Origin of the sequence: Aeromonas sp. R5-4, from assembly GCF_040908215.1 — a bacterium.
Classification (GTDB): Bacteria; Pseudomonadota; Gammaproteobacteria; order Enterobacterales; family Aeromonadaceae; genus Aeromonas; species Aeromonas veronii.
Map to the genome: position 1 here is coordinate 206891 of NZ_JBFODG010000026.1, position 43901 is coordinate 250791.

Sequence of the window (43901 nt, forward strand, 5' to 3'; positions counted from 1 at the left end):
GGTTGGCCAGCAACTGCTGCGCTGGCTCAGCCCCTTGCAGTTATAGCGAACTGGCTATTAAAGCAACAGAATACTGGTTCACAAAGGAGCCCTGTGGCACTCTGGGACGTCAAAGGGAAGACCCACACTGACACCTGATGTGTCCCCACTGCAAAGGAGCGCCACCGATGGCCAAAGCAAGCAAGAAAGAGATCAAGAAGAAGATCGCCGCTCGTCTTGAGAAAATTGCCAAGCATGAAGGCAAGATCAAGAAGCTGAAGAAGGCCCTGAAGTAGGGCCCATCGCATAAGAAAAACCGCCAATAGGCGGTTTTTTCATCCCCCTTTCGCCCCTTTACCATCGTTTTGATACCAACGGCCTTGATGTAAACGCCTCAAGCGCACCTCGGCAGAACAACCCGACTGAAGCCACGCACGTTCTCATCGCTGATATTTGGTCTAACAGCGCCAATCGGGCGCCGCGCGCGCCCATGACAGCAACTACCTTCAACGGAGTGTTTGATATGAGCCAGCAGTGGAGCGCCATATGTACTCTTACACCCTCACCTTCAAGGAAGATGTCGATCGCCTGACCGCCCCCGAGCAGGAGATCACCTTGCAGAGCCCCGCTCAGGCGGGGGATTTTATTATCCTCTCCGACGGCAGCCGCCATCAGGTGATGTTTGTCACCCACAGGGCCAACTACAGCAGCCTCTATCTCGACAAAGGGGTCAGGGTGCCGCAGAGTTAGTGGCTATCGCCTTCAATTGATGGGGCTGAGTGAAATATTCACGCCAGAGACATAATGATCATCGCATCATGTCAATGTTCCTTTATCTCTATCACGATATATCTGAGGAAGCGCGATGAAAAAATACAACATTGTCTTATATCAAATTCAATTTATTTAGCCACGAAAAAGCAAATCATACCTCACAAAAACGAACCACCATCACTCAATATCATTGACCACATCCTTGGTCCGTTATAAAAATTACTTTGCTGAACATATTTATTCGCAAGTCATTATTAGTGATGGAGTTATCACAATGAATAAAGTTATCTTACCCATAGCATTAATTACCTGTGCCACGCTCGCTCACGCAGAGTCCAGCACTATTATCAACGGTCTGGATTTTGGTCCATTAGCTCAGTTGGCTGGCACATGGAAAAGCACCGATGCTGGTGGTGTAGATGTAGCACCCGGCCAGGAGGGTAGCAAAGTTGGCAAAGGGGGGCCAGCAGTGGAACCCTTTTACGAAGTCATTACTTTTGAACCGGCTGCCGATGCTAAAAATGCCAGCGAACAATATCTGGTAGCCATGTATTACAAGCAGGAAGTATTCAGAAAAAGTGATAATGGGAAATTTCATGACCAACGCGGTTATCTGATTTATGACAAGACCAATCAGCTTGTTTACAACTCATACTGTATACCCCGTGCAGTCTGTGTGGTCACTGAAGGCAAAGCGGGTAACAAAATCGAGTTCAAGACGGGCAAGCGCGGTATTGCGGAAAGCAATTATATGACCATTAATGATTCCACCGCGGATTTCTCGATGACACTGGACTTCTCAGAGAAAGATCTCCTCAAATACAGTCAAACCACCAACCTGATGGTGTATGGCAAGCCATTCGCACACTCCGATAGTGCATCCCTGACCAGAACCAATTGATGTTTCATGGCCAAGGTATTCATTACCTTGGCTTTTTTATATTCGTCGATAATCTATCCTGATGGCATCCCTATCCCACTCGGGATTGAGCACACCGGCATACCAGAGTGTCAGAATGACATCCATCTGATTGTTATGCTTCACAACCTTGCCGCTCTTACAGGCCGAGATCACCTCCAGCCATAACTGCTCGGGATTGATCGGCTTGGTAATATCCTTGTGTGACAATAAATCAATGGCAGCCAACACATATGCTCTGGTTTTGGTCGCAGCTATATAATGAACTGGCATGATGCAACTGATACAACCAAGACTGCAAAGAGTCAAAAAAGTTACCTTTGGATTATTCTTGAATTTCCCTGTACTAATATCATCACCAAATGCTTCAGCAATAGCCATATCCCAGGCGGTGACATGCCCATAATTATTCTGCACCATCAGATGAACAGCTCTCAGCGCTGCACCACCATATTTACCATAGATAATCATCACTAACCCCTCCGTTTGCCACATAGTAAGGCCGAACAGGCGAGATAGGCTAAAATAAATATCAATCACGACCATCGATTTTTTCCATTGATAACAAATCCATTATTAGCTGAATTAAATATTGATCCATATCAATGTTATATCTTTATCTATCGAAAGGTTGACTGGTCGATGTCAGCCTTCCAATATCATTCATCAACATCCATTTTCGTGTATAAACAGGTTCACCCAGCCTAGAGCACCTCTATTTTTACTTTGATAATCCCGTCGCGAATATTACCGATGGTGCTAAAAGCCGATTTGGAGAGATCGATAATACGCCCCCTTTTAAAGGCGCCGCGATCATTGACCTTGACCACTACGCTCTTGCCATTGGCGAGGTTGGTGACCCGCACCATGGAGCCAAAGGGCAATTCCATATGGGCGGCGCTATTGAGGTTGTTGCGATAGAGCTCGCCGCTGGCGGTCTTTTTACCGTGATAGCGGTCGGCATAATAGCTGGCATAACCGGTCTCGCTGTAGCCGCGCCAGCTGCCGCCGTGACGCTCGTCATAACGGCTGCTACAGGCGGCCAGCAGCAGACAAAGAGATAACAACAGCCCTTTCTGGATATGTTGCACCTTTCACTTCTCCTCTCTTCTTCTTTTCGCTATGCGCAATTTTGCTTCTTCGATACGGCAGGTGACGCTGGCGACACGTTTGCAGACGGGAGCTCTCACCTTGCCATAGCTCCAAGGCACTCACCATGTTACTCGCCTTGTTGTCAGGCAGCAGCGACGGTACGGCTACTGTGCCATATCTTCCATGTAAAAAGGGAGGCAAATGCCTCCCTTTCAACTAGTTACCGGTCATCCCGTATCGGGATGGGCCAGAAACTTCTCAGGCAATCAGCTTGTCGTCGGCAAAGCCGAAGCCGCGCAGACCCACCACATGCACGTGCTCGTGCTTGCCCTGCACCTTGCGGATGAGCTTGTAGGTGGTGCCCTTTTCGGGACTGATGTTCTCGGGCGCCGCGATAAGCAGCTGCATATCCTGCCGCTCGCACAGCTCGAACAGGGTGGCGATGGATTTGCCATCCAGACGGGCCGCTTCGTCGAGGAACAACAGACGGCAGGGGGCGATATCCTTGCCGCGCAGACGGCGGGACTCCTCCTCCCAGCTGATCAGCACCATCAGCAGAATGGCCTGACCGGTACCGATCGCCTCACCGGTGGAGAGCGCGCCGCTCTCGGCACGCAGCCAGCCATCGGCCCCGCGCTGCACCTCGATCTCCAGCTCCAGATAGTTGCGATAGTCGAGCAGCACGTCGCCCATCACCTGATAGCTGCGATCCCCCTGCTCGATCTGCGGATTGAGGCGCTGGAACAGCTTGGCCATCGCCTCGGAGAAGCTGAGCTCCTTGTCGGCGAACAGATCGTTGTGCATGGCGGTTTGATCGGCCAGCGCCGTCAGCAGACGGGTGTGGGCCTCGCGGATATTGACGTTGAGGCGCACCCCGCGCACCAGACCGAAGGCGATGTTCTGCAAGCCCTGGTTGAGTACCCGGATGCGGTTCTGCTCGCGGCGGATGATATTGGTGATCTTGGCCGCCACCTCGTGGGAGGAGAGCGACAGATGGGTTTCCCGCTGCTTGAGCTCGTCAGCGAGACGGGCCAGCTCGATCTCCATCTCCTCGATCGCCTCGACCGGGTCATCGGAGCGGATGATGTCGTTGCGGATGCGATCTTTGAGGTAACGATAGACCTGCACGTAGAAGGCGACCTTCTGCTCGGTGCTGCGGTTGCCCTCCGACAGTCGCAGCGCATCGCGCAGAGCCTCGTCGTGGGCCACCGCCACCCGCAGGGCGCCGAGGGCCTTGTCCGACATGGAGCGCAGCTCGTCGCTGTCAAGGTACGCCAGCTCGCGCTTATTTAAACGCTTCTCGACGTCGGTCTCCCGCGCCAGCCGCACCACCCGCGACCAGCTCGCCTTGTGACCCACCAGGGATTTACGGGCGCTGTAGTAATCCTTGCCTTCGAGCTTGAGACGACCGCCAAGGGATTCGATCTCCCGCTTGGTGACCTGCAACTGGGCCTCGGCGCTGGTGCGACGGGAACGGGTACGGATCAGCAGCTCTTCAATCTCTTTCTTGTGGGCGCGCGCCTTCTCTTCCATATCGTCAGAGAGGGTCAGGCCCATAGCTGCCAGCTCCTGCTCGAACTCGGTCAGGGTCTGGCGCTTGGCCTCGACGCTGGAGTTGAGCGCGGTACGCAGTTGCAACGCCTCGGTGTGGCGCTGGGCAATCTGCTTGTGCTGCTCGCCAGCGGTGCGGGCCGCCAGCTCAGCCGCTTTCAGCTTCTCTTTGAGTCGCTCGCTCATCTCGGAGGCCTTGCCCAGCAGGTCTTGCGCATCCTGATAGGCAAAGTGCGGCAGGCGGGCCACCAGCTGATCGAGGGCGTAGCACCGGCGTTTCTGCTCGGCCAGCAGGTCGCTCACCTCATCATAGGCGGCCTGCAGCGCGGCAAGATCCTGCGGATCCTGACGCAGCACCTGCACCATGGTTTCCAGCTTCTCCAGCGACTTGCCGTGTTTGGCGATAAAGGCTTCGGCCTGTTTCAGCGCTTCCACATCGGCGTGTGCCTCCTCGAGGCGAGCCGCCAGATCAGTCTCGGCAAACAGGTGGGCAAAGGGCAGCATCCCCTGCACCAGCTGGATATGGCGAGTCAGCTGGGCGGCGGCCGCTTTGGCATCACTCAGCTGCTTGTCGCACTCGCCGATGGCCCCTTGTAGGGTGCGCAGTTCGGCCTGTTTGGCCTGCACTTCGGCTTCGGGGTCGGGGCGGAAGGCGATATCCAGATGCTGACCGATAAAGTCGCGGAAGTGACCGTAGAGACGGTGGTACTTCTGCTGCTCGAAAGCGGCCTTGGCGTAACCCTCGATCAGCCCTTCGCGTTCAAGGTCGAGCTGCTCGATCCGTTTTTCCCGCGCCGCGCGACCAAACAGCGGCAGCTCGGGATAGCGGGAGAAGCGCACCTGACGCTTGCTGGTGCGCACCAGCACGGCGTCCCCCAGCTCGTCCGCTTCCACCAGATCCTCGTCAAAGGAGTCGGGGTTGCCCTGAATCAGGTAGATATCTTCCGGGCAATCTTCCAGCTTTTTCAGCCGCTCGATGGCACCTTCAAGGTCAAGCACCACCAAAGCGCTGCGAGCCGGGCCGTAGAGCGCGGAGTAGTAAGGGGCATCGTCGATGGAGATGTCGTCGTAGACATCGGAGAGGAGCACGCCCCCCACCTGCTCGGCGATGCGTGCAAGACGGGGATCCGCCTCGCCAGCCCCCAGCTGCAGGTTGCGAATTTGCAGCTCCAGCGCCTGTTTCTGCGCCGCGATGCGGTTGCTCTCCTGCTCGAACTCGCGCTCCTTGTCGAGCACCGTCTGCATACCGGCCGAAAGCTCTTCGGCGGTGGCGAGCGGCAAACCGCTCTGCTCGCGCAGCTGCTCGAGTTTTTCAAAGGATTTCAGCCAGCGCGGCGCAAGCTTGGTGAGCTCCGCAATATCGCGGCCCAGCTGGTTACCCTGATGCTCGAGGCTGGCGCGGCGCTGGTTCACCTCCGCCTGCTGCTCGGAGAGCTCCTCCTGACGGGTGCGCTGGGCTTCGAGGAAGATTTCCAGCTCATCGCTGCTGGTTATAAGCTGGCCAGAGGCCTGCTGCAGCTCATCGCGCAGCTTGAAGAGACTCTTCTGGCTTTCGCTCTCTTTCTCGAGGCGAGCCAGCGCGGCGCGAAGACCCTGCCCTTGGGCAATGCGGGCCTTGTCTTCGATGTGACGCTTGAGCAGCGCCTGCGCGGAAGGCCAGGCGGCCTCGCGCACTGTTTCCGGAGCGATGCTGAGCAGCAGCGCCAGCGCCGCTTCGTGCTCGGCCACTGCCGCCTTGGCCAGTGCCAGCTGTTGCTCGGCCCCCAGCACCCGGCTGGTGAGGCTCTGCTCGGCTGCGCGGAACTGGTGCAGGGTGTCGCTCGCCTGCTCAGCGGTCAGCCCCGGCAGCTCGCACTGCTCGCGGGCAGCCTCCAGCGCCTGCACCGCCTGACGGTACTGGATGGCGCGGGTCTGCTGGATATCGAGCGCCTGCTGGTAGTCGGCCAGCTGGGTCTTGAGGCTGTCTACTTCTGCCTGCGCCAGCTCCTTGCGCTCTTCCACTTCCAGCAGCTGGCCGTGGATCTCCTCCACCACCGCCTGCTGCTGTTCGAGTTTGTCAGAGAGATCCGCCAGATCGGCGCGGTACATCTCGATCTTCTTCTGCAAGCTGACAGCCGCCATCACCTTGGCCAGATGCTCGGAGGCAGACTCCAGCTCGTCGGTCAGCAATTTTTCGCGGTTGGTGAGCTGCTCCACCTCGTCGGCCAGATAGATGGCGCGCTGTTTCTCTTCGGCCAGAATGCGGCGCTTGTCGGCCAGCTCCTGTCGCGCCTTGAGGGCCAGCTCGGAGAGACGGCTCTTCTCGGCAGCGTTGCGCACATAGTCAGCGGCCACATAGTGGGTGGTCTCGGTGATCAGGTTCTTGAACAGATCCCGCTGACCCTGGGTCTCCTTGATCGCTTCCAGCGTGCGGCGGTTTTCATAGATGGCAGCCTCCATATCTGCAAACGCCTTGCGCACCCCGGAGTTCTCCGGCAGCAGGTATTCGCGCAGGGAACGGCTGATGGACGAGGAGATGCCGCCGTAGAGGGAGGCTTCGATCAGGCGATAAAACTTGCCGCGATCTTTTTGGTCACGCAGCTTCTTCGGGGTGATGCCGAACTCGAACATGAAGTTGTGATAGTCGGTCACCGTATTGAACTTGGCGACTTTCAGCGCCCCCAGCTCGGCGGCCGCCCCTTTCAGATCGGTAAAGGCGCGTACCCGCCCCTTGCCGCCATCAAGCTTCTCCAGCAGCAGATCGGTCGGTGCCAGATTCTCCGGCACATCCACCAGCGCGAACGGGGTGATGTTGACCTTGTTGTCACGGTTGGCCACCTGCTCGAGGTGCACGCCGACCCAGATCCGCTGTTCGCGGCTGTTCATCACTTCCAGCAGGGAATAGCAGTGACCTCGCTGCAGCTTGCCGTAGAGCCCTTTGTCACGGGAGGCACTGCTCGATCCCGCTTCCGTGGTATTGCGGAAGTGAAGCAGTGACTGGTCGGGGATGAGCGCCGCGATAAAGGCCGCCATGGTGGTGGACTTGCCCGCGCCGTTACCGCCAGAAAGGGTGGTGACCAGCTGGTCGAGATCGAAGGTCCGGGCAAAGAAGCCGTTCCAGTTGACCATGGTCAGGGATTTGAACTTGCCTCGCACCGGTTATACCTCCAGATCCAGTTGTTCTTCATCGAGATCCGCCTCGATGTCATCAAAGAGCGAGTCGCTGCTCGGCATTTCGTCGTCGTGGAAGATGGCTTCACCCTCTTGGATCATCCGCAGCTGAACGGCGCGCGGATCTTCATCGGAGCGCACGTCAGCGGCGAAACGGAACACCGATTCGTTGACCCGGAATTTATCCCCGTTGCCAAGGGCGGTGATCATGCCAAGGCGACGCAGACGGCGCATGGAGGTACGGATCTTTTCGAGCAGCTTCTTCTTGTCGAGATCGGTACCGCCGGAGCGGCTGTTGACCATCCGCAACAGCTGCTTCTCGTCGGCGAGGCTCAGCACCTCTTCCTGCAACTCGGCCATGGCGAATACCCCTTCCGAAGCCAGACGATCCGGGCTCAGGTAGAGGTAGCAGAGCACCTTGCCCACCAGCATATCGAGCTCGGAGAGCACAGTGGTGCCGATGTCGGAGCTCGGGCGCGGACGCAGGTAGAAGAAGCCTTCCGGCGCCTTGATCAGCTCCACCTGATAGCGGCCGTAGAAGATCTCCAGCTCGCTGTGATATTCGACCAGCGCCGAGTGCTGCTCGAACTCGTCGGCACTGATGTGGCGACCGGAGCGCAAGGCGGTGTCGATGCGCGGAAACAAGGGGTTGGCAATCGCCTCTGCAAGCCGCAGCGGCAAGGGAAACTCAGTATTGATCAATGACATAGGCCTGAACCTTGGATCCAGCTTGGTTAATGGGTTTCCATGCGGGTTGGCGATGCAGTTCGCGCTCGCCGCTGGCATGGCCCAGGCGCACGGCCTGGTCGATCAGAAGACGCGCCACATCGAAGTGGGCATGAGCCGGGTAGTCCAGCAGGTATTCCCGCAGCACATCGGCCAAGTCCAGCTGTTGCCCCTGCTCGGGGTAGCGGGCCAGATAGCGCTCGATACGCTCGGCCAGCTCCTGGTTGATGTCCACCATCTCGACATACTCCATCTCGAGGGGCACCTCACCGGTCACCTCCTCGTCGTGGATGGCGATGGTCTCGTCGCGCAGCTCCAGCAGACGGGGCTCTTCGGCCACCCGCAGCTGCCAGTTGTGCTGCTCGAAATTGCGGATGGACTCGCGCAGCCGCTGGCTGAAGGCACGGTTCTTGTCCATGTCGATGGCGTTGCGGATAAATTTGTGGACGTGCCTGTCGTAGCGGGACCAGAGCTCGATGCACTGCTGACCCCAGCTGGTGATGACGTCAAGACGACCTTGCAAGGCGTGAGTCAGCTCCTCGACGTGGAACAGATCGTCGCGCCCCTGCGCCGCTTCCTGAATGTTGAGCAGCCCCGCCTGCAGGCGGTGGCCGGCAGCGTCCAGGGTATCCTGCAGCTCGCGCAGGGTCTGGCCGGTCTCGTGCAGCAGCTTTTCGCAGCTGTGAATGGCATCGACCCAGTTCTGGGTCAGCAGGGCCGCGATTTCGCTTTTGACCTGATTCTGCTGCTCATCCATGGCGCGCTGGGTGAGATCGATGCGCCCCAAGGTTTCTTCCAGCGAGAAGGTGAGGCGCGGCAGCACCTCGGCATCCCACTGCTCGCGGGTGTTGGTCTCGAGCGCCGCCTTGCGGGCGGTGTCGAGCTCGGCAGCCAGGTGTTCGAGCAGAATGGAGAGCTTGATGGAGTCAACCTGACGCTGATCCATAAAGAAGTCGACGATGCTCACACCCAGGCGCGACAGGCGGTAGAGGCTCTCCCCCGCCACCATGTCGGTGTTGAAACGTGACAGCAGCTGCTGGCGAATGAGATCGTTGATGGCGTTGTTGGCGCGACCGGTGAGGGTCTCGTCCATCTGGCCGAAAGCGCTGCTGACATAGCCAAAGGCGTCGTGCAGTGCTGCTTCCGACAGGTCCGACTCATCTTCGGATAGCGTCTTGATTGCAATCAGAAAGGCCAGCCGGTCGGTCGGCAGGCTCAACGCCAACCCCTCCTGCCTGACCCACCCTACTAGCTCCGGCAAAGAACGCTCTGGCAGGGTACGGGATGTACTCATCATGATGTTGTCATCTCGTTGTTGTATTGGGCGCAAAATCGTGCGCGCGGCTACATCCGGTAGCATCGAAAACATGGTTCACATCGAAGTGAACCGCGAGCAATCAGCTGGCCGGCTTCTGGGCCATCACATGGATATAGCGACCGAGGGAGACAAAAGGCTCCTGACGGCAATATTGCTGCTCCATGGCCAGCAGATCGTCGAACTTCTCCACCTGATCCTGCTTGTGACGCATATAGTCGTGGATGACCCGCACCCCCGTCTTGCCGATGATGCGCAGCCCCCCGCGACCAATCCAGTCATAGACCTGCTCCGGCAGCTGGGGATTGGTGGGCGTAAGCGCTGTCTGGCGCTTCTTGCGAAGGCCAAGGCGCACATAGTCAAAATTGCCCACCACCAGGCTCTGGAACAGCAAACCATGACGGTTGTAGAAAAGCAGCGACAGTATGCCCCCGGCATTGACGAAAGGGAACAGACCCAGCAAGGTCTGGCGCGGCTCGGCGAGCCACTCCAGCACCGCATGGCAGAGCACCAGGTCAAAGGTCCCGGTCACGTGTTGCTTCAGATCCTGAATGGGGCAATGGATGAGACGGATTTTGTCTTCCAGCCCCTTCTCGGCGATCTGGCTGCGGGCCAGTTCCAGCATTTCTGCTGATAGATCGCACAGCTCCACCAGATGGCCCATGGCCGCCAGCTTCTGGGCAAAATAGCCGAAACCGCCCCCCGCATCGAGGATGCGCAGCGGTCGATTGCCAAGGCGGGCCAGGCAGGCTTCGATGTCGCTCCAGACAATGGTGGTGCGGATGCGCCCCTTGGTGGAGTCGTAAATGTTGCGGGCGAACTTGTCGGCGCGCCCGTCAAAACTCTGATCGTGCTTCAAGGAGAAACTCAACATTAGCGCCACAGGGTTGTGGCCATCCCAAAAAAGAGAGGTATTCTGTCACATCCCGAATTTGCTGAAAACTCAAGGAAGTGTCTGTCGTGTTTGTGATTAAAAAGTGGCTGGGTCAGCTGTTGATGCCGCTCCCCTTCTCCCTCTCCCTGCTACTGGTCGCCCTGCTGCTGCTCTGGTTCACCCGTTTTCAGAAAACCGGCAAGCTGCTGGCCACCCTCTCGCTGCTCATTGTGGCCCTGATGGGGATGCGGCCGGTGAGCTATGAACTGGCCCGCGGGCTGGAGCAAACCTTCCCGCCGTTCGAGGTGAGCCAGCATCCCAACATCGAGGCCATAGTGGTGCTCGGCAATGGTCATGTCAGCGACCCGGCGGTGCCCGAGCGCTCCTGGCAAAACAATATTGCCCTGGCCCGCACTCTCGAAGGGGTTCGCCTCGCCCAGGCCTATCCGGACGCCGAGCTGGTTTTCTCCGGCTATGTATCGGGGGATACCCTCTCCAATGCCGAGGTCAATGCCCGGATGGCCGAGAGCCTCGGCATTCCCCGTTCGCGGATGACGTTGTTTGAAAACAACAAAGACACTCATGATGAGGCGGTCAGTATCAGTCGTCACCTCAAGGGAAAAGAGGTCGCGCTGGTCAGTTCTGCCACCCACCTGCCACGCGCCATGGCCCTCTATCAGGGTCAGGGACTCAATGCCGTGCCAGCCCCCACCGATTACACCGCCAAGCAGAGCCAGGTACCCCAGCCCCTCTACAGTTATTTACCCAAAGGGCGTTATCTGATGTATTCCGAAGCTGCCATCCACGAATGGATTGGGGTATGGTGGGCTCGCTTGCGGGGGCAGGTTAACGAATGAGCGATCAAGCGTTTCATTCCTGATTTGGATCAGGAAAGCGAAAAAAAATTACGTCATTTGCCGCCGGGTCAGCTATCTTGGGCTCGGTTCAATTCATATAATGTCGCGCAATCAAATGCCTAGGAGATATACAAGATGAGACAGCACCTGGTAATGGGTAACTGGAAACTGAACGGCACCAAGGCTTCTGTAGAAGCTCTGATCAAAGGACTGACCCCGGCTGCTGCCGCTCATCCTTCTGTGCAAGTCGCCGTCTGCCCGCCGGTTATCTTTTTGGGTCTGGTTGAGCAACTGACCGCTGGCAGCAAGATTGCCTACGGTGCCCAGAACGCTGACGTTCACGAGTCTGGTGCCTTCACCGGCGAAAACGCCCCCTCCATGCTGAAAGCCTTTGGTTGCACCTACTCTCTGGTCGGCCACAGCGAGCGTCGTACCCTGCACGCAGAGACTGACGACGTGGTTGCTGCCAAGTACGAAGCGATCCAGAAAGGCGGCCTGGTGCCGGTTCTGTGCATCGGTGAAACTCTGGAGCAGTTCGAAGCCGGCGTGACCAAGAACGTGGTTGAGACCCAGCTGAAAGCCGTTATCGACCGTTGCGGCATCGCTTCCTTCAACAACGCCGTTATCGCTTACGAGCCGGTATGGGCCATCGGTACTGGCAAGACTGCCACTCCGGAGATCGCTCAGTCCGTTCACGCTCACATCCGTCAGTACCTGGCCGGTTTTGATGCCGCCGTTGCTGCCAAAGTACAGATCCTGTACGGCGGTTCCGTCACTGGCGCCACTGCAGCCGACCTGTTCGGTCAGCCGGACATCGACGGTGGCCTGGTCGGTGGTGCGTCCCTGAAAGTGGACGACTTCTCCCAGATCATCGCTGGCGCTGCCAAGTAATCGCTGATTACGGCAAAGAGAGGGGCTCGTCCCCTCTCTTGTATCGCTTTTCCTATGGTGGCCCCCGCATCCCATATGAAAGCCGATATAGTAAAAGTGGCTTGTCTATTTAAACATTCGTATTTGACAACTCAGATCCAGAGGCACTCATGACCAAACAAATCAAACGTATTGGTGTTTTGACCAGTGGTGGCGACGCACCGGGTATGAACGCAGCCATTCGCGCCGTGGTTCGCGCCGGTTTGCATCATGGCCTGGAAGTTTACGGTATTTATGATGGCTACCTCGGTCTGCACCAGGATCGCATCGTCAAGCTGGAGCGTCACAGCGTCTCCGACGTGGTGAACCGTGGTGGTACTTTCCTCGGCTCCGCCCGTTTCCCTGCTTTCAAAGACCCCGCTGTGCGCGCCGAAGCGATCGAAAACCTGAAAAAACACGGTATCGATGCGCTGGTCGTCATCGGTGGTGACGGCTCCTACATGGGGGCCAAGAAGCTGACTGAAGAGGGTTTCCCCTGCATCGGCCTGCCGGGCACCATCGACAACGATATCGCCGGTACCGACTTCACCATCGGCTTTGATACTGCCCTGAACGTGGTAGTTGACGCCATCGACCGTCTGCGCGACACCTGCAGCTCCCACCACCGTATCTCCGTGGTCGAGATCATGGGTCGCCACTGTGGCGATCTGGCCATGTCTGCTGCCGTTGCCGGTGGTGCCGAGTATGTGATCGTGCCGGAAGTAGCCTTCGACAAAGAGAAGCTGCTCAAGCAGATCAAGGAAGGCGAAGCCAAGGGCAAGAAGCACGCCATCATCACCATCTGCGAGCACGTTACCGACGTGAACGCGCTGGCCAAGGACATCGAAGCCCTGACCGGTCGTGAAACCCGCGCCACCATCCTGGGCCATATCCAGCGTGGCGGTGCCCCGACTGCCCGTGACCGCATCATGTCCAGCCGTATGGGTGCTTACGCCGTTGAGCAGCTGCTGGCTGGTCACGGTGGTCGCTGCGTCGGTATCCAGCGCAACGAGCTGGTACACCACGACATCATCGACTGCATCGAGAACATGAAGCGTCCGTTCGATCAGGAGCTTTACAACCTCTCCACCACCCTGTTCTAAGCCTCGCGGCTTTTTACCGGCTGTTGATGACAAAAACCCTCCATCGGAGGGTTTTTTAATATCTTACAAAAACGGGGGCATCCGCACGCTTTGTGGCCCTCACCATAAGGGTTGCCTGATTCCCTACCCTTGCGCCATCTGACAGATCACCAGCCTTCCCCTCCTCACACCAACCCGCATCAGCTTACGAACAGAGTTCCGGTATTGTCGTGGATGTTTTATCACTGCGAACCAGATTACGTTGACCTGTGCTCTGTCGACCCTGAAACGGGCTTGTTCGGCCTCCTCGTCATACGCCGCTTTTTATATCTCAATCTTGTAGAAGGGACGCAGATATCTTACCCAACCATGCTCCGGCGCAGCTCTCGTATTGCAATCACATGACTCACGCAGGTGCATCGCCCACGCAAATCGCTGCTCGCGCTCAGCCCAGCCCAGCCCAGCCCAGCCCAGCCCAGCCCAGCCAGAGAGTATGCCTCTGCCCTATTGCGCACCTCACTCTTGCTGCGGCCATGTCTATTCCGAGGCCGACGGGAAAATTGGCGGTGATAAAACAGCCAGCTGCTACTCTGTCCCCCCCCGATGCACGGCTCTCCTCCCTATGAATCCAGTGTATTGCTGTAAAAATGCGGAGACTCTGGACTGATAAAGTGATGGTGTGACAAGGGTTGGCAACCAGACTCTCTCCATAGACTTCTTTTGGATGGGCTATCTATGTCAGGAATCGTCAAATCATTGCCTTGCGCACTTTTTATGGCCTCAATGACACTATTACGAGGGTGAAAACTTATAAAACGCCACTTGAGCTCCATACAAAACCCTTCACAAAACCAGCCAACAGCTCACCAACTAATTGAATTTAAATGAAATAACCATAAAAACAGAATCTTGAATGCCTAACATGCCATAGCAGGTGATAAAATCAGCTCAATATGACAAAAATAGCCATCTCAACCAGCCACGCACATAAAGCAGCTATTTTATCAACTTACACCTTGTTTTACCCCCTTGTTATGGTATCTTGACTACATCAACCAACAACTTAGGGAGAGAAAAATGAAAGAGTTTGTCGTTACTGCCGTTTTCACGGTGTTTTTCACCCTGGTTGCTGTCTCTCTGCCCTCACTGTCACAGTTCTGAGCCGGATAGAGAGGCATCAATCCGGACCGACCCTCTTTGCCATGTCTGTTTAATCGCCACCAACTGGCGCTTTTCAGCAATAATGCCGAGATGGTCAACATAGATATGATTTCATCACGTTGACGCTGTTTCTTTCGCCACAAGGGTGTAACCAGGATGGTTTAACCATATGGCCTGATGGAGTAGAACCAGCAGCAGATCATATCCGAGGGGAGCAAGGCTCCCCTTTTTGTTACCCGCCGTTTGACAATCCCCTACCCCGGCATCTACAACAGGCCGGTTGACGCCACACGGCCCATGCCCACAACTGATGTTTTCCCCTCCTGTACTCTCCATTCAACACAGCGACATCCGTCAGCAATCTCTTGTGCACACCTTTGCTCTGATACTTGTCCGGCAGATATAAAAAAGCCCCCGCCATCATGGCAGGGGCTCGCGTTACGCAGTGTCAGCTTAAGGCTGTTATATCTCAGCCCAGCTCAAAGCAGTTATGCCTTGTTCCAGCGCTCTGGGTCATATTCCGGGCTGAAGCGGTCAACAATGACAGCACAGGCCGCATCGCCGGTGATATTGAGGGAGGTGCGGATCATGTCGAACAGACGGTCCAGCGCGAACAGCAGCGGCAACCCTTCGATGGGGATCCCGGCCGCCAGCAGCACGGCAACCACCAGGAAGCTTGGGCCAGGCACACCGGCCTGACCGATCGCGCCCAGAGTGGAGGTCACAATGATGGCGGCCCAGGCACCGACGCTCAGATCGATGTTGTAAACCTGAGCAAAGAAGATGGCGACCAGACCGTAATAGATGGCGTTGCCGCTCATATTGATAGTGGCACCCAGCGGCAACACGAAGGAGGCGGTCGCGTTGGTCACTTTCAGATCATGCTCGCAGGTCTCCATATTGACCGGCAGGGTCGCCATGGAAGAGGCGGTGGAGAAGGCCACGATCTGTGGCTTCTTCATGGCAGAGAGGTACTTCATTACCGGCGTGTTGGAGAACATCATCACCAGCAGCGGGTAGACCACAAAGCCGAAGATGAGGATGGCAGCCACATAAACCACGAACAGCTTGAGCACCAGGGTCAGCACATCGAAGCCATAGGTACCGATGGCTTCCGCCATCAGACCGAACACCCCGAGCGGCGCGATGATCATCACCTTGTTGATCATCCAGACGAACGCATCCACCAGAGTATTGAGCCCATCGACCAGCGGTTTGGCCCGCTCGCGCGGCTGTTTGGCCAGCGCAATGCCGAGGAACATGCAGAACACCAGGATCTGCAGGATGTTCGCTTCGTTGAGGGAGTTGAAGACGTTGGTGGGGATCATGCCAAGCAAGGTGGCGACTGCATCCGGCAACGCCCCTTTATCGGCGTAGTCACCACCAAACATAGAGGCAACGGAAGCGAAATCGACCCCGACACCCGGTTTGAAGATCTGCCCCATTACCAGTGCCAGCAACACGGCCAACGCGGAGGTCACAAGGAAGAAAGCCAGCGTAGCCGCACCGATCTTGCCCGCCGCCGGGCTGGCGCCCAGATTGGCGGCGCCGGAGAGGATGGCTACTGCCACCAGCGGGATCACCAGCATCTTGATCAGCTGGATAAACAGGGTACCGAGCGGTGCAAACACGGTGGCTTGTTCACCCATGAACGCGCCGACCACTGCGCCCAGTACCATGGCGACCACAACCTGGAAGCCGATGTTTTTAATGAGTCCTTTAGTTAACACAATATGTTCCTTTATGTAGCAAAATTCACACTTTTCCCAGTGCAATTAACCAAACAGGGGAATGAGCGGCTGCCCATTCCCCTGTTTGCGCGTGTTATCTCACATTTAATTGCTGTTTTAAATCAGCAAATCATTAACCTTGGCTATTAATAAGTTTGCGAAAAAGTAAAGATTCAAAGCGGTCTCGGCGATTTTTACCTCATCCCCCATGACAACTGGCAAAAGATTGTGCTAGTTTGGCTGCACAAACGTACACACAGGGATGTAAAGATGCTGAAAGTTAACGAGTATTTCGACGGAAATGTAAAATCTATCGGTTTCGAACAAAAAGGCGAGAAATCAACCGTCGGGGTGATGAACGCCGGTGACTACCTGTTCAACACCGCCGCCCCCGAACGGATGACAGTGATCAAGGGCGCCCTCACCATCCAGCTGGCTGATGAAGATGAGTGGCACACCTACAGCCAGGGTGAATCCTTCCTGGTGGCCGGTCACTCCTCCTTCAAACTGGAAGTGAAAACCCCCACCGCCTACTTGTGCGAATTTCTCGACTGATCAGGCCGGTTGAAGGGGATCAGCCCCTTCAACTTTCTTGGTCCCCCCAGCCCCATTATCTGTGTCCATGTCACAGCACCGCACATCCCCGCTTCCTATCCATGGCAAAAATCCTAGAATAAACAGACATAAACCATCACCGGATTGATGTCATGATCAGCGTGTTTGACCTGTTTTCCATCGGAATTGGCCCCTCCTCTTCCCATACCGTCGGCCCCATGCGTGCCTCCTATGCCTTCGTCCAGCAGCTCAAGTTGCAAGGGCATCTGCCACAGGTCACGCGGGTCGAAGTGGAGTGTTACGGCTCGCTGGGCCAGACCGGCAAAGGGCACGGTACCGGCAAGGCAATCATTCTGGGGTTATCGGGTTTTGAACCGGAATCGGTCGATATCGATGCGATTCCTGCCATTCTGGCTCGAGTGGAAAAGGAGCAGAACCTGCCGCTGGCAGGCGAGCAACCAAGCCATTTTCCGCGCACCGGTGCCATCATCTTCAACCGCCGCAAGACCCTGCCGGCCCACACCAACGGCATGACTCTGCGCGCCTTTGATAAAGAGGAAAACCTGTGCTTCAGCCAGACCTACTACTCCATCGGGGGCGGCTTCATCATTGAAGAGAGCCACTTTGCCACCGCCAAGGAGGAGGCCGCCAAGTCCGATGCCGAACACCCAGTCCCCTACCCGTTTGACAGCGGGGCCCAACTGCTGGCCCACTGTCAGGAGAGCGGCCTCTCCATCTCGGGGCTGATCCTGGCCAATGAGCGGGTATTTCGCAGCGATGAGCAGATAAAAGCGGGGCTGCGCAAGATCTGGCAGGCGATGCAGGGCTGCGTCGAGCGAGGTTGCAAGAGCGAAGGGGTGCTGCCGGGCGGCCTCAAGGTTCGGCGCCGCGCCCCTGGGCTGTTCCGCCAGCTAAGCTGCGAGACCAACTTCAACAAGGATCCGCTGATGGTGATGGAGTGGGTCGATCTCTTTGCGCTGGCGGTCAACGAGGAGAACGCCGCCGGTGGCCGGGTGGTGACCGCCCCCACCAATGGCGCCGCGGGCATCATTCCCGCCGTGCTGCACTACTACGATCGCTTCGTTCACAAGGTGGATGACGAGACGCTGATCCGCTACTTCCTCACCGCGGCTGCCATCGGCATCTTATATAAGAAGAACGCCTCCCTCTCCGGGGCCGAAGTGGGCTGTCAGGGTGAAGTTGGGGTTGCCTGCTCCATGGCGGCTGGCGCGCTGACCGAACTGCTGGGGGGTAGTCCGGCCATGGTGGAGAACGCCGCCGAAATAGGCATGGAGCACAATCTCGGCCTCACCTGCGATCCCATCGGCGGACTGGTGCAGGTGCCCTGCATCGAGCGCAACGCCATGGGGGCGGTCAAGGCGATCAATGCCGCCCGCCTCGCCCTGCGCGGCACCGGTGAGCACAAGGTGTCGCTCGACAAGGTGATCAAGACCATGTGGGAGACTGGCAACGACATGAAGACCAAATACAAGGAGACGGCCCGTGGTGGCCTCGCCGTTAACATTACCGAATGTTAAAAAACGGCAAATGAATCCATTTGGTTCCGAAATGCCCGGCATCGCCGGGTATTTTTATGGGCAAACGCTTAACAAAATGGATAAGCACAAAAATAAATTTTATACTCGCGCCTCAGATTCAACAAAAATAGATCTATTTCAACTTTTTTTAGGTCTGGAGCCGTTACACTACGGTTATCTGGTTCTGTGACCTGCGCTGACAAGCGCGTTCCATGGATCTCCCAAATTTCTGTGAGTGGGCATGCCGCCCCCTTCTACCCTGAGGTAATAGTGACATGATCAGCGTTTTTGATATCTTCAAAATCGGTGTAGGCCCCTCTTCTTCCCACACTGTTGGCCCGATGAAAGCGGCCAAACAGTTTGTTGACGAGCTGCGCGCGGGCGGCAAGATCCGCGATGTAACCCGGATCAATGTCGATGTCTACGGCTCCCTCTCCTGGACTGGCAAAGGCCACCATACCGACACTGCCATCATCATGGGCCTGGCTGGCAACCTGCCGGAAAATGTCGATATCGATGCCATCCCCGAGTTTATCTCCCGTGTTGAGCAGACCGAGCGCCTGCCGATCGGCCTGCACTGCCACACCGTCAGCTTCCCGCGTGACGCCATGGTATTCCACGACGAAGCCCTGCCGCTGCACGAAAACGGCATGAAGCTGACTGCCCTGATCGAAGATGAAGTGGTTTACAGCAAGACCTACTACTCCATCGGTGGTGGCTTCATCGTTGACGAAGAGAACTTCGGCAAGGCTGACAGCGGCGACATGTCCGTACGCTATCCGTTCAAGAGCGCCGCCGAGCTGGTTGCCCATTGCAGCCAGACCGGTCTCTCCATCTCTGCCCTGATGATGGAAAACGAGAAGTGCTTCAACACTCCGGAAGAGATCTACAAGAAGTTCGGCAAGATCTGGAACACCATGCGTGAAGGTATCGAGCGCGGCTGCCGTACCGAAGGTGTTCTCTCCGGCCCGCTGCGCGTACCCCGTCGTGCCGCGCCGCTCTACCGTCAGCTCAACACCAACGAGAACCTCTCGAGCGATCCGATGAACATCGTTGACTGGGTCAACATGTTCGCTCTGGCCGTGAGTGAAGAGAACGCTGCCGGTGGCCGCGTGGTCACTGCACCGACCAACGGCGCTGCCGGTATCATCCCAGCCGTACTGGCTTACTACGACAAGTTCATCCAGCCGGTTGGCCGCGACGAGTACACCCGTTTCTATCTGGCTGCCGGTGCCGTCGGTATCCTCTACAAGATGAACGCCTCCATCTCCGGCGCCGAAGTGGGCTGTCAGGGTGAAGTGGGTGTCTCCTGCTCCATGGCCGCTGCCGGTCTGACCGAGCTGATGGGCGGTAGCCCGGAGCACGTCTGCGAAGCCGCCGAAATCGGCATGGAGCACAACCTGGGTCTGACCTGTGATCCGGTTGCCGGTCAGGTACAGGTGCCTTGCATCGAGCGTAACGCCATCGCAGCCATGAAGGCTGTCAACGCCTCCCGTATGGCCCTGCGTCGTACCTCCAAGCCGCGCGTCTCCCTGGACAAGGTGATCGAGACCATGTACATCACCGGCAAGGACATGGACTCCAAGTACCGTGAAACCTCCCGTGGCGGTCTGGCCATCAAGGTGATGCAGGTTGCCTGCGAATAAATAGGGGTTGCGACCCTCATCTGAACAAAGGCGGGATATCCCGCCTTTTTTACTGCCCAGATGGGATGCCGGGCACTTAAACCGGCATACCGACCATTTCACTGTAGGGCGTCGCTGATATGTCCCTGCTACGCCACTGCGATGCTGATTGCTTTTTCTAAATACCTCTCTAATTACATACCTTGATTAACTCTTCTCAATGCATTGAAAGGGACATTACGCCCCGACATGAAACCTTTTACCCGCTATCTTGCCCCAGCCACGATTCCACAACTAATCGATATCGAGATGCCCCCTCAGCTCAATATCCCCCCTTTGGTCATACCCTTGTTTGGCAAGACGCGGTTACCGCTCACCCTGCGGATTATCACGCCGCCACATTGATTGCCTCCTATGTGATACTTCGTGATCAGGGCAAACAATCAAGCACACAAACAGGGGGTTAGCTCATCATTTTGGCCACAGCGCATCGCTCAAACTGGTTTTAGCACCGTTATCACCGCCCTCTTTACGCGCCCTTTGATGGACAACTCATCGCGCAGTGGAGGCCAAAAAAGCGCCCAAGGAAGAGGCTGAAATAATCGATGAATAAGCCAATAGCCGTTGAAATGGCGGATATGAGAGCACGCCGCTCGCTATTTTTGTGAGCGCCAGCAAAGGTTGAGGATATGGTGTTGGGAGTAGATTGACTTTCTATTTAAACAGCGAAAAGTGAATATCACCAAAGGGAGGGTTTAATTTGGCCAGATCCTGTCACGGGATTATCGCAAGCTACCTCACCGGGGCCGGAATGCGTCATGCAGAGTCACAAAGAATTAGCCCCGCTTGACAGAACGCACAACGGGGCTGGATATTCAGGATGGTTTTTTCAGGCTGGCCTTGTGCTGCTCCAGCAAATTCTCGGGAGGCGGCGGCACCTGCAGGTAGAACCCCTGGTTGGTCAGCGCGGCCATCACCTTGCCGACATCAGCCAGCCCCAAGGGCTTGGCCGGATCCAGCTTGGTCATCAGCACCAGCTCGGGACGCCCGAATGCGCTCAGCAATGGCTCGGGAACGCGGGAAAAATCCTCTCTTTTTTCAACAAAAAGGTAGGTCTCGGCTTTTTTGCGACTTTTATAGACTGCACACAACATGGAAATTGATATAATCCGACGAGTTTATTGCCTCTGATGGGGGCAAACTATAACATCAGGAATTGAATAACAATAACGGATTAGCATCTCTGCCTCGGGGAAGATTCATGGTTGAGCGCGATAACGAATTGAAAGGGACCACCTTCACTATTTCTGTGTTGCATATCAGCGATGGCGAGCCTGAGCGGATACGTCAGTTGTTGGCCGAAAAAGTGGCCCAGGCACCCTACTTTTTTAATTGTGCGCCGCTGGTGATCAATGTTTCCCGACTGGAACATATTCCCGATTTCGAACAGCTCAAGGAGCTGGTGGAGTCCGAAGAGTTTGTGCTGGTCGGCATCACGGGGGCGCGCAGTGAAGAGATGAAGACAGCCGCCAAGGCGGTGGGACTGGCCGTGATGGCCTCGGGCAAGAGTCGCAAGAGCGAACCGGAACCCGAGCCTGCCCCCGCGCCAGCCGCCCCTGAGGTGGTTCCCGAGCCCGAACCCGCCCCCTTGATCCCGAGCAAGGTACATGTGGGACCGGTTCGTTCCGGCCAGCAGATTTACGCCGCCGGCACCTCGCTGGTGGTGCTGGGGTCCGTCAGTCCGGGAGCTGAAGTGCTCGCCGACGACAGCATTCATATTTATGGCACCCTGCGTGGCAGAGCCATTGCCGGTGCCCGGGGAAACACCCAGGCCCGGATCTATTGCCAGCAATTACAGGCCGAGCTGCTCTCCATCGCGGGCACATTCCAGCTGAGCGATGCATTGCCGGCAGGCCTGATCCAGCAACCGGTACACGTCCGGCTGGACAACGAACAACTCCGAATAGACCGTATCAAATAGAGTTACAAGGAAGCGAGAATGGCGCGAATCATAGTCGTTACATCGGGTAAAGGTGGCGTTGGCAAGACCACAACCAGTGCGGCCCTGAGCACCGGCTTAGCCCAGCGTGGTCACAAGACAGTGGTCATTGACTTTGACATCGGTCTGAGAAACCTGGATCTCATCATGGGCTGCGAGCGGCGCGTGGTGTATGACTTCGTCAACGTCATCAATGGGGAAGCAAACCTCAATCAGGCGCTGATCAAGGACAAACGCTCGGAAAATCTGTTTATCCTGCCCGCCTCCCAGACCCGGGACAAAGATGCCCTCACCCGTGAGGGGGTCGAGAAGATCCTGGATCAGCTGGCGGAGATGAAGTTCGATTACATCGTCTGCGACTCCCCGGCGGGGATCGAGGCGGGCGCACTGATGGCACTCTATTTTGCCGATGAAGCGATCGTCACCACCAACCCGGAAGTCTCTTCTGTGCGTGACTCCGACCGCATCCTTGGCATCCTGGCCTCCAAGTCCCGTCGCGCCGAGCGTGGCGAAGACCCCATCAAGGAGCACCTGCTGCTGACCCGCTACTGCCCGACCCGCGTCAACCGCGGCGACATGCTGAGCGTGCAGGATGTGCAGGAGATCCTGGCCATCCCGCTGCTCGGGGTGATCCCGGAGTCCCAGGCGGTGCTGCGCGCCTCCAACTCCGGCGAACCGGTTATTCTGGACAAGGAGTCCGATGCCGGTCAGGCCTACGAAGATGCGGTGTCCCGCCTGCTGGGCGATGCCAAGGAATTTCGTTTTCTGGAAGAAGAGAAGAAGGGCTTCTTTAGCCGACTGTTCGGGAGTTAAACATGTCATTATTGGATTATTTTCGTTCCAACAAGAAACAGAACACCGCACAACTGGCCAAAGAGCGGTTGCAGATCATTGTTGCTCACGAGCGTTCATCCAGAGGGGGGCCGGATTACCTGCCCCAGCTCAAGCAGGACATCCTCGATGTGATCCGCAAATACGTCAACATTGATCCGGAGAAGATAACCGTCCAACTGGATCAGAAGAGTGATGAGCTGTCGGTACTGGAGCTCAACATCACCTTCGCCGATGACAAGAAGGGATGAGCTGACGCCCTATGCGTGACCCCTTCCCCCAATGAAGACCGGATCCTGTCACTGGATCCGGTTTTTTATTGGCACAAAAACAGGTCACAGCGGCTCGCCTCATCTCGCCAAGGGGTCTGCCGACCGCTAGAATAGCGCCGCCCCGCAGGCAGTGATCTGCGCGGCACCTTTTTCTCTTTTCTGGAACAGACCGCTTATGTCTATGAATGACGAAATGCACAGCGTCGAGGAACTGCTCGATACCGCCCTCGAACTCTTTATGGAGCTGGCCTCTGACAACCTGCCGGAGCAGGAGATCGCCCGCTTCAATCAGGAGTTCAACGACCGCGGCCTGCTGGCCGAAACCGACCCGGCCGATGACTGGGAAGCGGACGTGGGATTTGCGGTGAGCGACACCGACTATGCCGAGATCTGGGTAGGCCTTGGCAATGAAGAACAAGAGTATGAGCACTTGTTTGCCCGCATGCTGCTCTCCCGCCGTGTTGACGAGAAGTTCTGCCACATCGAATGGCTGCCCCAATAATTCCGGATCCCGATGATCCGAGCCACTATCAGTGGGAGTCTGACCCTGACTCTGTGGCCCCTGAGCGTCCATCTGCATCGCTTGGGCGCCGGGTGTTGAGGTGGGCAGGCAAGATCGCGCTGGCCGGGCTGCTCTGCTCGGTCGGCTCGGTCGCCTTGCTGCGTTTTATCGATCCGCCGATGTGGAGCTGGCGTATCGAGCGGGCCCTCTTTCCGCCCGCCAAGATCACCCAGGTACGCCATCAATGGGTAGATCTGGAGTCCATCTCCAAGGAGCTGCAACTGGCGGTGATCGCCGCCGAGGATCAGCGCTTTGCCGATCACAACGGCTTTGACATGGATGCCATCAACGCCGCACTCAAGCACAACCAGCACAGCGAACGGGTGCGCGGTGCCAGCACCCTCAGCCAGCAGACCGCCAAGAACCTCTTTATGTGGAGTGATCGCAGCTTCCTGCGCAAGGGGCTGGAGGCCTGGTTTACCCTGCTGATGGAGCTGGGTTGGGACAAGGCCCGCATTCTCGAGGTCTATCTCAATATCGTGGAGTTCGGCCCCGGCATCTATGGCGCCGAAGCCGCGGCCCGTACCTACTTCGGCAAACCGGCCAGCCGCTTGACCCGCTACGAGTCATCCCTGCTGGCCGCCGCCCTGCCCAATCCGTGGCGTTATCGGGTCAAGCCCCCTTCACCCTATGTGCAGAAGCGCTCGGTCTGGATCCGCCGCCAAATGGGTCAACTGGGCCAGATCACCCTCAATCGGGTGCATCAGGCAGACTGATCCTCAGGGCTCATCGGGTTTCTCCGGTGGGCCCAGATGGCCGCCCACCGTCTCGCGGTGGAGTGGCAGATAGTGCCACCACCAGGCCTCGCGCCGTCGCTTGATCTGTTGCCGCCGTCCCCGCTGCTTCATCCCCTTACTCCCTGCCAGCTGATCCGCGCCTTAACCATACTCCCCCAACAGCAACTTGGACAGGTCAACCACGCCCGGCGCACTGGTCTGGCCGCCACAGCCAATAATTGTTACAGTAGCGAACCTCGATGTATCTGGAGTGATTTCATGGAACAGCGTACCCCGGATCAGCTGGTCGAATGGGCCTATGATCAGTTTCTTGAGCAGGCCGCCGATATGCTGGCCCCCGAACAAATAGTCGACATCACCCTGGAGTTTGAGCAGCGTGGCGCCGTGGAGGCGACTCTGCCCAATGCCGACTGGTCGACCGAGCTGGGTGAGCCGGTAGATATGGAGCGCTGGGTCGAAGTGTGGGTCGGTTTGCTGGATCATCAGGATGAGTTTGAGGTGATCTTCGCCACCTTCCTGCTGCCCCGTCTGCTGACCGAAAATCAAGTGCATGTGCGCTGGCATCGCCAGCAGCAGGCATAAAAAAGGCGCCATCGGCGCCTTTCTTGTTTCTATTTTCACTTAATTCAGTTTTCTGCTAATCCTGAGCCGCGATGGCCTTGGCCAGACAGCGGCGGCACCAGCAAGCGCTGGCCTCCTGCATCGGCATTGCCGGCAACTGGCTGCACCAGCACTGGGCGATGGTCTGACCGGCAGAGACGGCGCAATAGGCCGGTTCACCACAACCCGGACAGAAGTGGGTGCTTTTCGAGCCATTCAGCTCGGCCATCACCGCCAGTTGGGCCTTGCTCTCCATCGCCGACCAGTGGCCGATCTCGGTCAGGGTGCGGCCACAACCAAGGCAAAGCCCATCTTTCGCCTTGCAGAGGCCAACACAGGGGCTCGGCATCTTATTCGCTATCCACTGCCGAGTCAGTCTCTGTGACCACCAGAGTGATGGCGTTATCTTCGATGACGATCTTGCCCTGCTTGTAGAGACCGCCGATCGCCTTCTTGAAGGTGCCCTTACTCATGCTGAACAGCTTGTAGATGAGCTCGGGTTCGCTCTTGTCACCCACCGCCAGACTGCCGCCCTGCTTTTTCATCCGGCTCAGAATGCGTTCACCGGCGTCATCAACCCGCGCCAGACCCGGCTTTTGCAGGGTCAGATCGAGCTTGCCATCTTCGCGCACCTGCTTGACCCAGGCGGTTTGCGGCCGACCGGTCATCACCCGGCCAAACACTTCGTTCTTGAACAGCATGCCGGGATACTGACCGTTGACGATCACCTTGATGCCAAGGGGCGAGTGCTCCCCCGGCAGCGCGGTCACTTCGTCACCGACCTTGAAGTTGCTGCCGGCCGGGGTCAGGAAACGCTCGATGCGGCTGGTGCCGACCATGCGCCCTTCGTTATCCAGTTGCAGACGCACCAGATAAACGTGGCCCACCTGCATCGGCTTGTTCTGCTCGCGGCTGGGCACAAACAGATCCTTTTTCATGCCCCAGTCGAGGAAAGCACCAATCTTGTTGGCATTGACTACTTTCAGACCGGCAAATTCGTCCACCATGGCAAATGGCTTGTCAGTGGTGATCACCGGTTCGCAATCGGCATCCAGATAGAGGAAGACCTGCACGCTATCCCCCTCTTTCACCCCTTCCGGCAGTTGACGCTTGGGCAGCAGCAGTTCACCGTACTCATCGGCCGCAAGCCAGGCGCCACGGTCTTCGAGTTCAACAATGGTGAGGGTGTTCATCTTGCCAATCTGTATCATGGTGCTCTCTTTTCTCATTACCCGGATGGGCCAATTGATCATGGCCCCTATGGGCGCGCATGTTACCTCAAGAGCGGTGATCCGGCCTAGTCCCCAAGCCACCACTGGCCGCCCTTTCGCCCTTATCTTATCCGCCAATGGTGATTAAATCGCCAAACAGGCGGCCATTTGCTGCAAATAACCCCACTTTTAGGTAGACTTCGCGGCTGTTCAAATCCAGAGGAACTGTCGATGAACCCATCCACTCGTACCCGCCATCTTAATCAATGGATCCAGAGCCACAGCGATCAGGACATGACCTACCCGGCCCTGCACGGTTTTCTCTGTGCTCGTCTGGTGGGGCCGGAAAGCCCTGACTGGCAACGCCCGCTGGCTGGTCTGCTGGAACAGGATGCCGAGTTGGATGAAAAAAGCGCAGAAGCCCTCAACCACCTGATCGCCGAGCTGGAATCCCAAGCCGACGACGCCCAGCTGGCCCTGCCGAGCCAATGCCGCCTGCCCAGCGATAACCCCGAGCAGGTGTTCGAACAGAGCCACCCCCTCGGTCAATGGTGTTATGGCTTCAGCATGGGTTTTGCCACCTGGCCCAAGCCGAAGGATTTGAACGACCCGACCACCCAGTACCGCTTCAGTCTGGCCGCAGAGCTGAGCCTGTTTCGCGACAAGCAGATGGCCCAGATGCTCTATAGCGCAGCCGCCAGCGAACTCCCCTTTGTCGAGTTCTGCAAACGCCAGCGCCAGAATATGAAAACCGCCCTCAACCAGTTGCTCAACCTCGACCAGTATCAGGCCGCCCCCAGCGCTGATGTGGCCCTCAATGGCGAGCAGGCCCAACAGTGGCAGACCTGGTTCGAGCTGGCCGACAGCTGCCGCGATCATCAGGCCCGCCTCGGCTGGTTCGAGAAGATCATCGCCGATGCCACTCCGCTGTTTGATGAAGCCTTCTGGCAGCAAATCGCCGGCCACGGCTGGAGTGCCCCCGAGCTGCGTCCTCTGCTGGCCGCCAGAGCCGGCCGCGCCGACTGCCTGTTGCGCCTTGGCAAGCTGGGCGAGGCCAAAGCGGAGTATCTGGCGCTGCTGACAATCTGCATGGCCGATGAGCTGGGTTGCCGCTACAACCTCTCCACCCTCTATGCACTGCAAGGGGATTGGCAGGCGTTGGCCGCCCTGCTGGTGCGCTTCGATGAAGCCTCCAGCTGGTTGCTCTATAACAAGGCGCTGATGGTCTTTGCTACCGAGGGTGCCGAGGCAGCCAAGCCCCATCTGCTGGTCGCCATCGAGGCCAACCCGCACATTCCGGCCTGCCTGCTGGGTCAGCGCAAGCTGCCCAAACAGGAGCCACAAAGCTGGCAAGCGGGCAGCCGCGACGAGGCCGCGCTCTACGCCATCCACACTCGCGAAGCCTGGCTCAAGCAGAACGCCCTCATCTGGTTGCGTAAAGGCTGAACAGCGTTGGCTTAAAATCCAGTCGGTCAGACCCGGTTTTTCCTTGAGGGCGTGCGCCACCGCACATTTCATCGCAACCGGGTCAGACAAATCAGCTTGAGTTTCGTATCATCAATGTCAAAGTATCAAAAGAAACTGCATCTGATGCAGCCGTCACAGCAGGGTGTAATATGTCAAAAATCATAGCGTTACTCGCTCACTACCCGCCCTATCAGTTGGTACATGCCGCCGAGATGCTACGGGATACCTTCGAACAGTTTTATGAACAGCGTTACCAGCTGACCGTGCCGCAATGGCGCCTGATGATGGTGCTCGGCCCCAACTACCCCATCAGCCAGAAAGAGCTGGTCGAGGCGAGCGGCATGGACAAGGTGCGCATCTCCCGCGAGATCCGCCGTCTGGTCGAAAAAGGGATCATCTTTACCGAGAGCAGCGAGCAGGATAAACGCATCAGCCTGGTCTCCCTCACCAATGCCGGGCTCGCCCTCTTCCTGCAGCTCAAGAGTGAAGCGGGCAGCTGGCAACACACCCTGACCGACTATCTGCCTAGCGAATCCCGCGAGGCGATCCGCCAGCATCTGCACAGCGTCAGCGCCGCCATTGAGCAGCTGCAATCACTGGATCGGGAGAAGTAATCATGGACTTGAAGAAGTTCGCCACCATGGACATCAACATGCTGCTGAGCGTCGTCAATATGCAACTGCGTGATCGCTATGACGATCTGGATGATCTCTGCAAGGCGCAGGAGATCGATCAGGCAGCACTGGAAGCTCGCCTCGCCAGCGGCGATTTTCACTACCAGCCAGCGCAGAAACAGTTCAGATAAAGAGAGCTAGCGGGATCGGGATCACAGCGCCAGTGATGGCGCTGGCTCTGCGGTAAAAACCTGATATGGTCTGAAGAGCCCCAACAGGGTGATGCACGGATACATCACCCTGTCACAAGAGGGCATTAAAATCGTTTCAGGTGAGCAAACCAAGGATGACCCCATGCTATTGATGACCCGACAGAGCCTGTTGATCACGCTCTGTACCCTGTTGATGATCAGTCTCTTCACGCCCCACTTACCGCAAAGTACCGAACAGTGGCTGACTACCCTCTTGCTTGGCCTGCTGGTCGCGGTGGCATTGCTGCTGGTGCGTGGTTGTCGCCGCTTTATGATGGAGTAGTGACTCCGCCGGAACGTCTATACCGACAGATTGCCGCGATACTCTCGGTAGCAGCAACATCTGTCGCAATCACATCCAGCCAAAAAACAAACGCAGCCTGATGGCTGCGTTATTGTTTCTGGCTGGGCAACTCCTTGAAGAGATAACCCCTGACGGGATAGAGAGCCCTTATAGAAGAGAGCCCTTAGATAGCCAGAGCCTCAAGCTGCGCTTTGGCCGCTTCCATCCCCTTGCTCTGGGCATCCGGACCCATCCCCATCCCTTCGGCGTAGATGAAATCCACCTCTTTGATACCGATGAAACCGAGCACGGTACGCATGTAGGGAGTGACCAGATCGGTGGCGCTGCCGACGTGCATGCCGCCGCGGGGGCTGATCACCAACGCACGGGTATTTTCAACCATCCCCACCGGACCGGTCTCGGTGTAGCGGAAGGTGACGCCAGCACGAGCTACCAGATCGATCCAGTTTTTCAGCTGGGTCGGGATGTTGAAGTTGTACATGGGGGCCGCAATCACCACCAGATCGCTCGCTTTGAGTTCGGCGATCAGCTCGTCAGACTGGGCGATCACCGCCAGTTGACGCTCATTGAGGTTATCACCACCGCGCAGGCCGGAGGCCAGCTCGCCATCCAGCACCGGCAGGTTGAGGGCAGCCAAATCACGCACGGTGACAACATCATCCTGATGACCAGCCAGGAAGCCGTCGATCAGGGCGTTGGATTGGGAATATTGACCCAGGATGCTGGATTTGAGTACGAGGATATTGGCCATGGTGAAACTCCATTTGGTTGTCGGTTGAACAGCGTTGCTATCGATGGAGGTCACTCTAAACATTGTGCTTATTTGCTGATAGCGAAAATAGATGCTCAACTTGTTCAAAATTTTTGATGCAAGGCCACTTCCTCGCCAGCCAGCCCTGCGGCCGCGCTTCAACCCTTGGCAGAACAAACGATTGCCGTTATGATCCGCCGCACTTTTTTCCAGCGACCCGGATCCCATGATACCCTCGCGCAGGCACTCTCCTTTGGCCGGTGCAGTCTGGATGATGGTGGCAGGACTCTGCTTCGCCGCCGTCAACAGCCTGAGCCAGTATGTCAGCTTCAAGCTTGGCCTCCCCTCGACCCAAGTCGCTTTTCATCAATACCTGATCGCCCTGATCTGCCTGCTGCCCTGGCTGGTTCGCCATGGCCTGCGCCAATCCCTGATGACCAATCAGTTCCGGTTGCACCTGTTGCGGGTATTGTTGGCGGTGATCGGCATCCAGCTCTGGCTCTGGGCACTGGCGTACCCCGTCCCTATCTGGCAGGGGATCGCCCTGCTGATGACCTCGCCGCTGTTTGCCACCCTGGGCTCCGCGCTGCTGCTCAAGGAGCAGGTGAGCCGCACCCGCATTCTGGCCACCCTGGCGGGCTTTGCCGGCGCCATGCTGATCCTCGCCCCCTGGACTGACGAATTCAACTGGGCCTCCCTACTGCCGGTGGCGGCGGCGCTGTTCTGGGCCGGCTACTCCCTGATGGTGCGCTATCAGGCAGCCAACGAATCATCCCACACCATAGTGGTGTATCTGCTTATCTTCAGTACCCCGTTCAACGTCATGCTGGCACTGCCGGAGTGGCAGTGGCCCACCGAGCCACAATCGCTGCTGCTGGCGGCAGCGGGCATTCTGTCGGCACTCGCGCACATGTCCATCGCTCGCGCCTACAGCGTGGCGGAGGCCTCCTTCGTGCAGCCTTTCGATTTTGCCAAGCTGCCGATGAACGTGCTGGCAGGCTGGCTGGTATTTGGCTGGGCGCCCCCCGGCCGTCTGTGGCTTGGCGCCGCCATCATCATTGGCGCCATTACCTTGCTGACCCATCTGGAGCAGCGCGCTCACAAACCCGTTTCCTGAGGTACGCCATGCGTGCCTCTTTTTTTGTCCGCTATTCATGCGATAGCGATCATCAACAATGACCATCGACATCAGGAGAGATCGTATGTTTGGAACCGCAACCCGCCCCGGCGCCACCCGTGCCCTGCTGCTGGGCTCCGGCGAACTTGGCAAGGAGGTCGCCATCGAGTTGCAACGGTTCGGGATCGAAGTGATCGCCGCCGACCGCTATGCCAACGCCCCCGCCATGCAGGTGGCCCACGCAGCCCACGTGCTGGACATGCTCGATGGCAACGCCCTGCGTGCCCTGGTTGCCGAGGTTAAACCCGACCTCATCATCCCCGAGATTGAAGCGATTGCCACCGATACCCTGGCTGCCCTTGAGCAAGTGGGGGTCAAGGTAGTGCCCAACGCCCGCGCTACCCAGCTCACCATGAACCGGGAAGGGATCCGTCGCCTCGCCGCCGAGACCCTGGGTCTGCCCACCTCCCCCTACCGCTTTGCCCAGAGCAAGGAGGAGTTTGTCGCCGCCGTCGAGGCCATCGGCCTGCCCTGCGTGGTAAAACCTGTAATGAGCTCGTCCGGCAAGGGGCAGAGCGTACTGCGCGATCTCGCCAAGCTCGATGAGAGCTGGACCTACGCCCAGGAAGGCGGCCGCGCCGGTCGTGGCAAGGTGATCGTCGAGGGCTTCGTTCCCTTCGAGTACGAGATCACCCTGCTCACAGTACGCGCCGTCGATGGCATTCACTTCTGCGAGCCGATCGGCCACCGGCAGGAAGATGGCGACTACCGCGAATCCTGGCAGCCGCAGGTGATGAGCGAGCTGGCGCTGGCCCGATCCAAAGAGGTAGCGGCCAAGGTGGTCGAGGCCCTCGGCGGTTACGGCCTGTTCGGGGTCGAACTCTTCATCAAGGGTGACGAGGTGTGGTTCAGCGAAGTCTCCCCCCGTCCCCACGATACCGGCATGGTGACCCTGATCTCGCAGGATCTCTCCGAGTTCGCCCTGCATGTGCGCGCCATTCTGGGGCTGCCGGTCGGCACCATCACCCAGTACGGGCCGAGCGCCTCCGCCGTGGTACTGCGCGAAGGGCACAGCCAGAATATCCGCTATCAGGGGATTGGTGAGGCATTGGCGCTGGTGCCGGGCGCCCAGCTGCGGCTATTTGGCAAGCCGGAGATCGCCGGTCGCCGCCGTCTTGGCGTGGCGCTGGCCCGCGCAGCGGATTGCCAGGATGCGGTGGAAAAAGCTAAAGCCGTGGCCGCCAAGGTCGAAGTACTGTTCTAAAGGCTTTTTTGCCACAGCAAAACAAACGTTTGCCGATGTGATCGGGCGCAAGGGGCATGGCAATGCCCCTTTTGCATTTCCCCGTCAGGCTTATAATCCCCTCTTCAAATTTGTCAGGAGTACAAGATGTTAGCTGCCGTGATCTTCGATATGGATGGTGTTCTGATCGACTCGGAACCCTTTTGGCAACGGGCCCAGATCGCCGTTTTCTCCGAACTGGGTCACCCCCACACCGTCGAGGATTGTGAGTCGACCATCGGCGTGCGCATCGATCAGCTGGTTGCCCACTGGTATCGCCTGCGCCCGTGGAGCGGCCCAACTCAGGAAGAGGTGGTACAGCGCATTCTGGATCGGGTCAACGCCCTGATCCTCTCCGAAGGTCAGGCCAAAGCCGGTGTGCTGGAGGCGCTCGACCTTATCGAAGCCCGCGGCCTGAAAGTGGGTCTGGCCACCTCTTCCCCCTTTGCGATGGTAGAAGCGGTGCTCGGCAAACTCGGCATTCGCGATCGCTTTATGGCGGTGCACTCCGCTGAGGTGGAGCGTTTCGGCAAACCGCACCCGGATGTCTATATCCACGCCGCCGAGAAACTGGGGGTAGAGCCAGTTCATTGTCTGGCCATCGAAGACAGTTTTACCGGCCTGCTGGCGGCCAAGGCGGCCTCCATGACTGCGCTGATCGTGCCGGATCCCGCTTTAGTGGGTGATCCACGCTTGGCCATCGCCAACTACCAGCTCGGCTCGCTGGCCGAGCTGAATGCCGGCATGTTGGCCAGCTGGGTCAAGTAGCGCCTATCGGCGCCTTGCTGCGCTCGCGTTCTCATATCTGCAGGGGGCTCCAGCCCCCTGTGATTGCCAAACAACCGTTGGCAATTCCCCTCTTTTCACCCGTCAATCACAACCGGATTGTGCTTCTCGCACACGACCAGTCCAGCCGGTTTCACCTTGCCATCCCTCAGCCTTGATCTCTGTCATAAACGTGCGTTTGCTCGCGGTTAACCCCCTGCAGCCCGACTAGAATCAGGGTAGATAGGCGGCCCCAGGGCCCGAGGAGGTTATCATGATCGAGTACACCAGCAAGCGCATCGTCTGCCCCCACTGCGGTCACCATACCCGGGTCGAGCTGGATGCCAGCCAGGGTGATCAGGAGTTTTACGAAGATTGCATGGCCTGTTGCAATCCGATCCACCTGCGCCTCCACCGCGACGAAGCCCGCGACTGCTTGCAGTTGTTTGTGGATGCGGATGACGAGCAACTGTTTTGATTGCGAGTCACAAAAGGCCGAGCAGCTGTTTTGCCTGCAAGTCGCAAAGAGCTGAGCAGATGTTGTGACTGCGAGTCATAAAAAGTTGAGTGGATATTTTCACCATATAAATAACAAGGGCCTGCACACTGCAAGCCCTTGCTTATGAGGCGATTGACACCGAGCCGTTTCCTTTCAGTGACCCCCGCGCGCCGCCAGTACCCGCTCCACCGTATCGACGATGGCCTGAGTCTGGGGATCGATCTCGATATTGGTCTGCCAGCCAGCCTTGACCCAACCCAGGTTGGTGCGGGCCAGGGTCTCGGGGATCAGGTGGACGCAGAACTCGCGCTCGCGCACCTCACCGATGGTCAGGCTGATGCCATCGATGCCGATATACCCCTTGGTCAGCACATATTTCATCAGCTCGGGAGCGAGGCGATACCACACCTGACGGTTGTTGGGGGTGTCGATCACCGAGGTAACCTCTGCCATGCCGATGATATGGCCAGACATGGCATGACCGCCGATCTCGTCGCCAAAGCGGGCAGCACGCTCCACATTGACCTTGTCCCCCACCTTTAGCAGGCCGAGGTTGGTGAGACGCAGAGTCTCCTGCATCAGATCGAAGCTGACCAGATCCCCCTCAACCCGGGTGACGGTCAGGCAGCAACCGTTGTGAGCGACCGAGGCGCCGAGGGCCAGCCCTTCCCCCCACTCCCGGCTGGGCATGCGGATCACGTGGGTACGAAATGAAGCACTCTCTTCGATGGCGACCAGTTCGGCCACACCTTGCACAATTCCGGTAAACATCATCACCTCTTTGTTTCTGGTAACACGCTCTGTTTTTTATCGCGGCCTGTGGCCGCTTCTTTTACATAATCCGTTTTTTACACAATTCGTTTCGTACAAACTGTCACACCTGCTCCGCCGCCTCAGACCGCGCCAGCACACGAGCCCGGCGCTGGGAATGGATGACCACTATGCCAGCCAGCACGATGAGCAGACACCCCGCCATACTACTGAGGGTCGGCATTTCACCAAACATCAGATAGCCGCAGAGGGTAGAAAAAAAGATCTGGAAATAGAAGAAGGGCGCCAGAGTAGAGGCCTGCGCATATTGCATCGCCTTGATAAGGCAATATTGGGAGAGCAGGGTCACCACCGGTAGCGCCAGCAGATAGGGCAAGTCAGCAAGCCCAGGGTTGCGCCACAGTGCAGGCTGCCAGCAGAGTGCGACCATTGCCACCATCCCCAGCATGAAGCAGGTGACGATCAGGATATCGAGGGTGGTCAGACGTGGATCCACCAGCTTGGTGATGAGGTTGTAGCCGGTGTTGGCCAGTACAATGACCAGTGGCAGCAGATAGTAGAGGTTTGCGTCGCCCCCGTCAGGATGGGTCACCACCAGCACGCCAAACAACCCCAACAGCACGGCCGCCACCTTGGCCCGGGTCAGACGCTCCCTGAAAAAGATCACGCCCGCCACCACGAAAGCCAGCGAACCAAGCTGGCAAATGATGGTGTAGACGTTGAGCGGTACATGGGCCAGCGCAATCACCGAGACCAGCGCACAGACCAGAAACAGCAGCGAGCGCAACAATAGCCAGCGATCCACCGCCAGCAGAGCCGACATGGTGCGCCTTGGCAACAACAGCAGCAGACCGAGGAAAGGAACAAAGAAGCGAAACCAGACCATCTCCATCACGGAGTAGCCATGGAGTACCAGATATTTGTCTGCGCCATCCTTAAGCGTCAGGGCGAGAAGTGCAAACAGCGTCAGAAAGATCGCCAGTGAGTTGCGCGAAGAGAACAGCATCAAAGAGGCCGAAACAGGAAAAAGGGGGTAACCAAACTAACGGGCTTGCCGCAAATTACAACCGCGAGACTGACAAAATGGGAGCAAAACCGCTATATTTGCTCGCCTTTTTACTTTCAAGGAAGCAAATCATGATGGTTTATGAGTGCTGTGAAGCGATCCGTATCGCCTATAACCAGATTGGCTCCGGCGAGCAGGGCTATGTGCCGAAGGCCATCGCCGCCACCATCCGCGCCCTCAACGCGGTCGCCGCCGATGAGCGGGTACCCGCCGAACTGCGCGAACAGGCTGCCTATGCCGCTGCCAACCTGCTGATCAGCGATCACGAAGACGCCTGATCCTGCCCCTTGGGGTGGCAACTATTTCGTCCTGGTTGAATTTCAGGCTAGAATGCCTCCCCCACCCTTTGCACTTTCGTCCGAAAGTGCAAAGGCTCTTCCCGATTTCCGCTCTTTTTTACTCTTATCTGATCCACTCGGAGGTGTCAGTGCAACGTTATTGGTCCGAGGCGAAGCAGCTCGTCCGTCTAGCCAGCCCCATTCTGGTCGCCCAGGTGGCCCAGGTCGCCATGAACTTCGTCGATACCGTGATGGCGGGTCAGGTGAGTGCGGTCGATCTGGCTGCCGTGTCGGTGGCGTCCAGCTTCTGGCTACCGGTGATCCTGCTGGTGCAGGGGATCATCATGGCGCTCACCCCCATCGTCTCCCAGCTCAATGGCGCCCGTAAACGGGAGGCAATTCGTCCGGCCGTTCATCAGGGCTTCTGGTTGGCACTGATCGTCACCCCACTGGCGATGATCGCCCTCTATTACAGCCCGCTGGCGTTGCAGTTCATGGATGTGGAGCCGGTGATGGCCGCCAAGACCACTGGTTATCTGCACGCCATCCTGTGGGGCCTGCCCGCCTTCGTGCTGTTCCAGGTGCTGCGCAACTTCAGTGAGGGGCTCTCCCACACCATGCCCACCATGGTGATCGGCTTTGTCGGGCTGGCGGTCAATATTCCCGCCAACTACATCTTCATTCACGGCCACTTCGGCATGCCGAAACTGGGCGGGGTGGGTTGTGGCGTGGCCACGGCCATCGTGCTGTGGGCCATGCTGCTGGCGATGATCCTCTATGTGAAGCTCTCCCGTCACTTCACCGAGATCCGGCTCTTCTCCCAGCTGGCTCGCCCCAACGGTAGCCGGATCTGGCGCTTGTTCCGCTTGGGCTTCCCCATCGCCATGGCGATCTTCTGCGAGGTGACCCTGTTTACCGTGGTGGCCCTGATGCTGGCCCCCTTCGGTGCCGAGACGGTGGCGAGCCACCAGATTGCCCTCAACTTCTCCAGCCTGGTCTTTATGCTGCCCCTCTCCATCGGGGTGGGTGTCACCATCCGGGTCGGCCACAGTATCGGTGAAGGGCAGCCCCATCATGCCCGGGTAGCGGCTCGCACCGGCCTGCTGCTGGGGATGGGCATTGCTGCCCTCACTGCAGCGCTGACGGTGCTGCTGCGCGAGCAGATTGCCTCCATCTATACCGATGATCAGCAGGTGATTGCGCTGGCCGCCCTGCTGCTCTTCTTTGCCGCTGTCTACCAGATCTCCGACTCGGTGCAGGTGGTCGCGGCCGCCGCGCTGCGCGGTTACAAGGATACCCAGGCGATCTTCTACGTCACCATCGTCGCCTACTGGGGACTGGGGCTGCCGACCGGCATGATCCTGGGTCTCACCGACTGGGTGGTACCGCGGATGGGGCCGCAGGGCTTCTGGATTGGCTTTATCGTCGGCCTCACCAGTGCCGCGCTGATGCTGGGGGCTCGCCTGCGCCATATCTATGGCCGCTTCGCGACGCCGGAGGCGTGTACCACCCTGTCGCGGGCCCAGTAAAAGCGGCAACTCGCCTGCAAAATCAACAGGCTGCGCAAGAACTGGGCAAACAGTCTCCTTTGTGCGTATGGCCTGTTGACAGCCTTGGGGGGCATGGGTAGTATGCCGACCACGCCAGCAATGCTGGCGTAGCGAAGTGGGTTTATAGCTCAGTTGGTTAGAGCACTACCTTGACATGGTAGGGGTCGTTGGTTCGAATCCAATTAAACCCACCACTTTTCTGTGATGCGTCCTTAGCTCAGCTGGTTAGAGCACCACCTTGACATGGTGGGGGTCGGTGGTTCGAATCCACTAGGACGCACCATTACAGAACACTGATTATGCGTCCTTAGCTCAGCTGGTTAGAGCATCACCTTGACATGGTGGGGGTCGGTGGTTCGAATCCACTAGGACGCACCATTCAGTTTGAAAGAAATGCAGATGTGGGTTTATAGCTCAGTTGGTTAGAGCACTACCTTGACATGGTAGGGGTCGTTGGTTCGAATCCAATTAAACCCACCACTTCTGCATAAAGAAATAAAAGTCGCATTGCGCACCCTGCGTCCTTAGCTCAGCTGGTTAGAGCATCACCTTGACATGGTGGGGGTCGGTGGTTCGAATCCACTAGGACGCACCAGATTAAAAAAGCCCGCTCATCGAGCGGGCTTTTTGCATTCTGTCCGCCCCCCCCCTTCCCCGCCAATCTGTTCATCACCGACCGGGCAATGGCGCAGAACCTTGTTCCCATAAAAAACCCGTGCCATCCGATGAACGACACGGGCCGGATAGATGCCGCCAGCGCCTCAGCTCTGCACGGCAATCTCGTACTTCTTTATCTTGCGATAGAGGGTAGCAATCCCAATCCCCAGCGCCTGTGCGGCCAGTTTCTTGTTGCCGAGCCGCAGCAGGGTCTCTTCTATCATCTGTTTTTCCATGCTCTCAAGGCCGCTCTCACCCGGGACGGATTCTGGCAGCTTCTCCGGCGTGGCGGCGAGCGGAGCTGTGGCAGGCACATTGAACGACGCATCCAGATTGGTCACCGGGATCGACTGGGCCGCCACGCGATGGGGCTCCTGATTGCGGATGATGTTGGGGGGCAGCAGGCTGGCGTCAATCACCTCGCCCGCCTGGCTGACGTTGACCAGATATTCGATGAGGTTGCTTAGCTCGCGCACGTTGCCCGGCCAGCGATACCCCTTGAGCAGCGCCATCACCTCGGGCGCCAGACCGGGATAGACGATACCGATACGGCTGGTGTGGAGGTTGAGGAAGTAGTGGGTCAGCAGCTCCACGTCCCCTTCCCGCTCCCGCAGTGGCGGCAGGTTGAGGGGGATGACGTTGATGCGGTAGTAGAGATCCTCGCGAAACTTCCCTTCGGCGATGTATTGATCGAGATGCTGGTGAGTGGCGGCGATGATGCGAATATCCACCGGCACCGGTCGGCTGGCCCCGATGGGGGTCACCTCCCGCAGCTCCAGCACCCGCAGCAGCTTGGCCTGCATGGTGAGCGGCATGTCGCCAATCTCGTCAAGGAACAGGGTGCCCTGATGGGCTGCCTGAATCAGGCCCTGCTTGCCACCGCTGGAAGCGCCGGTAAAGGAGCCCTTCACATAGCCAAACAGCTCGCTCTCCAGCAGTTGTTCGGGAATGGCGGCACAGTTGATGGCAATAAAAGGCTTGTCCTGACGGGGACTCAGGCGATGGACAGCGCGGGCCACCACCTCTTTACCGGTGCCGCTCTCGCCACAAATCAGCACGCTGGAGGGGCTCTGGGCGATGCGGTGCAGCAGTCGCTTGAGGGTGCGCATCGGCTTGCTCTCGCCGATCAGCTGATCGATCCGCACATCCGGATCCGGCTCCTGAACCTGACCGGAGTGGGACTGGTGAAACGCCATCAGAAAGAGCTGCTGGCCCTGCACATGATGTAGCTGGCCGATGATCAGCTCCTGACGACCTTCAAAGGTGATGATGTGCTGAAGATGACCACTCAGCCCCTGCTGGGAGAAGGTGAGCGGGCGGATCCCCACTTCGCGCCCCTGCAGCTGTTCCTGCTGGCAACCCAGATGATGGAGCGCCGCCTCGTTGGCGTAGAGCAGTTGACTCTTGTCATCGAGCAGCAGGCAGCCCTGATCCATGTTGGTCATCAGATTGAGGAACACCTTGTTGACCCCGTCCGACAGCCCGCGCGAATCGAGCAACTTGGCCACAAAGATGGTGGAGATGTGGCGCACATAGTCGCACACATCCTGCAGATTGTTGTTGAGGCGCGCCTGCTGCTCGTCGCTGAAAGCCACCAAACTGATCACCCCGATGCAGCGCTCGTCCACCATGATGGGCACCCCGAGGAACGCGCGCTCACGGCAGCTCTCCTTGCAGGTACAACCGTCACACACGGGATCATCACTGGTGTGGGTAACGATCTTCTCCCGCTGGTTATCAATCACATAGCGCAGCAGGCGGGAGTCGCCCTCCAGCTGACGTCCGAAGAACTTGCCATAGGGCCCGGTGCCAGCCACCCGAACCATATCGGCATCCACAATTTCGACCTCAAGCTGCAGCACACTCGCCAGCATCTTGGCAAAGCGCAAGATGGTCGGCTGGATCTGCATCAACAGACGCTGGTTGCTCACGGATCTCATCCATCATTCCTTTTTGTTCTTGTTATCCTCCCCCGAAAGGGAGTCATGCTGGCCAGATACTAAGGGATATCAGGGGGAACTACTTCGGGGGGGATCACGAAAAGGGAAAATGATCCGTATCTTCCGTGACTTCAGAGGCACAGATAAAATTCAATAAAAACATGAAGATGAAAACACATGCAGCAAGATAAACCACTCGGGACAGCCAAGCCTGCTGATCTGCGGAATCCATCGACAAATCATGCTGAAGGTGGGGAAAACAGCCACTGAAATGGCATCTGGCTCACGCGCCGCGTACCTGTTTCAAGACTTGGCACTCATGGTCGAAATCCGCTTTATCTTGCGGCTGAATGTAACTTTGCCAGCGGGCAAACAGCTCGGCCGTTGGATAACGATGCAGACGAATACCGGTGCGATAGAGTTTGGGAAAGAGTGGGTCTGGCTGGGATCTCACGACCAGACCGCGCAGTTTCTCGCCAGAGGGAATGGCAATCACCAGCTCATCCCCCTCTTTCAACCGTATGGCCCCCAGAATACCGATGCCGCCGATGGCTATGTCGCGCACTACCACATAGGGCACCGGGTTGAGCAACTCCAAAAACCAGTTGCGACGGCTGCATTCTGCCTTGTAACCACCGCCACTGAGGATAAAACGGCGGTGTCTGCGCCAGTCATAACCGGTAGGCAATGCCGGGTCATAGCGCGATTTTGCCTGCCCCACAGGATCAGATTGCTCACTTGTGCCCATCCGGTTTCCCTCACTGGCATTGGTTAAACAGTGTCAGTCAGCTCTTTTTCATACTATAGCTGTCGCCGTTAGCCCTGGGGCTCAGGGCCGGATACGGGGACGACAGATGTATCACGGAGGCAATGATTTGGTACGAACCGTTTCCACGAGAAGAGCCGCAGCGATGCAATCTGACTTAGCCAGGCAGATGAAGTGCCAGCCAGACCGCCAGCGGGCTCACCAACACGGAGAGGGCATTGCCGCCGAGCACGATACTGGCCACCTTGTCAGGCTGGCAGTGATACTGCTCGCAGAGCATGTAATTCAACACCGCAGGGGGCAAGGAAACCGACAACATCAACAGCGGGATCCACTCCGTCTTAAGGGGCAACAGCCAGATCGCCAGCAGCAGCGACAATCCCCCCGCCAGCAGATAGAGCAGGTTGCACTTGAGCGCGAGGTGTAGCCCACCGCCGAAAATGAAAAAGACTTGCGGGGAAAATGAAAAGCTATCGGCCCAGTAGTTTATCAAACTTGGTGACACCGGAATCACTGAGTTTGATAACCCCGTTAAACCGGCATTAAACCTCTATCTCATAGGTCGGTAAATCCGGCGCCTCTCCTGCAAGCTCCCCTCCCCTGTAAAACGCCTTCTTGCCAATGGCTACCCCAGTGCCCCGCACTGTGACTGTCCCACCCGCTAACGCGCTGAGAGTCGTGGTCGTGGTACCTACTGCGGTCACTGTACCAACCAGCAAGGGATCAGCGCCGGGCACCAGCTCCAGGAATCGCTTAAACAGGTTCATACAAATCGCTCCACACTCAGTTGCTGGCGCACCGTCATGGCCCTGTTCTGCAGCGCAGCAGAGACCCTGACGCCACGGTTGTAGCCCTTCCAACCGTCCACGGCGAGCAATGCGCCCGGCAGGATCAAGCCGGTATCAGCAGACAACGGCAGCTCGATGGTCTGGGTACGCTTGGGCATGGTCTTGGCCAGCCCTACCACACCTTGTGCACGGGCGGCCGTCACATCACACACCAACGGGTGGGTGATGGTCGGCGCTTGTTGCTCGCCAGCCGTTCCCTGGCGCACAACCCGCGCACTGATGCCCTGGTGGCCACCGCTGACCCAGATCCCGTCGGCGGCATGACCCAGCTGGAAGTCACTGCCCAGGGTGGTAATGATGGCTCGGGGGATCGCCACATCGGCCTCTGCTGTATCGAGCTGCCACGGCACGGTGGGATAACGTGGTTTGATGACCAGATGGCGGTTGCGATGGTGTGGCAGCACAAAACCACCAGCCGCATCAGCAAGGTACCTGACCACCTCGATCGGGGTCTGGTTATCCAGGCTAAAGAACCCGGCAGGTACCAACCAGTCAGCCGCTTGCCAATCCAGCGTCCAACCCACCGGCAATACGGCCGCAGCCAGCTGGGCCATGGTCGCAGCAGCAGGCTCACTCACCGCCTGCGCCAATACATGGGTCGGTGAGAGATAAGCGGTACGCGAGCGGCCGGTCAGCGTTGCCGACTCGCGGCCAAAGCTCTGGCTCGATTGCCAACCATCGCACACGCAGTCCCATTGCTGACCGTTGATATGAATGCTGACCTCTTCCTCATCGGTCAACGCAGCCGCCGCGATACGGGGGATTTGAGCACTGAACTGCCATGCCCAGGAGTCGGTATCAAGCTCGATACTCACCGCAGTGGCCGCGCAGTGGCCGGGATATCGAGCCCATCGCGTACCCGCACGATCTTTGCTGTATTGCTCACCAGATAAACCCTCCGGGTTGGAATGACGATTGCCGCATCACTGCCCTGCCAGACGAACTCCAGCTCTGCCGTGTCGCGCTTGCGACCGAACGCCAGCCGCAGCACCCGCTTATCGGGGCGGATCGGTGGTTTGGGTGGTTCTGGCGGCGGCGTCTTGCCCCTGGATGGCCACATGGCCTCATCCCAACCATCACGCCAGCCCTCTATCAGCGGCTTGCCGTGGTGCCAGACTTGGGCGGCCACCCCTTTACCGATGGGGATGCCCTCTTGCCACTGGTCAGCCTGCCAAGCCTTGTCAAAGCGCGGCGGGTTGGTGAACCCAACTAGGCGCCAGCCGCTGACGGGCGCCGCCTCAACCCACAGGGACTGATTCGCCACATGGCCAGCGGCCAGGCTGTCATAGTCCTGGCGGTTCTGCTGGCTGACTGGCAGCCCCTCGGCACAGCGCTGTTGATTGGCCATAAACGTCTGGGGCATCTGCTCGCCCAACTCAACCACCTGCTGCTGATGCGCGGCGGCCTGCTGCCACAGGGAGCGGCTGGTTGCCCGTTCGGTACCTGCCTTCTGCCATTCGCTACTGAGGTGCTGGGAATGGCTATCTGCCCGCTCCCACTCATCCCCCATTGCACTGGCAGGGCCCCGGAATACGTTCTGGTCATACTGCCCGGCGAGCACAGGCTGCGGGGCGCGGGATGTGCTCGCCATGGTGCATTCAATGACGAACGCGCCGACCAACTCCCCCCGGCCATGGGTTTGGCTGGCAAGCACCGCATCAAGTACCACAGAGCCGTCCAGCATCGCGCTGGAGCGATGCGGGGCGCCATCCAATACCGATGACAGCACCAGACCCGGTGACGCACTCAGGCGTGGCGGCAAGTTGGTACTATTCAGGATGCCGACCAGGCGCACCACGTCGGACTGGTTCAGCTCCAGCTGGCCATTGATGCTGCGAGCCTTACGCAGCGCTAGGCTGGCATCCTTTCTGGCCATATGGCCCCCGGTTACGGTTCAGTGATGGTGGCGGTATTAATGCGGATCAGCGCACCGGCAAAAAACTCCGCTGCGGGCAGCTCCAGATCGGCGCCACTGCCCGGCACCCCGACATCGAGATCCGCCACAAAGGCTCCATCCCGGTCAACAATACGTCCCCAGGTGGGGGCGCCGCTGCCAGTGGACATCTGTTCGGCAAGGGGTTTCAGGGTCAGCACCCCACCAGCGATCGTCTTGGCGCAAGGGTGGCTAAACGTCAGCACCACCAGAGCAAGCTGGTCAGTCGTGGCCGCCCCCGGAGGCGGTTTGGTGCCGGTGTAGATGGTCAGCTTGGCACTCGCCCCGCTGCCTGCATCAATGGCCGTGGCCAATAGCTGGGCGCGACTGGTGCGCAGCCCTTCGGCATAGGAGATCATGGTTATTTCCTCTTGATCGGGGCAAGCTGGGGGAATGATGCAGGTGCCACCCCACCACCAGGCGGATAGGGTTTTGGCGCCTGATAGTCGGCAGCCACCGCGTTGTAGTCGGCGGGGCCATATGCCGGGTCATCCTGGGCGACCACCATATAACGGCGATTCAGCCACAGCAGATCGAACCGATAGACCCCATCCGATGCGCGGCTGTAGGTCTCGCCAACCAATTCGCCATCTTGGGTGAAGCAAAGTACCCGGTGCCGCGCCAGGCCACATCTTGCGGCTGGCATTGGCTGCTGGTGTAGTGTAGTGGTCTAATCATCTCGGGCACCATTTTAGGTGGTACAGTCGCCACCATGACCTGAGGTGTTCAATGACAAGATTACGTCGCTCATTTACTGCCGAATTCAAACTCGAAGCCGCATCCCTGGTGCTCGACCAGGGATATTCTGTCCCTGAAGCCAGCCGTTCACTGGATGTCGGTGAAACCGTACTTCGCCGCTGGGTTCAGCAACTGCAATCCGAACGCTGTGGTACAACCCCCATCGGAAAAGCACTGACTCCGGAGCAGCAAAAAATTCAGGAGCTGGAAGCCCGCATCAACCGGCTCGAACGTGAGAAGGACATTCTAAAAAAG

Annotated in this window: 46 protein-coding genes, 5 tRNA genes and 1 pseudogene; 30 read left to right on the forward strand and 22 right to left on the reverse strand. The window is 58.0% G+C overall.

All coding sequences use genetic code 11. The annotated features are described in order from the left end of the window. Nucleotides 1-525 precede the first annotated feature (525 nt). Together AB5Y83_RS13390 and AB5Y83_RS13395 are read left to right on the forward strand one after the other, a co-directional pair. Nucleotides 526-729: a hypothetical protein gene (locus tag AB5Y83_RS13390; protein ID WP_110303762.1), complete on the forward strand. Its 204-nt coding sequence runs from the start codon at nucleotides 526-528 to the stop codon at nucleotides 727-729. Nucleotides 730-1027: 298 nt separating this feature from the next. After that, a complete protein-coding gene (locus AB5Y83_RS13395; protein WP_236398366.1) occupies nucleotides 1028-1654 on the forward strand; it encodes a heme-binding beta-barrel domain-containing protein in 627 nt (208 codons plus the stop codon). Nucleotides 1655-1690: 36 nt separating this feature from the next. Here the strand turns inward: AB5Y83_RS13395 and AB5Y83_RS13400 are convergent, their stop codons facing one another. The 6 genes from AB5Y83_RS13400 to cmoM all read right to left on the reverse strand — a co-directional run bounded on the left by AB5Y83_RS13400 (nucleotide 1691) and on the right by cmoM (nucleotide 10365). After that, nucleotides 1691-2218, reverse strand: coding sequence for a hypothetical protein (locus AB5Y83_RS13400; protein WP_236398364.1), 528 nt, complete (start codon nucleotides 2216-2218; stop codon nucleotides 1691-1693). Nucleotides 2219-2376: 158 nt separating this feature from the next. Continuing rightward, nucleotides 2377-2763, reverse strand: a complete 387-nt coding sequence (locus AB5Y83_RS13405; protein ID WP_368175327.1) for a septal ring lytic transglycosylase RlpA family protein — start codon at nucleotides 2761-2763, stop codon at nucleotides 2377-2379. Between the two features lie 259 nt (nucleotides 2764-3022). Continuing rightward, nucleotides 3023-7450, reverse strand: coding sequence for a chromosome partition protein MukB (gene mukB / locus AB5Y83_RS13410; RefSeq protein WP_368175328.1), 4428 nt, complete (start codon nucleotides 7448-7450; stop codon nucleotides 3023-3025). Nucleotides 7451-7453: 3 nt separating this feature from the next. Continuing rightward, the gene (mukE, locus tag AB5Y83_RS13415) at nucleotides 7454-8173 is read right to left on the reverse strand and encodes a chromosome partition protein MukE (protein ID WP_005345759.1); all 720 of its coding nucleotides are present in this window, start codon (nucleotides 8171-8173) and stop codon (nucleotides 7454-7456) included. Next, complete coding sequence (gene mukF, locus AB5Y83_RS13420) at nucleotides 8154-9488, reverse strand: chromosome partition protein MukF (protein ID WP_005345760.1); 1335 nt, start codon at nucleotides 9486-9488, stop codon at nucleotides 8154-8156. Before mukF ends, mukE begins: the two co-directional genes overlap by 20 nt. Before the next feature lie 100 nt (nucleotides 9489-9588). Continuing rightward, on the reverse strand, nucleotides 9589-10365 hold the full coding sequence (gene cmoM, locus AB5Y83_RS13425; RefSeq protein WP_319920503.1) for a tRNA uridine 5-oxyacetic acid(34) methyltransferase CmoM: 777 nt from the start codon (nucleotides 10363-10365) through the stop codon (nucleotides 9589-9591). A gap of 101 nt (nucleotides 10366-10466) precedes the next feature. Between cmoM and elyC the strand changes: the two genes are divergently transcribed. The 3 genes from elyC to pfkA all read left to right on the forward strand — a co-directional run bounded on the left by elyC (nucleotide 10467) and on the right by pfkA (nucleotide 13249). Beyond that, the gene (gene elyC, locus AB5Y83_RS13430; RefSeq protein WP_319920504.1) at nucleotides 10467-11237 is read left to right on the forward strand and encodes an envelope biogenesis factor ElyC; all 771 of its coding nucleotides are present in this window, start codon (nucleotides 10467-10469) and stop codon (nucleotides 11235-11237) included. 135 nt (nucleotides 11238-11372) lie between these two features. Further along, nucleotides 11373-12128, forward strand: a complete 756-nt coding sequence (tpiA, locus tag AB5Y83_RS13435) for a triose-phosphate isomerase (RefSeq protein WP_005336839.1) — start codon at nucleotides 11373-11375, stop codon at nucleotides 12126-12128. Nucleotides 12129-12277: 149 nt separating this feature from the next. After that, nucleotides 12278-13249 (forward strand): 6-phosphofructokinase, encoded by a 972-nt coding sequence (gene pfkA / locus AB5Y83_RS13440; RefSeq protein WP_005336840.1) that lies wholly within the window; start codon nucleotides 12278-12280, stop codon nucleotides 13247-13249. Between the two features lie 1628 nt (nucleotides 13250-14877). Here pfkA and AB5Y83_RS13445 read toward each other — a convergent pair. After that, on the reverse strand, nucleotides 14878-16119 hold the full coding sequence (locus AB5Y83_RS13445) for a dicarboxylate/amino acid:cation symporter (protein ID WP_005360943.1): 1242 nt from the start codon (nucleotides 16117-16119) through the stop codon (nucleotides 14878-14880). Between the two features lie 270 nt (nucleotides 16120-16389). Between AB5Y83_RS13445 and AB5Y83_RS13450 the strand changes: the two genes are divergently transcribed. The 3 genes from AB5Y83_RS13450 to AB5Y83_RS13460 all read left to right on the forward strand — a co-directional run bounded on the left by AB5Y83_RS13450 (nucleotide 16390) and on the right by AB5Y83_RS13460 (nucleotide 19858). Continuing rightward, nucleotides 16390-16674 carry a pyrimidine/purine nucleoside phosphorylase gene (locus AB5Y83_RS13450; RefSeq protein WP_005336842.1) on the forward strand — a complete coding sequence of 95 codons (285 nt, stop codon included), beginning with the start codon at nucleotides 16390-16392 and terminating at the stop codon, nucleotides 16672-16674. A gap of 152 nt (nucleotides 16675-16826) precedes the next feature. Beyond that, nucleotides 16827-18212 (forward strand): L-serine ammonia-lyase, encoded by a 1386-nt coding sequence (locus tag AB5Y83_RS13455; protein ID WP_219263830.1) that lies wholly within the window; start codon nucleotides 16827-16829, stop codon nucleotides 18210-18212. A gap of 275 nt (nucleotides 18213-18487) precedes the next feature. Next, nucleotides 18488-19858: an L-serine ammonia-lyase gene (locus AB5Y83_RS13460; protein ID WP_005336844.1), complete on the forward strand. Its 1371-nt coding sequence runs from the start codon at nucleotides 18488-18490 to the stop codon at nucleotides 19856-19858. A gap of 854 nt (nucleotides 19859-20712) precedes the next feature. On the opposite strand, the gene AB5Y83_RS13465 is transcribed toward AB5Y83_RS13460, so the two are convergent. Next, on the reverse strand, nucleotides 20713-20991 hold the full coding sequence (locus AB5Y83_RS13465; RefSeq protein ID WP_005360946.1) for a YcgL domain-containing protein: 279 nt from the start codon (nucleotides 20989-20991) through the stop codon (nucleotides 20713-20715). 107 nt (nucleotides 20992-21098) lie between these two features. Between AB5Y83_RS13465 and minC the strand changes: the two genes are divergently transcribed. From minC to mtgA, 5 genes are all read left to right on the forward strand, one after another. Next, nucleotides 21099-21818: a septum site-determining protein MinC gene (gene minC / locus AB5Y83_RS13470; RefSeq protein WP_013723728.1), complete on the forward strand. Its 720-nt coding sequence runs from the start codon at nucleotides 21099-21101 to the stop codon at nucleotides 21816-21818. Nucleotides 21819-21836: 18 nt separating this feature from the next. After that, nucleotides 21837-22649 (forward strand): septum site-determining protein MinD, encoded by an 813-nt coding sequence (minD, locus tag AB5Y83_RS13475; RefSeq protein ID WP_005336847.1) that lies wholly within the window; start codon nucleotides 21837-21839, stop codon nucleotides 22647-22649. Nucleotides 22650-22651: 2 nt separating this feature from the next. Then, entirely contained in the window at nucleotides 22652-22918 is a 267-nt protein-coding gene (minE, locus tag AB5Y83_RS13480; protein WP_005336848.1) for a cell division topological specificity factor MinE, read from the forward strand. 196 nt (nucleotides 22919-23114) lie between these two features. Beyond that, nucleotides 23115-23441, forward strand: a complete 327-nt coding sequence (locus AB5Y83_RS13485; protein WP_005352317.1) for an HI1450 family dsDNA-mimic protein — start codon at nucleotides 23115-23117, stop codon at nucleotides 23439-23441. Further along, nucleotides 23426-24217 carry a monofunctional biosynthetic peptidoglycan transglycosylase gene (gene mtgA / locus AB5Y83_RS13490; protein ID WP_162632605.1) on the forward strand — a complete coding sequence of 264 codons (792 nt, stop codon included), beginning with the start codon at nucleotides 23426-23428 and terminating at the stop codon, nucleotides 24215-24217. The genes AB5Y83_RS13485 and mtgA overlap by 16 nt, the downstream gene beginning before the upstream one ends. Before the next feature lie 3 nt (nucleotides 24218-24220). On the opposite strand, the gene AB5Y83_RS13495 is transcribed toward mtgA, so the two are convergent. Further along, nucleotides 24221-24349: a hypothetical protein gene (locus tag AB5Y83_RS13495; RefSeq protein ID WP_019445852.1), complete on the reverse strand. Its 129-nt coding sequence runs from the start codon at nucleotides 24347-24349 to the stop codon at nucleotides 24221-24223. Nucleotides 24350-24496: 147 nt separating this feature from the next. On the opposite strand from AB5Y83_RS13495, the gene AB5Y83_RS13500 reads away from it, so the two are divergent. Next, nucleotides 24497-24820 carry an HI1450 family dsDNA-mimic protein gene (locus AB5Y83_RS13500; protein ID WP_167556508.1) on the forward strand — a complete coding sequence of 108 codons (324 nt, stop codon included), beginning with the start codon at nucleotides 24497-24499 and terminating at the stop codon, nucleotides 24818-24820. A 55-nt stretch (nucleotides 24821-24875) separates the two neighbouring features. On the opposite strand, the gene AB5Y83_RS13505 is transcribed toward AB5Y83_RS13500, so the two are convergent. Together AB5Y83_RS13505 and AB5Y83_RS13510 are read right to left on the reverse strand one after the other, a co-directional pair. Next, the gene (locus AB5Y83_RS13505; RefSeq protein ID WP_368175329.1) at nucleotides 24876-25187 is read right to left on the reverse strand and encodes a DUF1289 domain-containing protein; all 312 of its coding nucleotides are present in this window, start codon (nucleotides 25185-25187) and stop codon (nucleotides 24876-24878) included. 1 nt (nucleotide 25188) lies between these two features. Beyond that, on the reverse strand, nucleotides 25189-26049 hold the full coding sequence (locus tag AB5Y83_RS13510) for a S1 RNA-binding domain-containing protein (RefSeq protein ID WP_368175330.1): 861 nt from the start codon (nucleotides 26047-26049) through the stop codon (nucleotides 25189-25191). Between the two features lie 231 nt (nucleotides 26050-26280). On the opposite strand from AB5Y83_RS13510, the gene AB5Y83_RS13515 reads away from it, so the two are divergent. From AB5Y83_RS13515 to AB5Y83_RS13530, 4 genes are all read left to right on the forward strand, one after another. After that, nucleotides 26281-27495, forward strand: coding sequence for a UPF0149 family protein (locus AB5Y83_RS13515; RefSeq protein WP_167556510.1), 1215 nt, complete (start codon nucleotides 26281-26283; stop codon nucleotides 27493-27495). 170 nt (nucleotides 27496-27665) lie between these two features. Continuing rightward, complete coding sequence (locus AB5Y83_RS13520; RefSeq protein ID WP_005336856.1) at nucleotides 27666-28130, forward strand: MarR family winged helix-turn-helix transcriptional regulator; 465 nt, start codon at nucleotides 27666-27668, stop codon at nucleotides 28128-28130. Nucleotides 28131-28132: 2 nt separating this feature from the next. After that, nucleotides 28133-28321: a DUF4250 domain-containing protein gene (locus AB5Y83_RS13525; protein ID WP_019445848.1), complete on the forward strand. Its 189-nt coding sequence runs from the start codon at nucleotides 28133-28135 to the stop codon at nucleotides 28319-28321. Between the two features lie 163 nt (nucleotides 28322-28484). Further along, nucleotides 28485-28664: a hypothetical protein gene (locus AB5Y83_RS13530; RefSeq protein WP_236316973.1), complete on the forward strand. Its 180-nt coding sequence runs from the start codon at nucleotides 28485-28487 to the stop codon at nucleotides 28662-28664. A 184-nt stretch (nucleotides 28665-28848) separates the two neighbouring features. Here the strand turns inward: AB5Y83_RS13530 and AB5Y83_RS13535 are convergent, their stop codons facing one another. Then, nucleotides 28849-29436 (reverse strand): FMN-dependent NADH-azoreductase, encoded by a 588-nt coding sequence (locus AB5Y83_RS13535; protein ID WP_279487588.1) that lies wholly within the window; start codon nucleotides 29434-29436, stop codon nucleotides 28849-28851. A gap of 274 nt (nucleotides 29437-29710) precedes the next feature. Between AB5Y83_RS13535 and AB5Y83_RS13540 the strand changes: the two genes are divergently transcribed. The 4 genes from AB5Y83_RS13540 to AB5Y83_RS13555 all read left to right on the forward strand — a co-directional run bounded on the left by AB5Y83_RS13540 (nucleotide 29711) and on the right by AB5Y83_RS13555 (nucleotide 33078). Next, nucleotides 29711-30553, forward strand: coding sequence for a DMT family transporter (locus tag AB5Y83_RS13540; RefSeq protein WP_368175337.1), 843 nt, complete (start codon nucleotides 29711-29713; stop codon nucleotides 30551-30553). A gap of 85 nt (nucleotides 30554-30638) precedes the next feature. Then, complete coding sequence (gene purT, locus AB5Y83_RS13545) at nucleotides 30639-31817, forward strand: formate-dependent phosphoribosylglycinamide formyltransferase (RefSeq protein ID WP_368175331.1); 1179 nt, start codon at nucleotides 30639-30641, stop codon at nucleotides 31815-31817. A gap of 126 nt (nucleotides 31818-31943) precedes the next feature. After that, a complete protein-coding gene (gene hxpB, locus AB5Y83_RS13550; RefSeq protein ID WP_368175332.1) occupies nucleotides 31944-32603 on the forward strand; it encodes a hexitol phosphatase HxpB in 660 nt (219 codons plus the stop codon). A 271-nt stretch (nucleotides 32604-32874) separates the two neighbouring features. Next, on the forward strand, nucleotides 32875-33078 hold the full coding sequence (locus AB5Y83_RS13555; RefSeq protein WP_005336871.1) for a CPXCG motif-containing cysteine-rich protein: 204 nt from the start codon (nucleotides 32875-32877) through the stop codon (nucleotides 33076-33078). 174 nt (nucleotides 33079-33252) lie between these two features. Here AB5Y83_RS13555 and AB5Y83_RS13560 read toward each other — a convergent pair whose 3' ends face one another. Continuing rightward, nucleotides 33253-33870 (reverse strand): riboflavin synthase subunit alpha, encoded by a 618-nt coding sequence (locus AB5Y83_RS13560; RefSeq protein WP_157162334.1) that lies wholly within the window; start codon nucleotides 33868-33870, stop codon nucleotides 33253-33255. Between the two features lie 103 nt (nucleotides 33871-33973). Beyond that, nucleotides 33974-34876 (reverse strand): DMT family transporter, encoded by a 903-nt coding sequence (locus tag AB5Y83_RS13565; RefSeq protein ID WP_157160711.1) that lies wholly within the window; start codon nucleotides 34874-34876, stop codon nucleotides 33974-33976. 131 nt (nucleotides 34877-35007) lie between these two features. Between AB5Y83_RS13565 and AB5Y83_RS13570 the strand changes: the two genes are divergently transcribed. From AB5Y83_RS13570 to AB5Y83_RS13600, 7 genes are all read left to right on the forward strand, one after another. Then, nucleotides 35008-35214: a YaeP family protein gene (locus AB5Y83_RS13570; RefSeq protein ID WP_005352334.1), complete on the forward strand. Its 207-nt coding sequence runs from the start codon at nucleotides 35008-35010 to the stop codon at nucleotides 35212-35214. A 149-nt stretch (nucleotides 35215-35363) separates the two neighbouring features. After that, on the forward strand, nucleotides 35364-36743 hold the full coding sequence (locus AB5Y83_RS13575) for an MATE family efflux transporter (protein ID WP_021229988.1): 1380 nt from the start codon (nucleotides 35364-35366) through the stop codon (nucleotides 36741-36743). A gap of 138 nt (nucleotides 36744-36881) precedes the next feature. Continuing rightward, a tRNA-Val gene (locus AB5Y83_RS13580) sits at nucleotides 36882-36958 on the forward strand. A gap of 12 nt (nucleotides 36959-36970) precedes the next feature. Next, nucleotides 36971-37047: transfer RNA gene (locus AB5Y83_RS13585), tRNA-Val, on the forward strand. An 18-nt stretch (nucleotides 37048-37065) separates the two neighbouring features. Next, nucleotides 37066-37142 (forward strand) — tRNA-Val (locus AB5Y83_RS13590). A gap of 25 nt (nucleotides 37143-37167) precedes the next feature. Continuing rightward, nucleotides 37168-37244: transfer RNA gene (locus AB5Y83_RS13595), tRNA-Val, on the forward strand. 38 nt (nucleotides 37245-37282) lie between these two features. Next, nucleotides 37283-37359: transfer RNA gene (locus AB5Y83_RS13600), tRNA-Val, on the forward strand. Between the two features lie 166 nt (nucleotides 37360-37525). Here the strand turns inward: AB5Y83_RS13600 and AB5Y83_RS13605 are convergent. The 8 genes and pseudogenes from AB5Y83_RS13605 to AB5Y83_RS13640 form a co-directional block, all read right to left on the reverse strand. Continuing rightward, nucleotides 37526-39361 carry a sigma 54-interacting transcriptional regulator gene (locus AB5Y83_RS13605; RefSeq protein ID WP_021229452.1) on the reverse strand — a complete coding sequence of 612 codons (1836 nt, stop codon included), beginning with the start codon at nucleotides 39359-39361 and terminating at the stop codon, nucleotides 37526-37528. A gap of 283 nt (nucleotides 39362-39644) precedes the next feature. Beyond that, a complete protein-coding gene (locus AB5Y83_RS13610) occupies nucleotides 39645-40109 on the reverse strand; it encodes a hypothetical protein (protein WP_021229454.1) in 465 nt (154 codons plus the stop codon). Between the two features lie 175 nt (nucleotides 40110-40284). Continuing rightward, nucleotides 40285-40548, reverse strand: a pseudogene (locus AB5Y83_RS13615) (AEC family transporter); the annotation flags it as partial. 121 nt (nucleotides 40549-40669) lie between these two features. Further along, nucleotides 40670-40894, reverse strand: a complete 225-nt coding sequence (locus tag AB5Y83_RS13620) for a hypothetical protein (protein WP_021229456.1) — start codon at nucleotides 40892-40894, stop codon at nucleotides 40670-40672. Further along, a complete protein-coding gene (locus AB5Y83_RS13625; protein ID WP_368175333.1) occupies nucleotides 40891-41790 on the reverse strand; it encodes a hypothetical protein in 900 nt (299 codons plus the stop codon). The genes AB5Y83_RS13620 and AB5Y83_RS13625 overlap by 4 nt, the downstream gene beginning before the upstream one ends. Then, nucleotides 41787-42851 (reverse strand): hypothetical protein, encoded by a 1065-nt coding sequence (locus tag AB5Y83_RS13630; RefSeq protein ID WP_368175334.1) that lies wholly within the window; start codon nucleotides 42849-42851, stop codon nucleotides 41787-41789. The genes AB5Y83_RS13625 and AB5Y83_RS13630 overlap by 4 nt, the downstream gene beginning before the upstream one ends. Before the next feature lie 11 nt (nucleotides 42852-42862). Next, a complete protein-coding gene (locus AB5Y83_RS13635) occupies nucleotides 42863-43267 on the reverse strand; it encodes a hypothetical protein (RefSeq protein ID WP_021229458.1) in 405 nt (134 codons plus the stop codon). A gap of 2 nt (nucleotides 43268-43269) precedes the next feature. Beyond that, nucleotides 43270-43554 carry a hypothetical protein gene (locus AB5Y83_RS13640; RefSeq protein ID WP_236398335.1) on the reverse strand — a complete coding sequence of 95 codons (285 nt, stop codon included), beginning with the start codon at nucleotides 43552-43554 and terminating at the stop codon, nucleotides 43270-43272. 83 nt (nucleotides 43555-43637) lie between these two features. Between AB5Y83_RS13640 and AB5Y83_RS13645 the strand changes: the two genes are divergently transcribed. Beyond that, the coding region (locus AB5Y83_RS13645) for a transposase (RefSeq protein ID WP_368175335.1) at nucleotides 43638-43901 on the forward strand (264 nt) is incomplete at its 3' end.

Bases quoted from the DNA above. Each gene is read 5' to 3' on its own strand.
- AB5Y83_RS13555 (WP_005336871.1), top strand. From the start codon at position 32,875: ATGATCGAGTACACCAGCAAGCGCATCGTCTGCCCCCACTGCGGTCAC.
- AB5Y83_RS13640 (WP_236398335.1), bottom strand. From the start codon at position 43,554: ATGCCAGCCGCAAGATGTGGCCTGGCGCGGCACCGGGTACTTTGCTTC.
- mtgA (WP_162632605.1), top strand. From the start codon at position 23,426: ATGGCTGCCCCAATAATTCCGGATCCCGATGATCCGAGCCACTATCAG.
- AB5Y83_RS13390 (WP_110303762.1), top strand. From the start codon at position 526: ATGTACTCTTACACCCTCACCTTCAAGGAAGATGTCGATCGCCTGACC.
- tpiA (WP_005336839.1), top strand. From the start codon at position 11,373: ATGAGACAGCACCTGGTAATGGGTAACTGGAAACTGAACGGCACCAAG.
- AB5Y83_RS13450 (WP_005336842.1), top strand. From the start codon at position 16,390: ATGCTGAAAGTTAACGAGTATTTCGACGGAAATGTAAAATCTATCGGT.
- AB5Y83_RS13540 (WP_368175337.1), top strand. From the start codon at position 29,711: ATGGTGGCAGGACTCTGCTTCGCCGCCGTCAACAGCCTGAGCCAGTAT.
- AB5Y83_RS13565 (WP_157160711.1), bottom strand. From the start codon at position 34,876: ATGCTGTTCTCTTCGCGCAACTCACTGGCGATCTTTCTGACGCTGTTT.
- AB5Y83_RS13520 (WP_005336856.1), top strand. From the start codon at position 27,666: ATGTCAAAAATCATAGCGTTACTCGCTCACTACCCGCCCTATCAGTTG.
- AB5Y83_RS13510 (WP_368175330.1), bottom strand. From the start codon at position 26,049: ATGATACAGATTGGCAAGATGAACACCCTCACCATTGTTGAACTCGAA.
- AB5Y83_RS13400 (WP_236398364.1), bottom strand. From the start codon at position 2,218: ATGGTCGTGATTGATATTTATTTTAGCCTATCTCGCCTGTTCGGCCTT.
- AB5Y83_RS13485 (WP_005352317.1), top strand. From the start codon at position 23,115: ATGTCTATGAATGACGAAATGCACAGCGTCGAGGAACTGCTCGATACC.
- AB5Y83_RS13535 (WP_279487588.1), bottom strand. From the start codon at position 29,436: ATGGCCAATATCCTCGTACTCAAATCCAGCATCCTGGGTCAATATTCC.
- AB5Y83_RS13455 (WP_219263830.1), top strand. From the start codon at position 16,827: ATGATCAGCGTGTTTGACCTGTTTTCCATCGGAATTGGCCCCTCCTCT.
- mukE (WP_005345759.1), bottom strand. From the start codon at position 8,173: ATGTCATTGATCAATACTGAGTTTCCCTTGCCGCTGCGGCTTGCAGAG.
- AB5Y83_RS13610 (WP_021229454.1), bottom strand. From the start codon at position 40,109: ATGGGCACAAGTGAGCAATCTGATCCTGTGGGGCAGGCAAAATCGCGC.
- AB5Y83_RS13630 (WP_368175334.1), bottom strand. From the start codon at position 42,851: ATGGCCAGAAAGGATGCCAGCCTAGCGCTGCGTAAGGCTCGCAGCATC.
- AB5Y83_RS13515 (WP_167556510.1), top strand. From the start codon at position 26,281: ATGAACCCATCCACTCGTACCCGCCATCTTAATCAATGGATCCAGAGC.
- AB5Y83_RS13495 (WP_019445852.1), bottom strand. From the start codon at position 24,349: ATGAAGCAGCGGGGACGGCGGCAACAGATCAAGCGACGGCGCGAGGCC.
- AB5Y83_RS13530 (WP_236316973.1), top strand. From the start codon at position 28,485: ATGCTATTGATGACCCGACAGAGCCTGTTGATCACGCTCTGTACCCTG.
- minE (WP_005336848.1), top strand. From the start codon at position 22,652: ATGTCATTATTGGATTATTTTCGTTCCAACAAGAAACAGAACACCGCA.
- AB5Y83_RS13605 (WP_021229452.1), bottom strand. From the start codon at position 39,361: ATGAGATCCGTGAGCAACCAGCGTCTGTTGATGCAGATCCAGCCGACC.
- hxpB (WP_368175332.1), top strand. From the start codon at position 31,944: ATGTTAGCTGCCGTGATCTTCGATATGGATGGTGTTCTGATCGACTCG.
- AB5Y83_RS13460 (WP_005336844.1), top strand. From the start codon at position 18,488: ATGATCAGCGTTTTTGATATCTTCAAAATCGGTGTAGGCCCCTCTTCT.
- pfkA (WP_005336840.1), top strand. From the start codon at position 12,278: ATGACCAAACAAATCAAACGTATTGGTGTTTTGACCAGTGGTGGCGAC.
- AB5Y83_RS13635 (WP_021229458.1), bottom strand. From the start codon at position 43,267: ATGATCTCCTATGCCGAAGGGCTGCGCACCAGTCGCGCCCAGCTATTG.
- AB5Y83_RS13560 (WP_157162334.1), bottom strand. From the start codon at position 33,870: ATGTTTACCGGAATTGTGCAAGGTGTGGCCGAACTGGTCGCCATCGAA.
- purT (WP_368175331.1), top strand. From the start codon at position 30,639: ATGTTTGGAACCGCAACCCGCCCCGGCGCCACCCGTGCCCTGCTGCTG.
- AB5Y83_RS13395 (WP_236398366.1), top strand. From the start codon at position 1,028: ATGAATAAAGTTATCTTACCCATAGCATTAATTACCTGTGCCACGCTC.
- AB5Y83_RS13620 (WP_021229456.1), bottom strand. From the start codon at position 40,894: ATGAACCTGTTTAAGCGATTCCTGGAGCTGGTGCCCGGCGCTGATCCC.
- AB5Y83_RS13505 (WP_368175329.1), bottom strand. From the start codon at position 25,187: ATGCCGAGCCCCTGTGTTGGCCTCTGCAAGGCGAAAGATGGGCTTTGC.
- minD (WP_005336847.1), top strand. From the start codon at position 21,837: ATGGCGCGAATCATAGTCGTTACATCGGGTAAAGGTGGCGTTGGCAAG.
- minC (WP_013723728.1), top strand. From the start codon at position 21,099: ATGGTTGAGCGCGATAACGAATTGAAAGGGACCACCTTCACTATTTCT.
- AB5Y83_RS13500 (WP_167556508.1), top strand. From the start codon at position 24,497: ATGGAACAGCGTACCCCGGATCAGCTGGTCGAATGGGCCTATGATCAG.
- AB5Y83_RS13570 (WP_005352334.1), top strand. From the start codon at position 35,008: ATGATGGTTTATGAGTGCTGTGAAGCGATCCGTATCGCCTATAACCAG.
- mukF (WP_005345760.1), bottom strand. From the start codon at position 9,488: ATGATGAGTACATCCCGTACCCTGCCAGAGCGTTCTTTGCCGGAGCTA.
- AB5Y83_RS13525 (WP_019445848.1), top strand. From the start codon at position 28,133: ATGGACTTGAAGAAGTTCGCCACCATGGACATCAACATGCTGCTGAGC.
- AB5Y83_RS13465 (WP_005360946.1), bottom strand. From the start codon at position 20,991: ATGTTGTGTGCAGTCTATAAAAGTCGCAAAAAAGCCGAGACCTACCTT.